The 57,671-nt window shown below is 72.2% G+C and carries 43 protein-coding genes, 2 pseudogenes and 1 CRISPR repeat array; of the genes and pseudogenes, 22 read left to right on the forward strand and 23 right to left on the reverse strand.

Annotated elements, in window-relative coordinates:
* Positions 1-372: IclR family transcriptional regulator (locus tag ABT092_RS05335; RefSeq protein ID WP_351240010.1), on the reverse strand; the 372-nt coding region annotated here is incomplete at its 3' end.
* Positions 369-1,499, reverse strand: coding sequence for a sugar kinase (locus ABT092_RS05340; RefSeq protein ID WP_451363289.1), 1,131 nt, complete (start codon positions 1,497-1,499; stop codon positions 369-371). The genes ABT092_RS05335 and ABT092_RS05340, both read right to left, overlap by 4 nt.
* Before the next feature lie 215 nt (positions 1,500-1,714).
* On the opposite strand from ABT092_RS05340, the gene ABT092_RS05345 reads away from it, so the two are divergent.
* From ABT092_RS05345 to ABT092_RS05365, 5 genes are all read left to right on the forward strand, one after another.
* Positions 1,715-3,022: an alanine racemase gene (locus tag ABT092_RS05345; RefSeq protein WP_351240012.1), complete on the forward strand. Its 1,308-nt coding sequence runs from the start codon at positions 1,715-1,717 to the stop codon at positions 3,020-3,022.
* A gap of 77 nt (positions 3,023-3,099) precedes the next feature.
* Complete coding sequence (locus ABT092_RS05350) at positions 3,100-4,728, forward strand: N-acyl-D-amino-acid deacylase family protein (protein ID WP_351240014.1); 1,629 nt, start codon at positions 3,100-3,102, stop codon at positions 4,726-4,728.
* Between the two features lie 76 nt (positions 4,729-4,804).
* A complete protein-coding gene (locus ABT092_RS05355; protein WP_351240016.1) occupies positions 4,805-5,212 on the forward strand; it encodes a YfbO family protein in 408 nt (135 codons plus the stop codon).
* Positions 5,213-5,397: 185 nt separating this feature from the next.
* Positions 5,398-7,929: a TerD family protein gene (locus tag ABT092_RS05360; protein ID WP_351240319.1), complete on the forward strand. Its 2,532-nt coding sequence runs from the start codon at positions 5,398-5,400 to the stop codon at positions 7,927-7,929.
* Between the two features lie 179 nt (positions 7,930-8,108).
* Positions 8,109-8,804: an HNH endonuclease gene (locus tag ABT092_RS05365; protein WP_351240018.1), complete on the forward strand. Its 696-nt coding sequence runs from the start codon at positions 8,109-8,111 to the stop codon at positions 8,802-8,804.
* Positions 8,805-9,040: 236 nt separating this feature from the next.
* Here ABT092_RS05365 and ABT092_RS05370 read toward each other — a convergent pair whose 3' ends face one another.
* Positions 9,041-9,820, reverse strand: a complete 780-nt coding sequence (locus ABT092_RS05370) for a S1 family peptidase (protein ID WP_351240020.1) — start codon at positions 9,818-9,820, stop codon at positions 9,041-9,043.
* Positions 9,821-10,296: 476 nt separating this feature from the next.
* Here ABT092_RS05370 and ABT092_RS05375 point away from each other — a divergent pair, with 476 nt between their 5' ends.
* A complete protein-coding gene (locus ABT092_RS05375) occupies positions 10,297-10,551 on the forward strand; it encodes a hypothetical protein (protein WP_351240022.1) in 255 nt (84 codons plus the stop codon).
* Positions 10,552-10,571: 20 nt separating this feature from the next.
* Here the strand turns inward: ABT092_RS05375 and ABT092_RS05380 are convergent, their stop codons facing one another.
* Complete coding sequence (locus ABT092_RS05380) at positions 10,572-11,237, reverse strand: alpha-ketoglutarate-dependent dioxygenase AlkB (protein WP_351240024.1); 666 nt, start codon at positions 11,235-11,237, stop codon at positions 10,572-10,574.
* Positions 11,238-11,362: 125 nt separating this feature from the next.
* On the opposite strand from ABT092_RS05380, the gene ABT092_RS05385 reads away from it, so the two are divergent.
* From ABT092_RS05385 to ABT092_RS05400, 4 genes are all read left to right on the forward strand, one after another.
* Positions 11,363-12,574, forward strand: a complete 1,212-nt coding sequence (locus ABT092_RS05385) for a pyridoxal phosphate-dependent aminotransferase (RefSeq protein WP_351240026.1) — start codon at positions 11,363-11,365, stop codon at positions 12,572-12,574.
* A gap of 114 nt (positions 12,575-12,688) precedes the next feature.
* Positions 12,689-17,179: a SpaA isopeptide-forming pilin-related protein gene (locus tag ABT092_RS05390; RefSeq protein WP_351240028.1), complete on the forward strand. Its 4,491-nt coding sequence runs from the start codon at positions 12,689-12,691 to the stop codon at positions 17,177-17,179.
* A gap of 143 nt (positions 17,180-17,322) precedes the next feature.
* Positions 17,323-18,084 carry a L,D-transpeptidase gene (locus tag ABT092_RS05395; protein ID WP_351240030.1) on the forward strand — a complete coding sequence of 254 codons (762 nt, stop codon included), beginning with the start codon at positions 17,323-17,325 and terminating at the stop codon, positions 18,082-18,084.
* A 106-nt stretch (positions 18,085-18,190) separates the two neighbouring features.
* Positions 18,191-18,700, forward strand: a complete 510-nt coding sequence (locus ABT092_RS05400) for an SCO4983 family protein (protein WP_351240032.1) — start codon at positions 18,191-18,193, stop codon at positions 18,698-18,700.
* 151 nt (positions 18,701-18,851) lie between these two features.
* Here the strand turns inward: ABT092_RS05400 and ABT092_RS05405 are convergent, their stop codons facing one another.
* Positions 18,852-20,702, reverse strand: coding sequence for a phosphoenolpyruvate carboxykinase (GTP) (locus tag ABT092_RS05405; RefSeq protein WP_351240034.1), 1,851 nt, complete (start codon positions 20,700-20,702; stop codon positions 18,852-18,854).
* Positions 20,703-21,122: 420 nt separating this feature from the next.
* Here ABT092_RS05405 and trhA point away from each other — a divergent pair, with 420 nt between their 5' ends.
* The gene (gene trhA / locus ABT092_RS05410; protein ID WP_351240036.1) at positions 21,123-21,905 is read left to right on the forward strand and encodes a PAQR family membrane homeostasis protein TrhA; all 783 of its coding nucleotides are present in this window, start codon (positions 21,123-21,125) and stop codon (positions 21,903-21,905) included.
* Between the two features lie 213 nt (positions 21,906-22,118).
* Positions 22,119-23,197: direct repeats of the CRISPR family, unit length 26 nt; unit sequence GTTTCCAACCCTCCAGGGCTGATGAG.
* Between the two features lie 154 nt (positions 23,198-23,351).
* Here the strand turns inward: trhA and cas2 are convergent.
* From cas2 to cas6, 8 genes are all read right to left on the reverse strand, one after another.
* The gene (gene cas2 / locus ABT092_RS05415; RefSeq protein ID WP_351240038.1) at positions 23,352-23,615 is read right to left on the reverse strand and encodes a CRISPR-associated endonuclease Cas2; all 264 of its coding nucleotides are present in this window, start codon (positions 23,613-23,615) and stop codon (positions 23,352-23,354) included.
* Positions 23,616-23,621: 6 nt separating this feature from the next.
* On the reverse strand, positions 23,622-24,602 hold the full coding sequence (gene cas1b / locus ABT092_RS05420) for a type I-B CRISPR-associated endonuclease Cas1b (protein ID WP_351240040.1): 981 nt from the start codon (positions 24,600-24,602) through the stop codon (positions 23,622-23,624).
* Positions 24,602-25,111 carry a CRISPR-associated protein Cas4 gene (locus ABT092_RS05425; RefSeq protein WP_351240042.1) on the reverse strand — a complete coding sequence of 170 codons (510 nt, stop codon included), beginning with the start codon at positions 25,109-25,111 and terminating at the stop codon, positions 24,602-24,604. The genes cas1b and ABT092_RS05425 overlap by 1 nt, the downstream gene beginning before the upstream one ends.
* Entirely contained in the window at positions 25,108-27,588 is a 2,481-nt protein-coding gene (gene cas3 / locus ABT092_RS05430) for a CRISPR-associated helicase Cas3' (protein ID WP_351240044.1), read from the reverse strand. Before cas3 ends, ABT092_RS05425 begins: the two co-directional genes overlap by 4 nt.
* The gene (cas5, locus tag ABT092_RS05435; RefSeq protein WP_351240046.1) at positions 27,585-28,247 is read right to left on the reverse strand and encodes a CRISPR-associated protein Cas5; all 663 of its coding nucleotides are present in this window, start codon (positions 28,245-28,247) and stop codon (positions 27,585-27,587) included. The genes cas3 and cas5 overlap by 4 nt, the downstream gene beginning before the upstream one ends.
* Before the next feature lie 83 nt (positions 28,248-28,330).
* Positions 28,331-29,389 carry a type I-B CRISPR-associated protein Cas7/Cst2/DevR gene (gene cas7i, locus ABT092_RS05440; protein WP_351240048.1) on the reverse strand — a complete coding sequence of 353 codons (1,059 nt, stop codon included), beginning with the start codon at positions 29,387-29,389 and terminating at the stop codon, positions 28,331-28,333.
* Complete coding sequence (locus ABT092_RS05445; RefSeq protein ID WP_351240050.1) at positions 29,389-30,882, reverse strand: hypothetical protein; 1,494 nt, start codon at positions 30,880-30,882, stop codon at positions 29,389-29,391. Before ABT092_RS05445 ends, cas7i begins: the two co-directional genes overlap by 1 nt.
* Positions 30,870-31,559 carry a CRISPR-associated endoribonuclease Cas6 gene (cas6, locus tag ABT092_RS05450; protein WP_351240052.1) on the reverse strand — a complete coding sequence of 230 codons (690 nt, stop codon included), beginning with the start codon at positions 31,557-31,559 and terminating at the stop codon, positions 30,870-30,872. The genes ABT092_RS05445 and cas6 overlap by 13 nt, the downstream gene beginning before the upstream one ends.
* Positions 31,560-31,839: 280 nt before the next feature.
* Here cas6 and ABT092_RS05455 point away from each other — a divergent pair, with 280 nt between their 5' ends.
* Positions 31,840-32,589 carry a Mut7-C RNAse domain-containing protein gene (locus ABT092_RS05455; RefSeq protein ID WP_351240054.1) on the forward strand — a complete coding sequence of 250 codons (750 nt, stop codon included), beginning with the start codon at positions 31,840-31,842 and terminating at the stop codon, positions 32,587-32,589.
* A gap of 41 nt (positions 32,590-32,630) precedes the next feature.
* Here the strand turns inward: ABT092_RS05455 and ABT092_RS05460 are convergent, their stop codons facing one another.
* The 9 genes and pseudogenes from ABT092_RS05460 to ABT092_RS05500 all read right to left on the reverse strand — a co-directional run bounded on the left by ABT092_RS05460 (position 32,631) and on the right by ABT092_RS05500 (position 46,272).
* Positions 32,631-35,165, reverse strand: coding sequence for a galactose oxidase-like domain-containing protein (locus tag ABT092_RS05460; protein WP_351240056.1), 2,535 nt, complete (start codon positions 35,163-35,165; stop codon positions 32,631-32,633).
* A 92-nt stretch (positions 35,166-35,257) separates the two neighbouring features.
* The gene (locus ABT092_RS05465; RefSeq protein WP_351240058.1) at positions 35,258-36,895 is read right to left on the reverse strand and encodes an ArnT family glycosyltransferase; all 1,638 of its coding nucleotides are present in this window, start codon (positions 36,893-36,895) and stop codon (positions 35,258-35,260) included.
* On the reverse strand, positions 36,892-38,205 hold the full coding sequence (locus tag ABT092_RS05470) for a glycosyltransferase (RefSeq protein ID WP_351240060.1): 1,314 nt from the start codon (positions 38,203-38,205) through the stop codon (positions 36,892-36,894). The genes ABT092_RS05465 and ABT092_RS05470 overlap by 4 nt, the downstream gene beginning before the upstream one ends.
* 240 nt (positions 38,206-38,445) lie before the next feature.
* Positions 38,446-40,598, reverse strand: a pseudogene (locus tag ABT092_RS05475) (thioredoxin domain-containing protein).
* An 84-nt stretch (positions 40,599-40,682) separates the two neighbouring features.
* A complete protein-coding gene (locus ABT092_RS05480; protein WP_351240062.1) occupies positions 40,683-42,194 on the reverse strand; it encodes a sensor histidine kinase in 1,512 nt (503 codons plus the stop codon).
* The gene (locus tag ABT092_RS05485; protein ID WP_351240064.1) at positions 42,191-42,940 is read right to left on the reverse strand and encodes a response regulator transcription factor; all 750 of its coding nucleotides are present in this window, start codon (positions 42,938-42,940) and stop codon (positions 42,191-42,193) included. The genes ABT092_RS05480 and ABT092_RS05485 overlap by 4 nt, the downstream gene beginning before the upstream one ends.
* A 103-nt stretch (positions 42,941-43,043) precedes the next feature.
* Positions 43,044-44,732 carry a CotH kinase family protein gene (locus ABT092_RS05490; RefSeq protein WP_351240066.1) on the reverse strand — a complete coding sequence of 563 codons (1,689 nt, stop codon included), beginning with the start codon at positions 44,730-44,732 and terminating at the stop codon, positions 43,044-43,046.
* Positions 44,732-45,409: a DUF4956 domain-containing protein gene (locus ABT092_RS05495; RefSeq protein WP_351240068.1), complete on the reverse strand. Its 678-nt coding sequence runs from the start codon at positions 45,407-45,409 to the stop codon at positions 44,732-44,734. The genes ABT092_RS05490 and ABT092_RS05495 overlap by 1 nt, the downstream gene beginning before the upstream one ends.
* The gene (locus tag ABT092_RS05500; RefSeq protein WP_351240070.1) at positions 45,406-46,272 is read right to left on the reverse strand and encodes a polyphosphate polymerase domain-containing protein; all 867 of its coding nucleotides are present in this window, start codon (positions 46,270-46,272) and stop codon (positions 45,406-45,408) included. The genes ABT092_RS05495 and ABT092_RS05500 overlap by 4 nt, the downstream gene beginning before the upstream one ends.
* 407 nt (positions 46,273-46,679) lie before the next feature.
* Here ABT092_RS05500 and ABT092_RS05505 point away from each other — a divergent pair, with 407 nt between their 5' ends.
* The 4 genes and pseudogenes from ABT092_RS05505 to ABT092_RS05520 all read left to right on the forward strand — a co-directional run.
* Positions 46,680-46,913 carry a transposase gene (locus ABT092_RS05505; protein WP_351240072.1) on the forward strand — a complete coding sequence of 78 codons (234 nt, stop codon included), beginning with the start codon at positions 46,680-46,682 and terminating at the stop codon, positions 46,911-46,913.
* 103 nt (positions 46,914-47,016) lie between these two features.
* Entirely contained in the window at positions 47,017-47,415 is a 399-nt protein-coding gene (locus ABT092_RS05510) for a DDE-type integrase/transposase/recombinase (protein WP_351240074.1), read from the forward strand.
* On the forward strand, positions 47,355-47,594 hold the full coding sequence (locus tag ABT092_RS05515; protein WP_351240076.1) for an integrase core domain-containing protein: 240 nt from the start codon (positions 47,355-47,357) through the stop codon (positions 47,592-47,594). The genes ABT092_RS05510 and ABT092_RS05515 overlap by 61 nt, the downstream gene beginning before the upstream one ends.
* 24 nt (positions 47,595-47,618) lie before the next feature.
* Positions 47,619-47,903: pseudogene (locus ABT092_RS05520) on the forward strand (DNA-binding protein); the annotation flags it as partial.
* 242 nt (positions 47,904-48,145) lie between these two features.
* Here the strand turns inward: ABT092_RS05520 and ABT092_RS05525 are convergent.
* Positions 48,146-49,390 (reverse strand): ROK family transcriptional regulator, encoded by a 1,245-nt coding sequence (locus ABT092_RS05525; protein WP_351240078.1) that lies wholly within the window; start codon positions 49,388-49,390, stop codon positions 48,146-48,148.
* Positions 49,391-50,431: 1,041 nt separating this feature from the next.
* Between ABT092_RS05525 and ABT092_RS05530 the strand changes: the two genes are divergently transcribed.
* From ABT092_RS05530 to ABT092_RS05555, 6 genes are all read left to right on the forward strand, one after another.
* Entirely contained in the window at positions 50,432-51,595 is a 1,164-nt protein-coding gene (locus tag ABT092_RS05530) for a sedoheptulose 7-phosphate cyclase (RefSeq protein ID WP_351240080.1), read from the forward strand.
* Positions 51,592-52,386 carry an SDR family NAD(P)-dependent oxidoreductase gene (locus tag ABT092_RS05535; protein WP_351240082.1) on the forward strand — a complete coding sequence of 265 codons (795 nt, stop codon included), beginning with the start codon at positions 51,592-51,594 and terminating at the stop codon, positions 52,384-52,386. Before ABT092_RS05530 ends, ABT092_RS05535 begins: the two co-directional genes overlap by 4 nt.
* Positions 52,387-52,411: 25 nt before the next feature.
* Positions 52,412-53,944: a GMC family oxidoreductase gene (locus tag ABT092_RS05540; protein WP_351240084.1), complete on the forward strand. Its 1,533-nt coding sequence runs from the start codon at positions 52,412-52,414 to the stop codon at positions 53,942-53,944.
* 17 nt (positions 53,945-53,961) lie between these two features.
* Positions 53,962-54,567: an HAD family hydrolase gene (locus ABT092_RS05545; protein ID WP_351240086.1), complete on the forward strand. Its 606-nt coding sequence runs from the start codon at positions 53,962-53,964 to the stop codon at positions 54,565-54,567.
* A gap of 14 nt (positions 54,568-54,581) precedes the next feature.
* Positions 54,582-55,811 (forward strand): DegT/DnrJ/EryC1/StrS family aminotransferase, encoded by a 1,230-nt coding sequence (locus tag ABT092_RS05550; protein WP_351240088.1) that lies wholly within the window; start codon positions 54,582-54,584, stop codon positions 55,809-55,811.
* A 525-nt stretch (positions 55,812-56,336) separates the two neighbouring features.
* Positions 56,337-57,572, forward strand: coding sequence for an MFS transporter (locus ABT092_RS05555; RefSeq protein ID WP_351240090.1), 1,236 nt, complete (start codon positions 56,337-56,339; stop codon positions 57,570-57,572).
* Positions 57,573-57,671: the final 99 nt, after the last annotated feature.

Raw genomic sequence — 57,671 nt, forward strand, 5'->3', positions numbered from 1 at the left:
GCCGATCCGCGAGTACATCCGGACCGGGTAGCGGCTCTCGACCTTGTCGATGTAGAGCACCTCGTTCTCCTCGTAGACGGCGAGGTGGACGGTGTGGCCGACCTTCTCGTTGAGGGCGACGAGGTGCGGGTGGGCGATCTCGCGGACGTCGAGGTTCTCCACGGCCTCCTGCGCGAGGGCGAAGAGCCGGGCGCCGAGCCGGTAGCGCTGGTCGGACTGTCGGTAGACCAGTCCGTGTTCGTGCAGGGTGCGCAGCAGCCGCAGGGCGGTGGACTTGTGGACGCCGAGCCGGTCGGCGACCTTGCCCAGGTCGGCGGGGCCTTCGGCGAGCAGCGGCAGGATGGACAGCGCGCGGTCGACGGTCTGGCTCATCGGGTGGGTACCTCCTCCTCGGCCCGGGGGCCGACGTCGGTCCAGCCGGGGCCAAGGCGCAGTCTCCCCCACGCGGCGTCGTCGAGGGCGGCCAGGTGGTCGGCGTGCGCGCGGGTCGGGGGGACGGCGAGGTCACCGGGGACGGTGAGGGCGGCGGCGGCCATGAGGTGGCCGTGGCGCAGCCGGTCGCGGACGGGCAGTCCGCGCAGGGTGGCGGAGAGGAACCCGGCGGCGAAGGCGTCGCCGGCGCCGACCGGGGCCACCACGTCGACCTTCAGGGCGGGCACGAAGGTGCGGGTGCCGTCCGCGGCGAGCGCCTCGGCGCCGTGGGCGCCCTGCTTGACCACGACGAGGTCGGGTCCGGGCAGGGCCGCCCGGACGGCTTCGGGGCCGCCGGTGACGCCCCAGGCGACGGCGGCCTCGTCGGCGCCCACGAAGACGAGGTCGCAGGCGCGGGCCAGGGAGAGCAGCACCCGTCCGGCGCGGGCGTGGTCGCGCCACAGGTTGACCCGGTAGTTGACGTCGAAGGAGAGCAGGGGGCGGTCCGGGCGGGGCGCGGTGAGCTCTTCGAGCAGGGCCAGGCAGTCCGCGGAGAGGGCGGCGGTGATCCCGGAGAGGTGGAGCACCCGGCCGGCGAGCAGGGCGGACACGTCCATGGTGGCGGGGGACATGGCGGAGGCGGCGGAGCCGGCGCGGTAGTAGACGACCTCGGCGAGCGGGGTGCCGTCGGCGCCGGGGCCTTCGCCCTTGCGCACGGCGCGTTCGCCGGCGGTGCGGAAGTAGATGCCGGTGGGCCGGTGCTCGTCGCGGCGGACGCCGCTGGTGTCGACGCCGTGGTCGCCGATGGCGCGGACCAGGTGGGTGCCGAAGCCGTCCTCGCCGACCCGGCTGAGCCAGCGGACGCGGTGGCCGGCGCGGGCGAGGGAGCAGGCGACGTTGGACTCGGCGCCGCCGATGCCGCGGGCGAAGGAGGGGACGTCTTCGAGGGGGCCGGGCGCGGAGGGCAGGAAGGTGACCATGGACTCCCCGAGGGTGACGGCGTCCGGTCGGCCGCCGTGCGGCGCGCCGGTGTGCTCCCGGGAGGCGTCGGGGGCGGGGGCGGGCGGGGCGGCTCCGGGGGCGGTCACGGCGGTGGGGCTCCTCACTGGTCCGTCGGCGCGGGTCGGCCGACCGGAGACCGGTCGGGGGCGGGGAGATCGGCCGGCGGGCTCCGTTGACCCGGCGTTCGGTGGGATGTTAGACAGCTACGTGCGACATACGCAATGAGCGTTGCAAATGTCGCAACACGCACACTGGTGAACCGCACCAGAAGGCTCCACCGCCCCGACCCCGGGAGGCTCCCATGGCCGCCGCCGTCAACGACGACGCACGGACCGCGACCCCGCAGCCCGCCGCGGCCCTCGTGGCCCTCGCCGAGGAGCGCGTGGACCACCGCTTCAAGGGCCTTCCCCCGGACGCCCAGGGGCTCACCGTCGGCGAGCTGGCGAACCAGCGGCGCAACCTGTTCACCGGCGGCTTCACCACCCCCGTGCTCACGCTCTCCGCCGAGCGGCTGGAGCACAACCTGGCGCTCATGGAGTCCTACACCGCCCGGCACGGCCTCGCCTTCGCGCCGCACGGCAAGACCTCCATGGCCCCCCAGCTCTTCGCCCGGCAGATCGAGCGCGGCGCCTGGGGCGTCACCCTGGCCCTCCCCCACCAGGTCCGGGTGGCCCGCGCCTTCGGCGTGCAGCGGATCTTCCTCGCCAACGAGCTCGTCGACCCGGCCGCCCTGCGCTGGATCGCCGCCGAACTGGCCGCCGACCCGGACTTCACCTTCCTCTGCTACGTCGACTCGCCGCGCGGCGTCGAGCTGATGGACCGCGCCCTGACCGGCTCGCCGCGCCGGCTCGACGTCGTCGTGGAACTGGGTGCGGGCGCGGGCGCGCGCACCGGCGCCCGCACCGAAGCCGAGTGCGCCGCCCTCGCCGACGCCGTCGCCGCCACCGACACCCTCCGCCTCGTCGGGGTCGCCGGCTACGAGGGCGAGGTGCCGGACGCCGACCCCGAGCGGGTGCGGGCCTGGCTGCGCCGCCTCACCGCGCTCGCCGTCGCCTTCGACGCGGACGGCCGCTTCGCGGACCTCCCCGAGATCGTCGTCAGCGCCGGCGGCAGCGCCTGGTTCGACGCCGTCGCCGAGGTCTTCGCCGAACTGCCCGCGCTCTGCGCGCCGGCGCTCAAACTGCTGCGCTCCGGCGCGTACGTCTCGCACGACGAGGGCCACTACGAGCACGTCACCCCCTTCAACCGGGTCCCCGAGGAGGGCGCCCTGCACCCCGCGCTGCGCCTGTGGTCCCAGGTGGTCTCCCGTCCCTCCCCCGAGCAGGCGTTCGTCAACGCCGGCAAGCGGGACGCCGCCCACGACCTGGACCTCCCGGTGCCCCGCACCGTCCACCGCGACGGCGCCGAGCACCCCGCGACCGGGGTCACCCTCACCGCCCTGTCCGACCAGCACGGCTGGCTCGTCACCACCCCGGACGCCGACCTGGAGGTCGGCGACTGGCTCTCCCTCGCGCTCTCCCACCCGTGCACCGCCTTCGACAAGTGGCAGCTCATCCCCGTCGTCGAGGCGAACGGCACCGTCACCGACTTCATCCGCACCCACTTCTGACCCCGCTCCCGCGCCGGGGGCGCACCGCCCCCGCGCCCGGTGGGCCGGAGCACTCCGGAAGGACCGGAAGGAACCGCATGGACCTGGTGATCAAGAACGCCCGCGTGGCCGACGGAACCGGCGCCCCCGCCTACCCGGCCCACCTCGCCCTGCGCGGGGGCCGCATCGCGGAGATCCACCGCGGCGGGCCGCCACCGACCACCACCGGGCGCACCCTGGACGCCCACGGCCTCACCCTCGCCCCCGGCTTCATCGACATGCACGCCCACACCGACCTCGCCCTGCTGCGCGACCCCGCGCACACCGCGAAGGTCGCCCAGGGCGTCACCCTGGAGGTCATCGGCCAGGACGGCATCTCCTACGCCCCGGTCGACGACACCACCCTGGCCCAGATCCGCCGGACCGTCGCCGGCTGGAACGGCGACGGCTCCGACATCGACTTCGACTGGCGCAGCGTCGGGGAGTACCTGGACCGGCTCGACCGCGCCCACACCGACCCGTACGGCAACCGCGGCATCGCCCTGAACGCCGCCTACCTGCTCCCCCAGGGCACCCTGCGGATGCTGGCGCTGGGCTGGCAGGACCGCGAGCCCACCGCCGACGAGCTCGACCTGATGCGCCGGGAGACCGCGAAGGCCATGCGGGAGGGCGCGGTGGGCATGTCCTCCGGCCTCACCTACACCCCCGGCATGTACGCGAAGGACGCCGAACTCACCGCACTGTGCCGGGTGGTCGCCGAACACGGCGGCTTCTACTGCCCCCACCACCGCAGTTACGGGGCGGGCGCGCTGGAGGCGTACGCGGAGATGGTGGCGCTCGCCCGGGAGGCCGACTGCCCGCTGCACCTGGCGCACGCCACCATGAACTTCGGCGTCAACAAGGGCCGTGCGGACGACCTGTTGGCCCTCCTGGACGAGGCGCTGGACGCGGGCGCCGACATCACCCTCGACACCTACCCCTACACCCCCGGCTCCACCACCCTCGCGGCCGTGCTGCCCAGTTGGGCCAGCGAGGGCGGCCCCGGACAGACCCTGGCCCGGCTGCGCGAGGACGCCACCGCCGAACGCATCCGCCACCACCTGGAGGAGCTCGGCTCGGACGGCTGCCACGGCGTGCCCGTCGAGTGGGAGACCATCGAGATCTCCGGCGTCACCCACCGGTCCAACAGCCACCACGTGGGCCGCACCGTCCTGGAGACCGCCCGGGCCACCGGCCGCACCCCCTGGGAGACCGCCCGCAGACTGTTGCTGGACGACGAGCTCGGGGCCACGATCCTGCAACACGTGGGCCACGAGGAGAACGTCCAGACGATCATGCGCCACCGGGTGCACACCGGCGGCTCCGACGGCATCCTCCAGGGCGCCAAGCCCCACCCCCGCGCCTACGGGACCTTCCCCGAGTACCTCGGCAAGTACGTGCGCGAACTGGGCGTGCTGTCCCTGGAGGAGTGCGTCGCCCACCTCACCGCCCGCCCCGCCGCCCGGCTGCGCCTCGCCGACCGCGGGCTGGTCCGCGAGGGCTACCGGGCGGACCTCGTCCTCTTCGACGCGGACACCGTTGCCGCCGGGTCCACCTACGCGGAGCCCCGCACCCCTCCCGTGGGCATCCCGCACGTCCTCATCGGCGGCGAGTTCGTGATGCACCACGGCGCGCGCACCGACGTCATCGCCGGACGCACCGTCAGGGGTCCCGCTCACCGACCGTGAACGGATCGGCAACAGATCGCCAAGTGACCATCGACCCCTCCCCAAGAGGGCACCGCACGTGCAACCATCCCGTCCCATGATCACCGCGAGCGAAGTCATGAGACGCACGGGCGAGACCGGTCCGATGCCGCTGCTGACGCTGGACGAGTTCTTCGAGGGCAACACCGACGAAGAGTGCATCGGCCCCAACCAGTGGGGCTACGGCCGCCCGCCGATCGCCGAACTCGCGGCCCGCCTGCGGGAGATCGACCAGCGCGAGGACGTCGTCTGGGTCCGCGTCCAGCTCCACCCCGAAACGGTGGAGGCCCCGGACGCGTCCCTGACGGCGGAGGGCATAGCCGTGTGCACGTACGCCGAGGAGGAGGTCTGCACCCAGTGGGTGCTGGGCTTCGAGGCGGACGTGTTCCTCGGTCTCGCCGACTCCTACTCCGAGGTCCCCAAGGTCCCGGACGGCACCGCCATCTGGTCGGTCGTCTGGGACTGACCCGCACCACCTGCCGGGCCCTCCCCCACCCCCCAGGGGCCCGGCCTCGACAGCCTTCTGCCACCCGCGCACGCGCCCCGCTCGCACGCCGGCGCCCCGGCGCTCCCCACGGCCGCCGGAAGGCGGCATCCTGGGAGGCGATCGTGAACGAAGACGCGTGAGGGACGGGTGAACCTGTGGGGGACATGGTCAAGGGCGGCAACACCTTCGTGCCGTCGGTACCGTTGCGGATCGCCGTACGGCACGGGCTGGACGCGAGCGCACTGCTGCTGGACGACGGGGGAAGCGTCCGGGGGGACGGGGACATCGTGTTCCACGGCCAGCCGGCACACCCCTCCGGAGCGGTCCGACTGACCGACGGGGACGAGGGGACCGAGTGGCTGGAGGTGGACCTGCCGGGGCTGGAGCCGGGGGTCGCCCGGGTGCTGGTGATCGGCTCGACCGAGGTCGGGAGCCTGCGGGACGTCCGGGAGCCGTCGGTGGAGGCGTTCGCGCCGGACGGCACCTCCGTGGTGCGGTACGAGGTGGCCCACCCGGCGGGCGAAACCGCCCTGGTCTTCGCCGAGTTGTACCGCAGGGCGGGCGGCTGGAAGTTCCGCGCGGTGGGCCAGGGGTACCTCGACGGCCTCGCCGGCCTGGCCCGGGACCACGGCGTGGACGTCGCCGAGGAGGACGCCCCGCCGGCGTCGCGGGACCCGCGGCCGACGCCCGCCGCGGACGTTGCGACCCCGACCGCGCACGCCCCCGCCCCCGCCCCCGCCCCCTGGACGTTCGGCCCGGACTTCGAGCCGTACGAGCAGTCGGGCCGGGACAACGGGGTCGTCACGGCACCGGTCCCGGCCGGCCCGGTGATCGTGGAGCTCTCCGTCGAGGGCGAGGGCTACACCTGCCTGGACGTGCTCGACGCGCGCAACGGCAACGGGGACAACCTCGTCAACAGCACCCAGCCCGACTACCGCGGACGACTGCTCGCGGTGGCGCCCGGGACCCGCCCGCTCCGGCTGCGACTGGAGGCCGAGGGGCGCTGGCAGGTGCGGGTGCTGCCGCTGACCCACGCCCGTCGCCTCGGGGAACCCCTGGAGGGGTACGGCCCCGAGGTGCTGCTGCACACGGCCGGCACCGCCGACCTGACCGTGCACTACTCCGGCGGCGAGAACCTGATCCTCAACACCTTCGAGGTGGCCGGGCGCACCGGACTCCCCGAGGACGAGAACCTGTTGAACGAGATCGGCCGCCGCACCGAGACCGTCCCGCTGCCACCGGGCCCGCTGCTGGTCCAGTTGGAGATGGCGGACGGCCACTGGAGCATGGCCCTGGCACCCGTCGACGGCGCCCCGCCCCCCGCACCGCTCCCGGTGCCGGCCCCCGTCGACACGGCTCCCCCGGTCCGCAAGGTGGCCGAACCGCCCGCCGCACCGGTGGGCGCGGCACCGCTCGGAGGCGGTGAACCGGCTACTGCGGACTGGGACTTCGGCCCGGTCTTCACCCCGTACGAGGAGACCGGACACGACGGCGGCGTGGTCACCGCGGAGGGCGTCCCACCCGGCCCGGTGATCGTGGAGTTCGCCGTGGAGGGAAGGGGGTACACGGGGCTGTTCGTCCTCGACCGCCGCAACAACGAACGCGACATCCTGGTCAACAGCACCCATCCGAACTTCCGCGGCCGGTTGCTGGCCGAGGTCCCCGAGGACGGCCCGCTCCGCCTCAAGGTGCGTGCCGAGGGCGGTTGGCGGATGCGGGTGCTCCCGCTGGCGCACGGCCTGCGGCTCGGCGAACCGCTCCGCGGCGACGGCCCCGAGGTGCTGCTGCACACGGCCGGCACCGCCGACCTGACCGTGCACTACAAGGGCGACAGCAACCTCATCGCCGACCTGTACCAGGTGGGCGGCCACCAGGACCTCCCCACCAACCGGAACGTCCTCAACGAGATCGGCAAGCGCAAGGAGACCCTCCCGCTGCCCGAGGGGCCCGTCATCGTCCAGTTCTCCATGGCGGAGGGCCCCTGGACAATGGAACTGAAGCGGGTCGCCCCGCGCACCGCACCGGTGGCCGGGACGGCAGTGGCGCGGACCCGGCACGGCGCACCCGCCCCGGGGACGCCCGGGGCGGCGGCCGGCTGGTCCTTCGGCCCCTCCTTCCCGGTGTTCGAGAGGCGCGGCGTGGGCAAGCAGGTCGTCACCGCCCGGAACGTCCCGGCCGGTCCGGTGCTGGTGGAGTTCACCCACGACGGCAGTGGATACACCCGGGCCTGCACCCTCAGCAGGTGGAACCGCGAGGAGCAGCGCCTCTTCAGCGAAGCCATCCCGCAGGCGCGGATCAGCGCTCCCGCCGTGTCGCCCCGGCACCGGCCCCTGCGCGTCCGGGTGGAGGCGGACAGCACGTGGACCCTGCGCGTCCTGCCGCTGTCCGCCGCCCGGACGCTGGGCGCCGAGACCCTCTGCGGGGAGGCTCCGGAGACCTTCCTCTACACCGGCCCCGCCGCCGACCTGCACGTCGACGTCAAGGCCCGGCAGGGTGCCTACACCCAGTTGGTCTGCTACGAGGTCGAGGGGGCCGTGGAACTCCCCGAGTACCGGTTGCTGATCAGCGAGGGCGGCCGGCTCAGCACGGTCGTCCCGCTGCCCCCCGGTCCGCTGCTGCTCGGTCTGGGCTCCGTCGACGGCCCGTGGAAGATGACCGCCCACCCGTCCTCCCGTCCCCTGGCGAAGGAGGACTGAGGCCGGGGCACCGCCTGCGGGCTTCCGTACCCGCCGCCGCCGGGGCTCGGGTTGACCGTGCGCCGGCGCTCACGCTCCGGCGCACGGAAACGCCCCCGGGCGGGGTGTCAGCCGCCCATCCGAGTGGGCCGTCCCCAACAGCCCCCGCCGTGCCACCGGCGCACGCTACCCAGGGGAGCATGACGACGCGCATTCCCCGCTCCCGACGACGGCGCCTGCGCCGCGCCGCCCTGCTCCCGCTGGCCCCGCTGGTGGTCGCCGCGGTGATGGCGCCGGCGCCACCCGCGCACGCCGCAGTCGTGATGCAACTGGAGGACGCCCTTTCCACGCTCCCCACCGCCGAGGAGGACCGCACGGGCTACCTGCCGGAGGCGTTCCCGCACTGGAACGCGGGCACGGACCCGGCGGACGACTGCGACACCCGTCGGGAGGTGCTGATCGCGGAAGCGGTGGAGGCCCCCGTGGTGGGCCCCGGCTGCACGATCCACGGCGGCACCTGGACCTCGTACTACGACGACCAGACGGTGAGCGGCACCGGATCGCTCACCGTGGACCACCTCGTCCCGTTGGCCGAGGCGTGGGGCTCGGGCGCCGCCTCCTGGACCGCGGCCCGCCGCGAGGCGTACGCCAACGACCGGGGCGCCCCCGCCACCCTGGCCGTGGCGACCACGCGCACGGTGCAGGAGAAGGCCGAGCAGGACGTGGCGGACTGGCTGCCGTTGGAGGGCGAGGACTACTGCCGCTACGTCGGCGAGTGGGTCGCCACCAAGCACCGCTGGTCGCTGAGCGTGGACGAGGACGAGTTGGAGACGCTGAAGCTGTTCGCGGACAACGCCTGCGAGGAGACCGTGGTGATCTACGCCCCGGCGGAGTGAGCCGGTGCCAGGAGCGCGGACCGGCGCCGCCCGGCACCAGCGGCTCAGCCGACCGCGGACGCTCCCGTCCGCCGGAAGGCCGAACAGAACGTCCGGGTCCGCCGCGGCGCCCGCGGTCCCCGTCGCGCCCTCGCACCCGACCGACCGTGAAGCGGGTGTCATGCGACCACGCCGGAGCCCTGCCCCGACGGGTGCTCGGATCTTCGGCGTGGTCGTCCATCACCGCGGCATGCAACCTACGGGGAATTTTGTATCGTCTCGATTATCCACGTCCGCAGGACTCCCTGCCCCACTTCACTGTAGTTTCCGCTTGCGCAGTTCGCCCCCTTGGTCACACCCACCTGGAACAGTTGACTGTTTATGGAGACCATGAGCGGGCCGCCACTGTCTCCTCCGCACGGGCCCGCGCTTACTGGAATGCTCCGCCATCCACCCCTGTCGATCTCTGTGGGCTTTATCGAAACTCCTTTGAATTGCAGGCGATTCGGCCATTGCGTGCCAGCAGGGTTGCTCGTACCCCATCCGGCAATTACGCCGTCGTCATACTGAGTGAAGGGGCCACCGGAGTAACCGTCCCATCGAAAGCTCTGTGCACTCGAAGCCAGTTGTACCGGCTGGACCCCGTAGACGGGGAACTCCAGCTTCAGTAGAGCCACATCGTTGTGTGCGCCCTGATAGCCGGGATACGAGTGGAGCGCCACGGCCCGGAACACCTGGCCGCCCGTCCTGGTATCGGTGCCAACGCGTACGGTCATCTCGCGCGGATCGGTTACCCCACCGACGCAGTGCGCAGCGGTGAGCACCCACTGCTGCGCGATCAGGCTGCCCGTACAGAAACCACCCAAGACATGGGAGACTTGGGCGACGTACCCCATCGAGTTGTCGGTGACGTCGTTGCCGCCCGAAATGGGGTATGCGGACTGCGGGTGGACGATCGTCGTAACCGCTGCGAGGAGACCACCGGCGACCAGCGTTCTGAATTTTTTGCTTTTTCCTGACTGCCCGCACAATGACATGGCGTCACCTCTTTTGACGTGCTCCCCAGCAATTATTGTCCCGTACGCTGCGCTCCGCGACTGGACCGGTAGTGGCTTCGGCGCCCGCCGGGGCGGGGCTTCGGCGTTCCGCAGGACGCCCGCTTCATGGCCGGCTGAGTGCGCGGGGGCGACGGGGGAGCGGGCGTTGCGGCTGACCCGGCTTGCGCATGCGGAACGTCCGCAGGAGAGGGCCGCAACTCGCGAGTGCCGCATGGCGCGGGCCGCACCCCGAGAAGACCACCGACACCCGTTCGACCCGTCCCTCCGAGGGGTGGACCATCCGGGCATATCCCTCGACCAGGGCGGCCCTGCGTGACCCCGGGGCCCTCCGGGCGGATGTGCCGGGTACACCGGCCCCGGCGTCCTCGACGGAGCGGGCCGGAACGGGGCGACCGGCTCCGTCGACGAGTCGACGAGGCCACCGGTGCGACGAGAGATGGGCAGGCGAGCACACCATGAGCGAAGCCGGCGGCAGCCGCACGCACCGCGGCGGTGCCCGCGCCAGGGTCCGGTGGGCGCTGACCGCGCTGGGGGCGACGGCGCTGGCGACGGCGGTGCCCTCGGGCGCGGCGGTGGCGGACGAGACGCACACCGACTCGCACAACGGCCACCGGATCACGGTGATCTCCATCGGGCAGATCGACGACCCGATGGAGGACGTGCTGGAGCACGCCTCGATCCTCGGCGGCGACACCTCCACGGTGGGCTGACCCCCGCCTCGGCGGCCCCGTCAGCGCACCCCGCGGGGACGGAACTGGATGCTGATCCGGGGGCCGACGGGCCGGGCGGTCTTGGGCACGGCGTGCTCCCAGGTGCGCTGGCAGGAACCGCCCATGACGATCAGGTCCCCGTGGCCGAGGGCGTGGCGGACGGTGGTGGGACCGCCGCCGCGGGGACGGAGCAGCAGGTCGCGCGGGGCGCCCACGGAGACGATGGCGACCATGGTGTCCTGGTGCGCCCCGCGGCCGAGGCGGTCGCCGTGCCAGGCGACGCTGTCCCGGCCGTCGCGGTAGTAGCAGAGGCCGGCGGTGACGAAGGGTTCACCGAGTTCGGGCCCGTAGCGGGCGTTCAGTGCGGCCCGGGCGGCGTCCAGCGCGGGGTGGGGCAGGGGGCGGCCGGTGCCGTAATGGCAGAGCAGCCGGGGCACGTCCACGGTCCGCTCGTACATCGCGCGCCGTTCCGCGCGCCAGGGCACGTCCCGCGCGAGCCGGTCGAACAGTTCGTCCGCCCCGCGCAGCCAGCCCGGGAGGACGTCCACCCAGGCCCCGGCGGCGAGCGCGGTGCGCCGCACTCCGGCCAGCGGGCCGGTGGACACCGTCACGGGACCGGTGCCAGGGTCGGGCGGCTGGTCGAAGAGGGAGCCCTGGAGCGGGGGCGGCACGGGGGCGGGGGTCATGCGTCCACCCTAGAACAAGAATCGAACAAACAATCGACGAAGGGGGAGGGAAGTCCTCCCACCACCACCCCCACGTGCCGCAAAACACAGCCCTGCCGCCGCACCGGCGCCGTAGGGTGGCCCGCATGCAGGTGATTCAGTCGACCAAGCTGGCCAACGTCTGTTACGAGATCCGGGGACCGGTTCTCGAAGAGGCCATGCGCCTGGAGGCGGCCGGCCACCGCATCCTCAAGCTGAACACCGGCAACCCGGCGGCCTTCGGCTTCGACTGCCCCCCGGAGATCCTGGAGGACATCCTCCGCAACCTCGGCGACGCCCACGGCTACGGCGACGCCAAGGGGCTGCTCGCGGCCCGTCGCGCGGTCGTCATGCACAACCAGACCCTGGGCATCGAGACGGACGTCGAGCACGTCTTCGTCGGCAACGGCGTCTCCGAGCTGATCGTGATGGCGATGCAGGGCCTGCTGAACGACGGCGACGAGGTCCTGGTGCCCGCGCCGGACTACCCGCTCTGGACGGCCGCCGTGGCGCTCTCCGGCGGCACCGCCGTGCACTACCGGTGCGACGAGCAGTCCGACTGGATGCCGGACCTCGCCGACATCGAACGGAAGGTCACCGACCGCACCAAGGCGATCGTGATCATCAACCCGAACAACCCGACCGGCGCCGTCTACGGGGAAGAGGTGCTGCGGGGGCTCACCGACATCGCCCGCCGCCACCAGCTGATGGTCTGCTCGGACGAGATCTACGACAAGATCCTCTACGACGGCGCCACCCACATCCCGACCGCCGCCGTCGCCCCCGACCTGCTGACGCTGACCTTCAACGGCATGTCCAAGGCGTACCGGGTCGCCGGGTACCGGGTCGGTTGGATGGCGGTCTCCGGGCCCCGCGCGCACGCCGACTCGTACCTGGAGGGACTGACCGTCCTCGCCAACATGCGGCTGTGCGCCAACATGCCCGGCCAGCACGGGGTGGCCGCCGCGCTCAGCGGTCGACAGACCATCACCGACCTGGTGCTGCCCGGCGGCCGGCTCAAGGAGCAGCGGGACACCGCCTACGAACTCCTCACCCGCATCCCCGGGGTGACCTGCGTGAAGCCCAAGGGAGCGCTGTACCTGTTCCCCCGGCTGGACCCGAAGGTCTACAAGATCAAGGACGACCGGCAGATGGTCCTCGACCTGCTGCGGAGCGAGAAGATCATGGTGGTGCAGGGCACCGGGTTCAACTGGCCCGAGCCCGACCACTTCCGGGTGGTCACCCTGCCCACGGCCGCCCAGCTCACGGACGCGGTGACCCGCATCGGCTCCTTCCTGGACGGCTACGGCCAGCACTGACGGCCCGGGGCCGGGTACGGCCCCTGCAAGCGGGTGATCCGTCGTACCGCGATTGGCCCCGGTGGGAGTGTCGGCGTGCCTCGCCGTCCACGCGCGCGTGCGACAACGGCACCCATGAGACCACTCCTTCCCAGGTCACCGGGGCGCGCCGGGCAACGGCCGCGCCCCGGGGCCACCCGGGCCGGGCGCCGCAGACGCGCCTGGAGCCTGGCCGCCGCCTATGTCATGGCCGCCGCCTCCGCCCCGCTGATCGCCCTCGGCACCGCCGCCTCGCCGGCCGTGGCCGCCCCCCTGCCGGGGGGCCTCGGCCCCTGTGTGCCGGGCAGCTGTCCCGACCCGTTCCCCCCGATCAGCAACGGCCCGATCGCGGGCCGCGACAACGCCATCAACATCTTCGCGGGCGGTGACTTCCGGGTCCGCGACCGGGCCGCCGAGGCGGAGGGCCGGGTGGTGGTCCTCGGGGACTTCAGCCAGGACAAGGCCACCGGCTTCAGCTCGATCTACAACATCGGCATCGTGGGCGTGGGCTCCCGGGTCCCGCCGCCGGACGGCGCCGACTTCCTCACCACGGGCGGCGACGTCACCGTGGCCCCCGGGGAGTCGCTGCTCGCCGACGGCGGCGTGGTCCGCCACGCGGGCACCGCGACCGGCACCATCACCGGCACGGTGGTCCAGGACCCGAACGCCGCGGCCCCCTACGTCGGGCTGCGCGACGAGCTGACCACGGCGAGCCAGTGCTACGCGCGGGACGCGCAGGGCACCCGGCCGGCGACCGGTACGGCGGTGAACCAGGGCGGTCAGACCGTCTTCACCGGTGACAACACCTCCGCGCTCCAGATCTTCAACGTCGACTTCAACATGACGACGACGAGCGGCGGCCAACAGGGCATCGTCTTCCAGAACATTCCGGCGGGCGCGACCGTGCTGGTCAACGTGCTGGGCGCGAACCGCACCATCAGCACCTACAGCGGCAGCCCGTTCGACACCGACCCGTTGAACCAGCTCCGTTCACGGCTGCTGTGGAACTTCCCGGACGCCACCACGGTGAACCTGGCCGGCACCGGCCAGTTCCAGGGCAGTGTGCTGGTGGGGAACCAGGCGTCGGAGACCACGGTCACCCTGCCGGGCACGAACGGTCGGTTCTTCAGCACGGGTTCCATCACCCACACCAGCCCCGCGGGTGGCGGCGGCGGGCAGGAGTTCCACGCCTACCCGTTCAACGCGACCAACCTCCCCGACTGTTCGGTGGCGCCCACCCAGGGCCCGGTGCAGGTCGTGAAGAAGGACGCGGAGACGCAGGCCAACCTGGCCGGCGCCGAGTTCGAGCTGTGGCAGGAGACCAACGGCCAGACCGGCCTGCAGACCACCGGCGCCGACCCGGACACCCAGGTCGGCGCCACCTGCGTCACCGACGCCAACGGCGCGTGCACCCGCACCGTCGACCTGGGCACCTACTACTGGCGCGAGGTCCAGGCCCCGCCCGGGTACGACCTGCCGGACGACCCGGTCTTCGGGCCGCTGAACCTGACCTCGGCGGACCTGCCGGACGGGGTGAGCATCACCGCCCTGGACAACCGGATCCCGGTGACGGGCGCGGTCACCGTGCTCAAGCGGGACTCGGTGACGCAGGCCCCGCTGGCCGGCGCGGTGTTCCAGCTCTGGGAGGAGACCAACGGCATCCCCGGTCTCCAGACCACCGGCGCCGACCCCGACACCCAGATCGGCCCGTCCTGCACCACCGGGGCGAACGGCGAGTGCACCCGCACCGTCGAGACCGGCACCTACTACTGGCGGGAGAACCAGGCGCCGCCCGGGTACGACCTGCCGGCCAACCCGGTGTTCGGCCCGCTGGTCCTCACCGACCAGAACGCACCGACGGGCGTGACCGTCACCGCGGACAACACCGCGACGGCGCCGGTCACCGGCGACGTCACCGTGGTCAAGCAGGACGTGGAGACCGGTGACCCGCTGGCGGGCGCGGTGTTCCAGCTCTGGGAGGAGACCAACGGCGCGCCGGGGCTCCAGACCACCGGGGCCAACCCGGACACCCAGATCGGCGCCGACTGCACCACCGGTGCTGACGGCGAGTGCACCCGCACCGTCGAGGAGGGCACCTACTACTGGCGCGAGACCCAGGCCCCGCCCGGGTACGAACTGCCCGCCAACCCGGTCTTCGGCCCGCTGGTCCTCACCGACGAGAACGCGGGCACGGGCGTCACCGTCACCGCGAACAACAACCCGACCGCCCCCGTCACGGGCGCGGTGACCGTCCTCAAGCAGGACTCCGCCACCCAGGCCCCGCTGGCCGGCGCGGTGTTCCAGCTCTGGATGGAGACCAACGGCATCCCCGGCCTCCAGACCACCGGCGCCAACACGGACACCCAGGTGGGCGCCAACTGCACCACCCCGGCGAACGGACAGTGTTCGCGGACGGTGGAGCTCGGCACGTACTACTGGCGCGAGACCGCTCCCCCGCCCGGCTACGACCTGCCGGCCAACCCGGTCTTCGGGCCGCTGGTGCTGACCGCGGCGAACGCGGGCACGGGCGTCAGCGTCACCGCGAACAACATCGAGACGGTCCCGGTCACCGGTGACGTCACCGTGGTCAAGCGGGACTCGCAGACCGGCGACCCGCTGGCCGGCGCGGTGTTCCAGCTCTGGCAGGAGACCAACGGCGCGCCGGGGCTCCAGACCGGTGGCACCACCCCCGACACCCAGGTGGGCGCCGCCTGCACCACCCCGGCGAACGGAGCCTGCACCCGCACCGTCGAGGAGGGCACCTACTACTGGTACGAGACCCAGGCCCCGCCCGGGTACGAGCTCCCGTCCAACCCGGTCTTCGGCCCGCTGACCCTGACCGACGAGAACGCCTCCACCGGCGTCACGGTCAACGCCAGCAACAGCCAGACGGAGCCGGTCACCGGCGCGGTCACGGTGGTCAAGCAGGACGCGGAGACCGGGGCGAACCTCGCCGGTGCCGTGTTCCAGCTCTGGGAGGAGACCAACGGCGTCCCCGGCCTCCAGACCACCGGCGCCACCCCGGACACCCTGATCGGCAGCCCCTGCACCACGGGGGCCAACGGGCAGTGCACCCGGACCGTCGAGATCGGCACGTACTACTGGCGCGAGACCCAGGCGCCTCCCGGCTACGAGCTCCCCGCCAACCCGGTCTTCGGGCCGCTCACCCTCACCGAGGCCAACGCCGAGCAGGGCGTCAGCATCGATGCGGAGAACACCGAGACGGCCCCGGTCACCGGCGCGGTCACGGTCGTCAAGAAGGACGCGGAGACCGGGGCGAACCTCGCCGGTGCCGTGTTCCAGCTCTGGGAGGAGACCAACGGCCAGCTCGGTCTCCAGACCACCGGCGCGGTGCCGGACACCCAGGTGGGCGCCGACTGCACCACCGGGGCGAACGGCGCGTGCACCCGGGTCGAGGAGCTCGGCACGTACTACTGGCGCGAGACCCAGGCGCCTCCCGGCTACGACCTCCCCGCCAACCCGGTCTTCGGGCCGCTGCACCTGACCGAGGACAACGCCGAGCAGGGCGTCACCGTCACCGCGAACAACACCGAGACGGCGCCGGTCACCGGTGACGTCACGGTGGTGAAGAAGGACGCGAGCAGCGGGGCGAACCTGGCCGGAGCGGTGTTCCAGCTCTGGGAGGAGACCAACGGCATCCCCGGCCTCCAGACCACCGGGGCCGACCCCGACACCCAGGTCGGCGCCGCCTGCACCACCCCGGCGAACGGCGCGTGCACCCGCACCGTCGAAGAGGGCACCTACTACTGGTACGAGACCCAGGCCCCGCCCGGGTACGAACTGCCCGCCAACCCGGTCTTCGGCCCGCTCGTCATCACCGCGGAGAACGCCCCGCGGGGTGTGACGGTCACCGCGAACAACACCCGCACGCCCGTCACCGGTGAGGTGTCGGTCGTGAAGGTGGACGAGGAGACCGGCGACCCGCTCACCGGCGCGGTGTTCCAGCTCTGGGAGGAGACCAACGGCATCCCCGGCCTCCAGACCACCGGCGCCGACCCCGACACCCAGGTCGGCGGCACCTGCACCACCCCGGCGAACGGCGAGTGCACCCGCACCGTCGAGGTGGGCACGTACTACTGGCGCGAGACGCAGGCCCCGGACGGGTACGAGCTGCCGGCGAACCCGGTGTTCGGCCCGCTGGTCCTCACCGAGGAGAACGCGGCCGAGGGCGTCGGCGTCGAGGCGGGGAACACCCGGACCCCGGCCGAGGAGAGCGTCATCGAGGTCGTGAAGACGGACAAGAAGAACGGTCGCCCGCTCGCCGGGGCCGTCTTCGAGCTGTGGACCGAGTCCAACGGCGTGCCCGGCCTCCAGACCAGCGCCTCCGGCTCCACCCCCGCGGACACCCGCGAGGGCACCGGTTGCTCCACGGACGCCGCCGGGCTCTGCGTCTTCGACGAACTGCCGCTCGGCACGTACTACGTGCGCGAGACGGCGGTGCCCGAGGGCTACGTCCTGCCGGACAACCCCGTCCGGGGCCCGATCGAGATCACCGAGGAGAACGCCGGTGAGACCGTGACGGTCAACGTCGCCAACAAGCGCGAGGAGCCGGGCAAGGGCAAGTGACGCCCACCCGCTGAACCGCCGACCGGCGAAGGCCGGGGACCGCCACCGCGGTCCCCGGCCTCACCGTTTCGGCCCCTCTCCCGGGGCGGCCGGCGGGGGCGGCTGGTAGCTGTGGTGGGACCCGAGCGGACGGAGGCACCGCCATGACCCCTGCTGACGACGGCACGGCGACCGCGCCGCCCGGGGGCGGACCCGCGGGGCGTTCCCGGTACCGGGGCGGTGCGCTGTTCGTGCTCGCCGCGACCGTGCTGGGGGCCGCGGCGGGCCTCGCCGCCGCTCCGCGGGCCGCCGCCGGGCCCGTGGTGGTCGACGAGGAGTGCACCGCGTCCACCGGCCCCTACCAGCGGCCGATGGAGGAGTACCTGGGGCGGCCGGTGGACGGGGCGCAGTCGCCGGAGGACTGCGCGGCGATCCGCGGCTTCCAGGAGGCCCAGGCCGTCGACCCCGCGGACGGCTACGCCAATCTGCTCACCTACCGGGTGATGACCGCGGTCCGGGCCCGGGCCGACCCCAACGCGGACCGGCTGTGCCCGGCCCGCTCGTACCCGGTGACCTGCGTGGACCTGGACCGGCAGCTGCTGTGGGTGCAGCGCGACCAGGACGTGGTCTTCGACCCGGTGCCGATCCGCAGCGGGCGGGACGGCGAGGAGACCCGCACCGGCTGGCACGCGATCTACTGGCGCAGCAAGGACCACGTGTCGACCCTGTACGACACCCCCATGCCGTACGCGCAGTTCTTCGACGGGGGGCAGGCCCTGCACGGCCGGCTGGACAGCCTGTTCGACGGGGGCGGGTCGGCGGGGTGCGTGAACCTCCGGCTGGGGGACGCGGAGGTGCTGTGGGAGCTGCTGGACGTCGACGACGCGGTGTACGTCTGGGGGGTCAAGCCGGGGACGGCCGACTGAGTGCGGACGGCCGTCCCGCCGGAAGGGGCTGAATACGGGACTCCGCTTAGTTTTAGACTCAATCCAAGCTAGGATGGGTTCGTCACAGCACAGGAAGGCCCGTTCCATGTACGAACCGATCCGCACCAAGTCGGTCCACACGGTGGCCGACCAGGGTGACTACCCGCACCGCTCGCGCGAGGAGGAGCTGGACATCCAGCTCGCCGGACACCTCTCCGCCCTGCTCGCCGTCACCGACGAGCTGCGGGCCCTCACCCCCACCCCCGACCTCGCCCGTGCCGCCGACCGGATCGCCGGCCAGATCGCCCGGCTCCGGGGTGCCGCCCCGGTCCGCGGGGTCCCCGAGCCCGCGGTGCCCGGCCCCGGCCGGGCCCGTTCGCTCGGACTGCACCACCGTGCGCACGCCCTCGCGGGCCGCGCCCTGGTGGTGGCCGCCTCCCGCGCGGACACCACGGTCGCGATCCTCGCCGCCGAACGGATGGACGTGCACGCCGCCCCCGAGGACACCGCCCCGCCGGCCCTCGCGGCGCGGCGCGTCGCCCACCACGCACCCGAGGACACCGGGTACCGGGCGCGGCGCGGCGAGCGCCGCCGGAAGCTGGCCGCGGCCCGCTGACCGCGCACGAGGACGAGCCCCCGGAGGACCGTTGTGACCTCCGGGGGCTCGTCGGGTCTCCGCACGGGCCCGGGAGGGGGCCGGCGCGGAGGGGCCCGGCCGGTCAGGGGAAGGACCGGTGGGCCGTGGCACCGCGGGTGCCGCAGCGGCCTCAGCCGAGGCGGCGCACCAGGGAGCGGTACTCGTCCCACAGCTCCGTGGGGGTGTGGTCGCCGAAGGTGTTGAGGTGCTCGGGGACCAGGGCGGCCTCCTCGCGCCACACCTCCTTGTCGACCGTCAGCAGGAAGTCGAGGTCGGCGTCGGAGAGGTCCAACCCCTCGGTGTCCAGGGAGCCCTTCGCCGGGAGCACGCCGATCGGGCTCGCCACGCCCTCGGCGGTGCCGTCGAGGCGCTCCACGATCCACTTGAGGACCCGGCTGTTCTCGCCGAAGCCCGGCCACACGAACCGGCCGCCGTCGTCCTTGCGGAACCAGTTGACGTAGTAGATCCGCGGCAGCTTGGCCGGGTCCTTGTCCTTGGCCACGTTCACCCAGTGGGCCATGTAGTCGCCCATGTTGTAGCCGCAGAACGGCAGCATCGCGAACGGGTCGCGGCGCAGCTCGCCCACCTTGCCCTCGGCGGCGGCGGTCTTCTCGGAGGCCACGTTGGCGCCCAGGAACACGCCGTGGTTCCAGTCGAAGGACTCGGTCACCAGCGGGACGGCGCTGGCGCGGCGACCGCCGAAGAGGATCGCCGAGATCGGCACGCCCTTCGGGTCCTCCCACTCGGGGGCGATGGTCGGGCACTGCGCGGCGGGCACGGTGAACCGGGCGTTGGGGTGCGCGGCCGGGGCGGCGGACTCCGGGGTCCAGTCGTTGCCCTTCCAGTCGGTCAGGTGGGCGGGGGCGTCCTCGGTCATGCCCTCCCACCACACGTCGCCGTCGTCGGTGAGCGCGACGTTGGTGAAGACGGAGTTGCCCCAGAGCGTCTTCATGGCGTTGGCGTTGGTGTGCTCGCCGGTGCCGGGGGCCACGCCGAAGAAGCCGGCCTCCGGGTTGATGGCGTACAGCCGGCCGTCCTCGCCGAAGCGCATCCAGGCGATGTCGTCGCCGATGGTCTCGACGGTCCAGCCCTTGACGGTGGGCTCCAGCATCGCCAGGTTGGTCTTGCCGCAGGCCGAGGGGAAGGCGGCGGCGACGTACCGGGCCGCACCGCTGGGCGGGGTCAGCTTGAGGATCAGCATGTGCTCGGCGAGCCAGCCCTCGTCGCGGGCCATCACCGAGGCGATGCGCAGGGCGTAGCACTTCTTGCCGAGCAGGGCGTTGCCGCCGTAGCCGGAGCCGTAGGACCAGATCTCGCGGTCCTCGGGGAAGTGGGAGATGTACTTGGTGGCGTTGCACGGCCACGGCACGTCCGCCTCGCCCTCGGCGAGCGGGGCGCCCAGGGTGTGCACGGCCTTCACGAAGAAGCCGTCCGAGCCCAGCTCGTCCAGGACCGCCTTGCCCATCCGGGTCATGGTGCGCATGGCGACGGCGACGTAGGCGGAGTCGGTGATCTCCACGCCGAGCGCGGAGAGCGGCGAGCCGAGCGGGCCCATGCAGAACGGGACGACGTACATGGTCCGGCCGCGCATCGCACCGCGGAAGATGCCGCCCCGGCCGTCGACGCCCCGGAACACCTCGCGCATCTCGGCGGGCGCCCGCCAGTGGTTGGTGGGGCCGGCGTCCTCCTCCTTCTCGGAGCAGATGAAGGTGCGGTCCTCGACGCGGGCCACGTCGGTGGGGTCGGAGGCTGCGTAGTAGGAGTTCGGGCGCTTGACCGGGTCGAGCCTGCGGAAGGTGCCCTTGGCGACGAGTTCCTCGGCCAGCCGCTCGTACTCGGCCTCCGATCCGTCGCACCAGACCACGCGGTCCGGCTGGGTCAGCTCGGCGATCTCGTTCACCCAGGCGATGAGCCCCTGGTGGGTGGTGGGCGGGGTGAGGGTGTCGCCGGTGGTGCCGGGAGCCGCGTTATCGCGCGCCACGATTTGCTCCTAAATGAGGGTTTGACGTTGTTCCGCCCCTTGGGGGCTGCGACCCGGATGCTTCACGGCAGGGTCCACCCCCCGCCTCGGCGCTCATCCGGTGCCGACCGCACTCATTTGATCATCCGCCGCGAATGCGCAGATGTCCAGAGGGGCTCACAAGTGAGCGGCGTGAGCCTCACCACGACACGCCTCCGGCGCAGCACACCGGCGCACGGAACGTCACGCGCCCCTCACCCCCCACCCGTAACCGTTCGGCGCGCGCCGGGGAGGCCCCCCTCACCCGGCTCCGCCGTCCGGTCCACCGCGACACCGACCGTCCGGGTGCCGGGCACCCACCATCCGAGTGCCGCCGGACCGAGGAACTGGACAGTCGAGGGCGGCTGCTGCACCTACGGAAGCGTAGGTACGATGCCGAACATGACTGCGCCCGTGCCCGCACTCCCGGATTCACCCGGTCCCCAGGACGTCCGAGACCCGGGAGCGGAGGGCGCGCCACCGGCCCTCGCGGTCCCCCACCAAGCCGACACCACGACCCTCGAACAGGTGCGCGAGCCCACCGTCGCCGAAGTGAAGCCGAAACTGCGCGGCTGGCTCCACGCGGGCATGTTCCCGGCCGTCCTGGTCTCCGGACTGTTCCTCACCGCGCTCGCCGACTCCACCCGGGGCCGCATCGCCTGCGGCATCTACGTCCTCACCGCCTGCCTGCTGTTCGGCGTCAGCGCCCTCTACCACCGGGGGAACTGGGGCCCCCGCGCGAGCGGAGTGCTGCGCCGCCTCGACCACGCCAACATCTTCCTGATCATCGCCGGCACCTACACCCCCCTGACCCTGCTCCTGCTGCCCGACGCCACGGGGCAGTGGCTGCTGTGGAGCGTGTGGGCCGCCGCGGCGGCCGGCATCGTCTTCCGGGTCTTCTGGGTCGGCGCCCCCCGCTGGCTCTACACCCCGTGCTACATCGCCATGGGCTGGGCCGCCGTCTTCTTCCTCCCCGACTTCCTGCGCACCGGCGGCATCGCCGTCCTCGTCCTGGTGATCGTCGGCGGCCTCCTCTACAGCGCCGGCGGGGTCGTCTACGGCATCAAGCGCCCCAACCCGTCCCCCCGCTGGTTCGGCTTCCACGAGGTGTTCCACTCCTTCACCCTGGCCGCCTTCGTCGTCCACTACGTGGGCATCTCGCTGGTCGCCTACCAGCACGGCTGAGGGCGGGGGGCGGGGCGGGGGCGGGCCTGGCCTCCTCCCCCGGATGGCCGGGCCTCACTCCGGCTGTGCTCCGTCCGCACCTCGTGGCCCACAGCGCGCCACGGGTGGCCGCCGGTTCCGGCCGGCGGCCGTTTTGCGCTGGGGCGGGGCTTCGCGGTCTCCAGGGCTGATGAGGACGGCAGGAGCCGGCACCGGCAAGTCGACCGTGATCCTGTTTCCAACCCTCCAGGGCTGATGAGGACGCGGGGACTCCAGAAGGAGATCAACCACGCCGCCGCGTTTCCAACCCTCCAGGGCTGATGAGGACTCCTTCACTGGGGGCACGCGTGGACCCCGGAGACGTTTCCAACCCTCCAGGGCTGATGAGGACCGTGCACCGAGTGCGGCACCAGCACCCCCCGCTGACCAGTTTCCAACCCTCCAGGGCTGATGAGGACACCAAGGTGCTGGCCGACCGCAACGACGCCTCGGACAAGTTTCCAACCCTCCAGGGCTGATGAGGACCTGGAGATCCGCGACGTGCCCGGGTTCCACGCGATGTTTCCAACCCTCCAGGGCTGATGAGGACCGCGCGGCCCGCCTCCACCTCCTCGCCTGGCTCGCCGTTTCCAACCCTCCAGGGCTGATGAGGACCGCCGCTGGCACCTCCCCGCCGGCCGGCATCTCGCCACGTTTCCAACCCTCCAGGGCTGATGAGGACCCACGGTGATGGCCCCCCTCCCCAGCACCGCCCCGGGTTTCCAACCCTCCAGGGCTGATGAGGACCCTGGGCGAGCTGTACGACAAGGTCCGCGCCTTCACGTTTCCAACCCTCCAGGGCTGATGAGACCCCACGTTCGGCGACCGGTTCGTGAAGTCCCAGGCGTACGCGTTTCCAACCCTCCAGGGCTGATGAGACCCGACCCAGGGGGCCATGAGCTTGTCGTCCGAGACGCAGGCGTTTCCAACCCTCCAGGGCTGATGAGACCCTCGTCAGCAGGCTCGACATCACGCTGTTGAGTGCGGGTTTCCAACCCTCCAGGGCTGATGAGACCCCCGGTCATCATCGTGATAGCTGCGGCGCCAAATCGTTTCCAACCCTCCAGGGCTGATGAGGACACGAAGTCGCCGCGCTGATCGCCTACGCGGTGCGGCTGTTTCCAACCCTCCAGGGCTGATGAGACCCGGCCCTCCTCGCGCAGATGGGCTTCGAGCTGGAGTTTCCAACCCTCCAGGGCTGATGAGACCCACGCGCCCGGTCGGCACCACCGCTGCGGCCGGGCCGACGTTTCCAACCCTCCAGGGCTGATGAGACCCCCCCCCGAGGGTAAAGCCCCAGCTCAGCCCCACCCAAAGCAGCACCGTACAGGCAAGAAGTGCAGCGAACCTCCGGTAGTGCAACACCGCAGGTCAGAAGGGTGGGCCAGCGAAGTGCGGGGCGGGCGGCCCACTCCGCGCAACGACGGGTCAGAGGATGTCCCCCGGCCCGCCCAACTCCACGCCCAGGGTACTGGTATGGACCATGTCCGGGGAGCGGACGGTGTAGGTGACGATGCTGTCGTGGCCGGGGTCGATGGTGGCGTGCAGGGCGGCCATCAGGGCGCGGTACTGGGCGGTGGACAGTTCGCCCTGGAACAGGCTCCGTTGGGTCCAGTGCAGGTACTTGCGGCAGGTCCTGAGGACCTTGGGGTTGCGTTCGACGGCCGTGTCGTAGACGAGGATCACGAACACCGGGGGTCACCACCAGGGGCGGAAGGGCTTGTAGGGCTTGCCTTCGAGGCAGAGGCGGACGAGCTTGAGGGCTTCGAGGTGGATGAGTTCCTCATAGCTGACCTTCCGCTTGAGGGTGCGATGGTGGACGGTGGTCGCCAACTCCTCCTTGACCAGGGCCGCGATCTTCCGGCGGCCGTCCTTGCTCAGGGACGCCCTGCCGACTTCGGTTTCGAAGTCGCCGGGCCGTAGGTGTTTCAGGTTCGCGGTGCGTTTGAGAAGTCGCTCGGCGAACAGGGGCTTGAAGGGTTCGGCCAGGTCGAGGGCGAGGGTGTTGCGGCGGCGGTCGGTGTCCGCGTGGAGGAAGCCGATCGCGGGGTGCAGCGGCGTGGTGCGCAGGGCGGTCAGCACGCGGGCGTAGACGATGGAGTTGAGGTAGCTGACGAAGGCGTTGCCGGCATTGGTTGGTGGACGGCGGGTACGGCCGTCGAGGCGTAGCCAGGCGGGGAGTTGGGTGTCCAGGACGACCCAGGCGGTGCGTCGGAAGTTGCCCTCCTGACCCATGATCGCCCCTGCGTCGGGGCAGTCGGGCAGCGCGCTCCGCAGGGTGTGCAGGGCGGGGTCGAGCAGATCGGTGTCGAGGGACCAGCGCAGGTTCTCGGCGGTGGCCAGCACCAGGGCGCGGCCGATCCCCGCCCGGACTTCCGGGTCCGCGGTGAGTTCGACCTGGCGGCGGACCACGCGGGCGGAGGCCATGGAGTCGGCGGGGCTGAAGTGGCCGGCGTGGTTGCCGTAGTGGTCGAGGACGTGGACGGCGACCCCGTTGCGGCTGAGCAGGGAGAGGGCGGAGGTGTTGATGTCGACGTGGTCGAAGGTGACCAGGTCGCGGATGTCGGTGATGGGGATGCGGACCGGGCTGCCGTCCGGGCGTTCGACGCGCACGCTGTTGTCCTCGCGGCGGATGCGGCAGGGTTCGGTGAGCCAGTAGGTGCGGCCTACGGCGGCCATCAGTCGTCTCCCCAGCAGTAGTCGCGGTAGGAGCAGCCCCGGCAGTCGGCCCGGCCGAGGCGGTCGGGTGGTTCGGGGGCGGCGAGGACGGTGCGGGCGCGGGCCTCGGACTCCTCGGCCCGGGTCCGGGCGGTGTCGTCCCAGGGGACGTCGACCGTCCGGCGGACGAGCGGGTAGTGCACGGTCCCGCCCCGCACGGCGACGCCTCGGCGTTCCAGCAGCAGGCAGTAGTGGCGGACCTGGGCGGTGTGGGCGGGGGACGGGGCGCGGGAGGACTTGGTCTCGTGGACCACGGCGCCCGTCGTGACCCAGTCGATCTTCGCCTCCCCGAGGTCGACGTCCCGGCGACGGGTGAACGTGGTGGCGTCCACCACTTCGCCGAAGGCGACCAGTTCACTGCGGTGTTCGGGGCGGTACCCCTGGCCGTACAGCCAGAGTTGGCGGGGGCAGTGGTGCAGGTACTTGATGTGCACACCGCCCACGGCGGCGGGGTCGGGGGGAGCCGTCACAGGATGGTCTCCGGTTCGTCGTCGGGGGGCGTCAGGCCCGTGGTCGGGTCGTACGGGGCGTTGGTCACCCGGAGGCCGAGGGTGCGGTCGAGGGTCACCCCGTACGTCGTCAACTGCCCGTACCGCAAGGGGATGAGGAGGCCGGTACCGCGCAGGGGGTGGCCCTCGGAGCCGGTGGTGAGGGCGCGGTACTCGTCGATGTCGTCCTGGTGGAGGACGTCGACTCCGTCGAAGTGTTCGCGCAGCCGGAGGTCGTAGCCGGTGCGGTCGTGGAACGGGTCGGTGAAGGTGAGGAAGGCGGCGGCGAAGTCGTCGCGGGCGCGGCGGGCGCGGTCGGCCCAGTCGGCTCCCCAGGGGGTGTCGTGGGCGAGGGACAGCAGGCGGTCGACGTCCTGTTCGCCGAGGGTGTCGGCGCCCTCGGCGAGCAGGGTGGTCAGCGCCAGCCAGGACGCTTCGACGGCCCCTTCCTCGTAGGGGCGGTGGCTGCCGGGGCGGTGGACGCGGAACTCGACGGCTCCTTCGGGGTGTCGACCGCGGCGGTTGACCCGGCCGGCGCGCTGGGCGACCGCTTCGACGGGGGCGTTCTCCACGGCTCCCCGGTCGAAGTCGAGGGCGAGGGAGACCTCCACGGTCTGGGTGGCGACGGTGAGGCCGCCACGGGCGCCGCGTTCGCCGGCCCGGCGTTCGGGGTGCCGGCGCAGGAGGGCCCGTTCCACGGCGTCGCGGTCCCGGTTCTTGAAGCGGGAGTGCAGCAGCAACGCCGGGTGCGGGTCCTCGGGGCGGGCCGCCGCGCGGGCGTCGGGGGCGAGTGCGGCGTACACGGCCCGGGCGGTGGCGACGGTGTTGGTGACGGCGAGGACGCTGTGGCCCCCGTGGAGCCAGGTCCGCAGCCGGTCCAGGGCGTCGGGGGAGGTGAGGGGTTCGGGGTCGAGGACGAGCCGGTGGCGCACCGGGCTGGTGCCCGGCGGCGCGCGGTGCAGGGCGACGGGGTGGGTCAGGCTCTCGCCGATGACCTCGATCAGTGGTGGGGCGAGCGTCGCGGACAGCACGGCGACCCTGCTGCCCAGCCGTTCCCACAGTCCCATCGCGGCGCACAGCCGGCCGAAGGTCTCGGGCTCGTAGGCGTGGAGTTCGTCCAGGACGAAGAGGGAGTTGGCCTGTTCGAGGAGGGCGGAGGAGTGGGCGGGGCCCGCGACGGCGGCGCGCAGCAGTTGGTGGGGGGTGGCGACCCGCAGCCGTTGGGCGAAGAGTCGCATGGCCCCGGCGCGGGCCCGGGCCTGTGCCGCTGTTGCCGCGGTGGCCTGGGCGGCACCGGCCGCCGGGGCGTCGGAAGGTGCGCCGGTGGGGCGGTCCGTCACGGCCTCCTGGAGGAGGGTGTGGGCGACGGTGCCGTGGAGGAGACCGATGTCGGGGGCGGTGTCCCCAGGGGCGGGGACGAGGTCGCGGGCCAGCCGGCGGCGGGCCGCGTTGAGCGATGCCCGGTACGGGAGGGTCCACACCAGTCGGGGCAGCCCGGGCAGTTCGGCGAGTTGGCGGGCTGCCCAGGCCAGTCCGGCTTCGGTCTTGCCGCTGCCGGTCGGGGCGACGAGCACCAGGTGCCCGGTGGTTTCCGCCGCGGCCAACTGGTGCGGGTGGGGCGGGAACGGGAGGCGGGTGAAGTAGTCGGCGGGGAGCGGGAGGTGGGTCTGGAGGTCGACGTGGGCGGAGCCGGCGTGGTCGGCGAGGGTGAGCGCCCCTTGGGCGAGGACGGCGAGCAGTCCCCGGTCCGGGGCGACCGGTCTGCGCCAGGCGTCGAGGAGGGTGGTGAGGAGCCGGCGGGCGCGTTCGGCCAGCGGAGTGCCGTCCTCGCGGGGCGGGTCGACGCACAGGGCGCCGGCGAGCCAGGCGGTCCACTCCCGGTGGAGCCCGCGGGTGACCTGGACCAGGTCGCCGTCCGGGCCGGGGGTGCGGGTGAAGGCGTGCCCCCAGTCGGTGCCGGAGGTGTAGAGGCGGGCCAGGCTCGGCCTGGTGCCGGCACCGTCCGGCGAGGAGTGCAGGGCCCGGTGGTGGGTGGCGACCAGGGTCGCGACGAGGAGCCGGTCTTCCTCGTCCCACTCCCCCGCCCGGGACATGAGGTCCACGTACGCCAGCGAGAGCACCTCGTGCCGTTCGCCCCAAGGGGTGCCGCCGGGCGGGAGTTGCCGTTGGAACCCTTCGGCGACCTTCCCGGCGTCGTGGAGGAGGGCGGCCCGGCGCACCCGGCTCCAGAAGGCGGGTTCGGCGGCGAGCACTCCGGCGTCGGCGATGCGGGCCTCGATCTGCCCGACCGCCCCGTGGACGGTGCGGGAGTGGGTGGTGAGGCGTTCGGGGTCCGATGCGGGGGTGGACTTCGCCCGGACCTCCGGGAGCCGTCGCCGCGGCGGGGTCCGGCCGCCACCGCCCGTCGCGGTGGCGGCCGGACCCTCGTTGCCGCCACCGCGTCCCGGGCCGCTGCTCACGGTTCCAGTAGCCACACGGCCTGCCCGGTCTCCGCGTCCCGGAGGGCGCCGTGCACCGTACGGGGGCCGGTGGGCGCGTCGCACCACAGGTAGTCGGCCCAGCGGTTGGTGAGCCGGTCGGGCGAGGTGCTCGCCGCCATGCGGTGCACCAGCGCGGAAGGCACCCGGTGGGCGCCGGCGGGCGCCACCGCGTGGTCCACGACGGCCCGTTCGGCAGGGTGTAGGACGGTCCGCACCGCGGGGCGCGGGTGGACCAGGTCCTGCGAGCGGCCCAACCGCAGCGGCCAGCGGGGCCGGCGCAGCGCCCGTGCTACGCGTTCCCCGTCCGGGCCGGGCAGCCACAGGGTGAGGTGGACACCGGTCAGGAAGGGGCGGTCCCGGATCGTCATGCCGCCCTTCCCGGCCCGGACCCGTCCGGACACGGCCGGGTTTCGGCCGTCCGCGGCCACCGGGTGGTAGGTCTCGGCGTCCACTCCGCTCCCCTCCGAGCCGGCCGTCATCCCGAAGGCCAACAGCTCGGCGGGGCGGCCGGTGGCCGCGGCCAACAGGCCCCGCACCGTGGATGGCGGGGGCAACGGCAGACCGCGGCTGATCCCCGGGAACAGCGGATCGCGGAAGGACGCGACGGGCGCCCGGAGTTCGACGCGCCACGCCGTCACCGGACCGCCGGACGGGTCCGGGGCCGGTGCGGCCGGCCGACCCGGGGCCGTCCGGGCGGGCGGGGGCGTCGCCGGCACGGGAATCACCGGGCCGGGTCGTCGAACCAGCCGTCGAGGCGACCCTCGCGCAGCTCGGCGCCGAGACCGCGCAGCACGGTCCTGGGGTGGTCGACCACGACGGTGCCGGCCGCGATCTCCTCGGCGCACGCCTTCTCGAAGTCGGCCCGCAGATCGTCCCGGAACCCGGGGCGCCAGCCGATGCGGACCGGCGCCTCCCACTCCCCCTCCCAGGCCGCGAGTTCCTGTCGCAGCACCTCGCCGCGGACCCGGAGCCCGACGCCCTCCTCCCCGTCCACGCAGTGGGCCAGCGGGTTGACGCCGCCCTTGAACGGCACCAGCACGATCAGCGCCGGCACTCGGTCCCCGTAGTGCAGGGCCTGCTTGGCGCCGCCGCTCAACTGGGCCAACGCCTCCAGCAGCAGCGCCGCCCGGTGACGGCGCTCCTCGACCGGCAACCGGAAGGCGGGCTGGTCGCGGAAGGTGGTCGCGGTCGCCCCGGCCCGGACCGCCTCGGCGACCCCGCGGGCCTGCTCCTCGGTGAGGTAGTTCGGCCGGCCGACCCCGGAGGCGTCCGGGAGGGTGAACGTCCCGATCCGCGGCACGTCCAGCAGGAACGGGGCCGCGAGGTCCGCGGTGTAGAACTCGTGGCCGTGCAGCACCGGCTCGGTGACGCCCCGGGCCATGACCCCGAAGTCCTCGACCGGGTGCACCGGTTCCACCGACATCAGGGTGCCCAGCATGAAGGGACTGTCCCGCAGGGTGGTGCCGGCATCGTCCTTCTTGGCGCCGGCCCGCATGTACCCGAACAGGTCGTCATCCACGTAACGGATCGGATCGGCTTCGGTGTTGGCCTTCTGTGCCTTGTTCTGCGCCTTGCCGACCCTGGTCACCGGAGAGGGCACCGCACCCAGCTCCACCAGCCCGTCCCGGAGCCAGCGGCGTGCCGCCTGCGCCGAGACGTACGGATACCGCCGGCCCCTGACCCGGGCGAACTTCACCCGGGTCGTGGTGTCCTCGCCCCTGCCGTTGTTGGGTGCGCCCGCCTCGATCGCGAGCACCATCTTGCCGGCCAGATAGGCCACTACGCCGCCCCGTTCTCGTCGTGTTCGTCGTCGTATCCGGCCGGGTCCTCGACGTCGAGGATCGGCCGTGCCAGCAGCGCGTCGGTGCGCTCCTGCTCCTCCGGGTCCACCGGGCTCTCGTTCACCGCCACCCCGCGCGCCTGGAGCTCCTGCACCACCGCCGCCGACAGCAGCATGCGCAGTTCCCAGGCCCGGGGCCGCTTCTGGAGCAGGGGCGCCCAGTCCTCGGGACCGCCCGGCGCCCGCCGCCCGTCCAGGAGCAGGCGGTGCTGCGCCTGCATCAGCAACCGGCCCAGGCGGTAGTCGTTCAAGGCGGCGTTGCGGTACTCGGCGAACCGGCCGCGGGGGCTGCCGCTCCCGTGCTCGATCCACTCCACGAGCAGCGTCGTGACGGGCGTGAGGTCGGGTTCCATCCCCAGGATCTCCTCGGCGTAGACGTGCGCGAGCCGGCTCAGCGCGGCGCGGTCCGTCGCGCTGCGGCGCCGGTCCGGCTCGACGATCAGGCGGTGGACCGCGGCCAGGAACGCGCCGCTCCGGCCGTCCTCGGTCTCGAACAGGAGCCGGGCCGCCTCCGCCGCGCCCCGGGCCGTGACCGCGCCGGACCGGTCCACCCGGGTGAGCGCGATCTCCAGCAGGCGCCAACCCCGGCGGGGGACCGCGTTGCCGTCCACCACGGACAGGAACGCGGGCACCGCCCGACGGGTCCGGGTCACCCTGAGCCACGGATCCTGGTTGTCGTTCTTGAAGCTCCACAGGGTGGACGCGGCGAAGCCGGCGTCCCGGACCGCCCGGAGCGCCCGCAGGGTCACCAGTTCCGGGCGGTCACCGGCGGTGGACCGGTCCCCGAAGCCCAGTTGCCGCACCCGGTGCGCCCGCAACACGTTCCCCGTCACGAACTCACGTTCGACCCCCTCGTCCTCGCAGGACAGCACCGTCGCGGAGCCGGCGGTCACGTGCGCCCCGTACGGCAGCGCCCACATCGCGATCCGGCACCCCCGGCACACCGGCCACCCGGGCACCCCCGGCGGCAGGGTGTTCAGGGCGCGGTCGGTGTCGTAGAGGGGCAGCTTCGACTTCGTCCATAAGACGGCGGTGGACGTCCCGCAGAACGTGCAGGGCCGGACGGTGCCGGGGCGCCGGGAGTGATCGGGCAGCGCCCCCGGGACCTGCGCGGGCTCGTCCCGCCGGAACAGCGCCTCGATGTCCGGCCGCAGCGCCTCCGGGTCCTTCGACCGCTTGCTGTGGGTGGCCTTGGCGTTCGGATACAGCGCGAACAGGACCTTCCACCAGTCGTACGGGACGGCGTCCTTGGCGGCGGTCGCTGCGATGAGCACGTCCGCGACGATCCGGGCGGCGACGGCGTCCAGGTCCTCGTCCGTGACCCCCTCGGGCCGCGCCCGCCCCGCGAGGGCGGCCACCGCCCGGGCGCCCGCCCGCTGGAGCGGGTGGCCGGTGGGGGATAACGGGGACCCGTCGGTGTCTACTTGATCCATCCGAAACCCTGCATGGTGTCCAGCCCGAGGCCCCAGGACCGCAGGGCGTCCACGAACCGTCCGTCCGCGTCCATCGACACCCGCACCAGCGCACCGATCCGCGGCGCTCCCCGCACGGTGAACTTGCGCCGGGGCCCCGCCTCCAGCACCCGCACCCCGGTCGGCGCGGGCAGTCCGAGGACGCTGGCCTTGTGGGCGAGGTTGTGCCGGAGCCGATCGAGGTACGGCTCGTCCTCGGGCAGCAGGTACCCGTTCTCGCCCTTCACGATCACGGGCGTGAGCGTCGCCAGCTCGACCGGCCCGGAGGGCGAGGGCCTCGCCACGTCCAGTGCCACGCCCCGGACCCGCAGCCGAGCCGCACCCCAGCGGATCTCGGTGCGCTTGGACAGGGACGAGACCAGCGCCGCCGCCAGTTCGGGCGCGGGCGACCCGAACCACACCGAGCCGTCCGCCGACGTCGTGTACACGCCCTTCACCCGCCGCGCGCCCCGGAACTGGGGGCTCGTCATGCCCAGCGGCTTGAGCGACTGCCCGTTCCACCCCTCGTCGTGCAACCTCCGCGCGAGGTCCGCGTCATGGCTGCTGAGCAGCCCGTACACCACGCCCCGGGCCGGTCCGTGCACATCGCTCCACGACAACGACCGCACGTCCGCCTCGACGTCAACCCTGACCCGCATGCTCCCCCAACCCCGCTACGGGGCCCCTCTTCTCGATCCGGTTCACCACGACGGACGGCACGGCACCCGGCGCCTGACGCGGGGCGGCGGCCCGCCGTCGCTACTCTCTGTGGGCTCACCCTAACGACGACCTGGTGTTCGGGGGCAATTTCCCACGAAGTCCGATGTGGGACGCCTTGGGTCTGATAGGGGGCGTCGGACCGGTTGGGTGGGGAGTGACCGGTGGAGCGCCGTGGAAACCCGTAGGTCCCGCCCTGCCCCGAATGACATCCTGAGCCCCATGAAGCACGAGCACACCACCGCCCCGCAGATCACCGTGGAAGTCGCCCCCGAGCTGGGGCTCTTCGTGCCGCACGGGCGACGTGGCGGGCCCACCGCGCTGCGGGTCGACGGAAGGTCCAGCCTCGGGCACGTGGTCGAGTCCTTGGGCGTGCCGTTGACCGAGGTGGGCGGGGTGGACGTGCACGGTCGGCCGGCGCCGTTCGGGTACGTGCCGGTGGACGGGGACGTGGTGCGGGTGGGGGCGGTGGTGCGTCCCCAGCGGGTGCCGGGAGCCCCGTTGCGGTTCCTGCTGGACGTGCACCTGGGGACCTTGGCGCGGCGGATGCGGGTGCTCGGGATCGACACCGCCTACGAGGCGGTGGACATCGGTGACCCGGCGCTGGCCGCCCGGTCGGCCGCGGAGCGACGCGTCATGCTCAGCCGGGACCGGGGGCTGCTGCGACGGCGGGAGCTGTGGGCGGGGGCGTACGTCTACAGCGACCGGCCGGAGGCGCAACTGCGCGACGTGTTGGGGCGGTTCGCGCCCGAGCTGCGGCCCTGGACGCGCTGCACCGCGTGCAACGGGACCCTGGTGACGGCGACCGGGGACGAGGTGGCCGACCGGATCGAGGACGGTACCCGGCGCACCTACGACGTGTTCGCGCGGTGCACCGCGTGCGAGGGGGTGTACTGGCGCGGCGCCCACCACGACCAGCTGGAGCGGATGGTGGCGGACGCCGTCGAGGAGTTCGGCCCCGTGACCCCGTAGCCCCGCAGCGCCGTGGCCGCTGCGTTCCCCCGGCCCGTCGGTCAGCGGCGGCCGCGCCGCAGGTCGCCCTTGCCGCAGGCGGTGCCGTCGCCGTCGGGGTCGAGGCGTTGCGGGTCGGACTCGCCGTTGACCCTCAGGGGGCCGTAGTCGTGCCGGGCGAGCCAGGTGCAGCGGGCCGCGGTGGTCGCCTTGACGCCGGGCGGGTAGTCGGTCGGGACGCAGACCCCGGCGGCGCCGTAGTGGCGGTCGCAGCCGGAGAGGGTCGGGCTGACCTGCTGGGATGCGCGCTCCTCCAACGGCGCCCTCGGTTCGGCGGCCGGGGCGCCCGCGAAGTCGTGCACGTGCGGGGCCGGCGCCTTCGCACCCTCCGGTGCGGCGGTCGGCGCCCCGCCGTGGTGGGCGTGGGACCCACCGGGGTCGGCGGTGGTGGGGCTCAGGGCGGCGGGGCCGTCGACGCGGACCCACTTGGCGACGGAGGGCACGCCGGCCGCGTCGGTGGCGAAGAGCATGTACCAGCCGGGCGGGGCGATGTTGGGGTTGCTGGTGACGTTGAGGTCGATGGTGTTCCCGTTGACGGTGAGGGGCAGGTCGACGAAGCGCTGGTTGGGGTCCGAGGAGTGGGTGACGGCCGAGGGGCGGATGAGCTGGGCCTTGACGATCGGGCGGTCCACGGTGATCCGCTGGGTGGAGCCGTACTGCCACTCGGTGCGGTGGAGGGAGGTGATCGTCGGGCGGGGGCCCTTCAGCAGGTAGGGCGGGGTGTAGACGGAGACGTGGTGGTTCCAGGTGTTGCTGCCCGGGTTGTCGCCGGTGGACATCACCCGGCCGTCCGGGAGCAGGAACGAGGTGGAGTGGTAGCCGCGGGGCTCGGGGTCGGTGGCGACCTTGTCGAAGGTGCGCGTGACGGGGTCGAAGAGGGAGGAGGAGAAGACCGGATCGGCACGGTTGTGCAGGGCGCCGCCGGTCTCCAGCACCTTGCCGTCCGGCAGCAGGACGGCGGAGACGTACATCTTGCCCTCGTCGCCGGACTGCGGGACCGGGCCGGCGCCGCGGTCGACGGTGCCCTGCGGGATCGGCGGGCCGGCGGTGTAGCGGGGGCTCGGGTCCTTGAGGTCGATGACGTCGGTGAGGCGGTTGGCGTCGGGGTTGGTCTCGATGTTGCCGCCGCCGAGGGTGAGCACCTTCTGGTCCTGGGCCGGGGGCAGCAGCACGCTGGCCGACTGGTCGCGCTCGTCCTTGCGCTGGAGTCCGGGCACGTCGGTGACGGTGTTGGCCTCGTAGTCGTAGAGGGAGGCGCCGGTGCCGGGGGTGCCGTTGCCGAAGACGTGGCTGCCGGAGTAGAAGAGGCGGCCGTCCTGCAACAGGAGCATGGCCGGGTAGAGGCCCCAGTAGCTCCAGGTCTGGTTGACCCGGTTCGTGGGCAGCCAGCGGTTCTCGGCGGCGGACCAGCGGTCGGCGGTGACCGAGCCGGTGGAGTCCTCGCGCAGGCCGCCGAAGGAGAGCACGTCGCCGTTGCCCATGAGGGTGGCGGAGGGGTACCAGTGGCCGTCGTTCATGCTGCTGGTGGTCTTGGTGTACGTCTCGGTGTCCGGGTCGAAGAGGTACGAGTCGCGGTACCCCTTGTAGCCGTGGGAGCCGTCGGCGGCGGGGTAGGCGAGGTTGCCTCCCATCACCAGGACCTTCCCGTCCCGGAGTTGGACGTGGCCGCCGCAGAACATGTCCTTCGGGGTGGGGACGATCCGGTAGGAGCCGTTCGCGGGGTCGTAGATCGCGGAGGTGAAGGTGCCCGCGGCGAAGGCCCCCTCGCTGTTGCCGGAGCCGGCGATCAGCAGCACCTTGCCGTTGTGGAGGACGACGGCGTGCGAGGAGCGGACGGGGTTCTCGGTGGGCAGCACGTCCCAGCGTCCGTCCCGGCACTCCACGGCGGAGGCGCCGGTGCAGGTGGGGTCGGGCGGTTCGACGGCGACGGCGTGCATGGCGTAGTCGTCGGTGGTGACCGAGCCGACCCCGTACACGGAGACGCCCCAGGTGATCTGGTCGGTGCCGGGCGGGATCGGCGGGGTGCGCACCTCGACCTGCTGGTAGTCGGGGGCGACGGGCAGGGTGCGCAGGTCCGTCCAGTACTGCCAGCCGCCGGTGGTGTCGCGGCGGAAGAGGGTGACGGCGGCGTCCGGGGTGGTCGACTTGTACCAGAAGCCCAGGTCGTACTGGGTGCCCGGCTGCACCCGCGGGGCGCAGGTCGGGTTCTCGGTGAGCATGGCCTTGCGGTCGCCGCTGACCCGGCGGGTCAGGGCGACCTTCATGGCGGCGGTGCCGGTCCGGGCGTCGGCGACCGTCTCGTAGCTGACGTCGTTGTCGCCCCAGCCGGCCCGGGACCAGCAGTGGGGCATGGCGGCGGCGCCGGGGCCGGGGGTCTCGAAGCCGGGGTTGCTGAGCAGGTTGGCGGCGGTCGCGGTCTGCGGGGTGGCGAGCAGCCCTCCGGCGACCAGGGCGGTCACGCCGAGGAGGGCGGTTCTTCGCCGTGCGGTGGCGCGGGTGGGGGCTGCGGAGCGGGCGCGCCGCGGGACGAGGGTCATGCGGTACTCCTCAACGGTTGCGGCTGCGGCCCTCGGGGTGGCGAGCGGCGTCGGTCGACCGTCCGACCCGGTGGCCGCACGGTCGGCGCGGGTCATTCCCGGCCCCCCGTGACCTCGCGGATCTCCACCCGTGCGGCGCCCTCGCCGAAGGTGACGACGGGACGGGAGTGGTCGAGGGCCGCCTTGACGGTGGGCAGGTCGACCGCGTCGCGGCGGACGGTGCGGGAGGAGACGACGTAGTCGACGTCGCGCCAGCCGCGGGGCAGGGTCCGGGCGACCTCGGGGTCGAGGTCGGCCTTGTAGAACCAGATGGCGCCGTCGCCGGGGCGGTACCCGGCGTGCACGAGGTCCAGCCAGAGGGCGTCGTCGGTGAGGACCCGGGTGCGGGCGGGGTCGGGCACCTCGCGGGCCATCCAGGCGGCGGCCTGCCGGTGCGGGGCGCTCTCGTCGGCGGCGAGGGCGTCCCGGTTGGCGTCGTACCAGCGGGGCACGGTGTGGGCCGCGGCGGCGAGCGCGAGCGCGGTGAGGAGCCCGATGCGCGCCCCGCGGAGCAGGCGGGACTCCTCGGGGCGGCGCCGGCGGCGGAGCAGGGCATGGCTGACGCTGGCCGCGGCGCCGGCGAGGACGAGGGCGAGGAAGGGGAGGGCCTGGACCACGTACATGGCCGGCAGGTAGCCGTCGGGGCGCATCGCCACGAGGGCGAGGAGGGCGACGGTGACGGCGGGCCCGGCCAGCGCGCGGGCGGTGACCGACCAGCGGTAGGCGGCGAGCAGCACGAGGGCGGCGGCGAGTCCGCCCAGCGGCAGGACCCGGTCGTAGTACAGCCAGTCCTGGAGGACCTGGTGGGCGGCGGAGGAGGGGTCGAGGATGAACCCCGAGCCGGGGCGGCTCATCTGGTAGGCGGCGCCGTCCCACAGGGACACGTGGTCGTCGCCGGGCAGGAGCTCGCCCTTGAGGACGGCGAACAGGGGGTAGGTGAAGCCGACCAGGGCGCAGGAGGTGATGGCCCCGGTGAAGGCGAACTTGCGCGTGTCACGGTGGCTGAAGCGCCACATGGTGAACAACAGCGCGGGCAGCACCAGCAGCATCGTCTCCTTGCTGAGGACGCCGATCGCGGCGGCGATCCCGGCGGCGAAGTGGTGCCACAGGTGGCGGTGGGGCGAGGCCGCGAGACAGAACGCGAGGAGCATCCAGAGCACGGCGATGTTGTCGAGGAAGATCTGCCGTTGGAGGTTGACGGCCAGCGGGGAGAGTCCGAACAGCGCCGTGGCCAGCGCGGCGGACCAGCGCGGCAGCCACAGGCGGCGGGCGAGGACGTAGACCAGGACGGCGCTGATCGCGACGATCACCAGCATGGCCAGCCGCATGGTGCCCACGGTCATCGTCTCCGGGGCGAGTTGGGCGGGCAGCCAGGTCAGGGCGGCGAGTTGGAGCCAGCCCACGGGCGGGTGGTCGTACCAGTAGGTGTAGTGGGCGAGCCCCTCCCCCTGTTGGACGGCCCATGCCTGGGCGAGGTAGGTGCCCTCGTCGTCGCTGAAGGTGGGGTAGGCGCCGATGTTCCAGCCCTGGACGGCGACGATCACGGCCACCAGGGCGGTGCAGAGCGCCAGGTCCACGGGGGAGGTGCGGAACCGGACGACGGGCCGGCGGGTGAGGGCGGGGCGGCGGGCGGCACGGGGGCGTCGCGCGGGGACGGGAGGGGCGTCCGCCGCGGGGAGGGTGGCTCTCACGCGGGGGCGTCCTCTCGGAGGTCTGCGGGGCGGGCGCCCGATCCGGCGGCGGCCGGGGCGGTGGCGGCCGGGGCGGTGGCGAGGTGGGCGCCGGTGTGACTGGTCAACTCCCAGTCGTGTCGTCCGCGTTGTTCGCGCCACACGGCGCGGATCGCGGCGCCGGCGAGCAGCACCTGGTAGAAGGGTCCGCCGAGCACCAGCTTCCCGTAGTGGGCGAGGCGGACCCGTAGTCCGTACTGCTTGCCGAAGTCGTGCAGTCCGACCACTTCGAACACGAAGGTCATCACGGCGGTGACGGCGGGCAGGAAGGTGACGAAGGCGACGGCCACGGGGACGTCGAGGAGGAGGGCCACGACCACGTTGAGGGGGATGACCACCCCGGTGAACGCCTGGAGGAAGGGGGTCATCAGGGTGTAGCGGGCGAGCAGCCGCTGTCCCGCGGTGGGCAGCCGCTTCCAGTCCTTCTTGCGGTACACCTGGAGGAAGCCCTGGTTCCAGCGGGTGCGCTGCTTCAACAGGGACAGCAGGCTGCCGGGGGTCTCCTCGCGGGTGACCATGTCGGAGTCGTAGGCGACGACGACCTTCTTGCCGACGCTGGACAGCCGGACCCCGAGGTCGCAGTCCTCGGCCAGGCACTGCGGGTCCCAGCCGTCGGCCTCGCGCAGCACCTCGGTGCGGACGAAGACGGTGTTGCCGCCGAGTGGGATGAATCCTTTCTGCGCATGCAGGTGCAGTCGGGAGCGGAACCAGAAGAAGTACTCCAGGCAGTTGCGCAGGCTGTACCAGCTGGAGTGGAAGTTGATGAGTTGCACCCCGCCCTGGACGACGTCGGCGCCGGTGGAGCGGAAGGCGTGGTCGACGTGGGCGAGCAGCGCGGGGTGGACCTGGTCCTCGGCGTCGAAGACCCCGACGACCTCGCCCCGGCAGTGCGGGAGGGCGGTGTTGAGGGCCTTGGGCTTGTTCTTGGCCTCGTGGGTGTCGACGACGACCCTGACCCGCCGGTCACGGGACTCGGCGAGCCGGGCGACCTCGGCGGTCTCCGGGTCGTCGTGGCCCACGATGACGATGACCTCGAAGTCCGGGTGCGTGGACTCCAGCAGCCGTCGGACGGTGTGGTCGAGGACGGCCTGCTCGTGGCGGGCCGGCAGCAGCAGCGAGAACGACAGGGCGCCGCCGCCCTCCGGGCTGGCGAAGCGGGTCGAGGCCAGCACCTCGGGGGTGCGCCAGGCGTGCATCTGCCACCAGAGCGTGAACGCCGCCATCCAGAACAGCGCCAGCGACACCGCGGCGACGAAGACCGACGTGAGCAACCAGATCCCCCCATGGACCCCGCCGGCGCACGACACCTCGTCGCGCCCCCCACCGACAGGGAGAGATTAGGAGCATCAGCGGACGTCAGGTCACTCGGTCGATAAATGGCCTGTTTCGCATAGCGGGGCTCTGTATGGCGATCTTTCGGGCACGGAAGCGTTCGTTCCGGGTCATTCTCCGAAAGAAAACGCACCCGTAACCCGCCGTTCGGCGGGTTACGGGTGCGTCATCATGATCGCTCAAGTTGTCTTGATATCAGCCCCGTTGGCGTCTCCTTCGCGGCCGCCTTCGACATCGACCCGCACCCCGAGGGCCGTCCGCAGCCGCTCCAGGTCCGTGGTCGGGGCGTCGCAGGTGAAGTTCCGGCAGACGTAGGCGGTGGTCCGTCCGCCCTGCGGCGAACGGTCCGCGAGCAACGGGAGTTCCACCCCCGAGCCGCCGTCCCCACCCTCCGCCCCGGCGTCCCGTCGTGCCGGAGCACCCACCGCGACGACCGCCCCGGGCGCGGTGCCGAGCAGCGCCGCCCGGTGGAAGGTCCGCCGCACCGGGTCGTCGTCCGCCCCGACCACCGCCACCTCGCGCGGCCCGTCCAGTGCCGCCTCGGTGACGGCGAGCCCCCAGCCGATGAACCGGGGCACCCGCGCCCCCAGGGCCGCGACCACCCCGAGGGCGCGCTCGGCCGCCTCCCGGTGCGGCGCGGACCCCGTCTGCGCCGCGTACGACAGCAGCGCCCCGGCCGCGGCCGTCCAGCCGGACGGAGCGGCGTTGTCGGTGGGGTCCTGGGGGCGCCGGATCAATCGCTCGGCGTCCGAGGCGGTGTCGTACAACGAACCGTCCCCGTCGGCGAACCGCACCAGCACGTGGTCCAGCAACAACCCCGCGAAATCCAGCCACACCCCCTCCCCGGTCACCGACGCCAGCGCGAGGAAGCCCTCCGCCACGTCCCCGTAGTCCTCCAGCACGCCGGCGTTCGCGCCGGCGTGACCGTCCCGGGAGGTACGGCTGAGCCGGGCCGCACCATCGAGGTGCACCCGCACCAACAGATCGGCCGCGCACACCGCGGCCTCGACCAGGTCGGACCGGTCCGCGTACGCGCCGACCTCCGCCAGCGCGGCGATCGCCAACCCGTTCCAGGCCGCCACCACCTTGTCGTCCCGCTCCGGCGCGGGCCGCCCGGCCCGGGCGGCGAACAACCGCTCCCGCACCGAAGCCACCCGATCGGCGTCGAACACCCCTTCGTCCTGCGGAAGTTGCAGCACCGAAACGCCGGCACCGCCCTCCGGGAAGGTGCCCTCCTCGCTCACCCCATAGTGGGCGGCGGCCAGTTCGGCGTCCCGCTCCCCGAGCACCTCCCGCAGCTGCTCCCGGGTCCACACGTAGTAGGCCCCCTCGTGGGAACGGCCGTCGGGACCGATGCTGTCGGCGTCCAGCGCGGACGCGAACGCCCCCTGTTCGGTGCGCAGTTCCCGCACCATGAACTCGGCGGTCTCCACCGCGACCCGGAGTGCGGACCGCGAACCGGTGGCCCGCCACAGGTGCGCGTACACCCGGCACAACAGGGCGTTGTCGTACAGCATCTTCTCGAAGTGGGGCACCACCCACTCCCGGTCCACCGCGTAGCGCGCGAACCCGCCGCCCAGTTGGTCGTAGATCCCGCCCCGGGCCATCCGCTCACAGGTGTCCACGACCATCTGGAGGGCGCCCTCGGACCCCGTTCGGGCGTGGTGGCGCAGCAGGAACTCCAGCACCATGGACGGCGGGAACTTGGGCGCCCCGCCGAAGCCCCCGTACCGGGCGTCGTACTCCCGGGTCAGCTCCAGCAGCGCCCGGGCCGGCACCTCCTCCCCCGGCAGGACGCCCGCCCCGTGCCCCAACCGGCGCTCCCCGAGGTCCCGGGTGATCCTCGCGGCGACCTCCCCGACCTCGCCCCGGCGCTCCCGCCACGCCTGTTCGACCCCCGCCAGCACCTGCCGGAACGAGGGCGTCCCGTGCCGGGGCTCGGGCGGGAAGTACGTCCCGAAGTAGAACGGCTCCGCATCCGGCGTCAGGAACACCGTCATCGGCCAGCCGCCCTGCCCGGTCGCCGCCTGCACCGCCTCCATGTACACCGCGTCGACGTCCGGCCGCTCCTCGCGGTCGACCTTCACGCTCACGAAGTGCTCGTTGAGGACAGCCGCGGTGGCCTCGTCCTCGAACGACTCGTGCGCCATGACGTGGCACCAGTGAATTCGTAGAAGCATAAGTGGCAGGACGCATAGCCCACACTCAAGAGAATGGGCACGTCCCGCCGCTTGGCTTCTTCCATCGCCTCCTCTCCCCATGGCCACCAGTCCACTGGATTGGAGGCGTGCTGGAGGAGGTAGGGCGACTGTTCGTTTGACAGTCGGTTCATACCGGCATCGTCGCACGATCCGGCTACCGCCAGCGGTTCGACCTCGCCGGGGCACGGCCCGAAGAGCAGGCCGGGGGCGTCGGGTCAGTGCACGGGCAGGAGGAGGCGGAAGGTGCATCCGGCTCCGGGACGGGTGTCGAGTTCGAGGCGGCCCCGGTGGGCCTCGGCGATCGCGGAGGCGATCGCGAGGCCGAGGCCGCTGCCGGGCTCGCCGGCGTCCGAGGGGGCGGCACGGTAGAAGCGGTCGAAGACGTGGCGGGCGTCTTCGCAGCTGAGCCCGGGGCCGGTGTCGGCCACCTCCACCACGGCGACCTGGGTGCCGGGCGGCAGGGCGGGGGCGGCGCTGGTGCGTCCGAGCCGGTCGAGGCCGCCCGTGGCGGCGCTCGTACGGATCGTGCCGACGCGTACGCGGATGCGTGCGGAGGCCGGGGTGTGGGTGCAGGCGTTGGTCAGCAGGTTGGTCACGACCTGGGCGAGCTGGTCGGCGTCGCCGACGGTCTCGACGACGTCCAGTTCCCGGCCGCTGATGTCGGCCTCGCCGTCGGGGAGCGGTTCCAGGGCGATCGTCCGGCCGGGGCGGCGTACGGCGGTACTGGTGATGCCGTCGGCGGCCAGGGAGAGCAGGTCCACGGGTTCCGGATGGGGGCCGGGGGCGTGGCCGAGTTTGGCGAGCAGGAAGAGGTCGTCCACGAGGCGGCTCATGCGGTCGGCGTTGGCGGCGATCAGCGTGTGGGCTTCGCCGCGGCGTCCGGCGGGCATGTGGGGGTCGTCGCACAGCAGTTCGGCGAATCCCTGGATGACGGTGAGCGGGGTGCGCAGTTCGTGTCCGGCGTCGGCCATGAACCGGCGCATCTGCCGCTCGGAGGCGGCGGTACAGTGCAGGGCGGTGCGCAGCCGGTCGAGCATGGTGTTCAGGGCCTGTCCCAGCCGTCCGACCTCGGTGGTGGGGTCGGGGTCAGGCACGCGGAGGTCCAGGGCCCCGTCGGTGATCTGCTGGGCGGTGCCCTCGACGCGGGAGAGGGGCCGCAGGCCCAGACGTACGGCGGCGTTGCCGAGCAGGGCGACCCCGGCGGCGACGATCACGACGAGGAACGCGCTGAACCACAGCAGCTTGGTGGTCGCACCGTCGACGGTGTCCAGGGGCAGGGCGACCACCGCCCTCATGCGGTCGGGTCCGGAGTCGGCCATCACGCGCCAGCTGCCGTCGCCCGTCGCGGCGGAAACGGTGGTGGGCACGCCATCGCCGAGGTTCAACCGGGCCGCTGCGGCGGGAAGTCGTGGTCCGCGGTCGTCGTCGCGGCCCAGCGAGTCGTCGATCAGGCGGCCGTCGGAGTCGTAGAGGTAGACGCGGTAGTCCGAGGGCAGGACGTCGTCGTTCCTGGGACCGCGCAGCCGGCCGTCGTCGGCGATGTCCTCGTACATGCGGCGGGGCGGTCTGAAGTCGGCGAGCTGGTCGTCGACCTGGTCGGTGAGCCAGGAGCGCAGCACGGTCAGTCCGGCGGTCTGGCACAGCAGTACGGCACAGGTCGCCAGGACGGTGGCGATGAGCACGAGCCGGGTGCGCAGCGAGCGCGGCGCTCTCAGGCCGGCCTTCACGGGCGGGGTGTTCCGGTGCCGGGGGTGCCGTCGTCGGGCAGGCGCAGGCAGTAGCCGACGCCGCGGACGGTGTGGATCAGGGCGGGTGGGGCGGCGTCGATCTTGCGGCGCAGGTACTTGATGTAGGTGTCGACGATCCGCGTGTCGCCGGCGAAATCGTACTGCCACACCTCCTGGAGGATCTCGCCCTTGCCGAGCACCCGGCCGGCCTGTGACATCAGGCAGGTCAGGAGCCGGAATTCCGTCGGTGACAGTTTCAGCGGTCGGTCGGCGCGGTGTGCGGTGTGGGCCTCGGTGTCCAGGACGAGGTCGTCGTAGCGCAGGGGCGGGCGGGGGCGGGCGTCCAGGGTCGGGGCGGAGGTGCCGGTACGGCGCAGGATCGCGCGGATGCGCAGCAGTACCTCCTGGACGTGAAAGGGTTTGGTGACGTAGTCGTCGCCGCCGGCGCTGAGGCCGATGATGCGGTCCTCGGCGTCGGTGCGCGCGGTGAGGAACAGCACCGGGGTGTACTGGCCCTGGGCGCGCAGCTGCCGGGTCAGGTCGAAGCCGTCGGCGTCGGGCAGCATCACGTCCATGACGATCAGGTCGGGTTGGCTGTCGCCCGCCTTGACCATGGCCTCCTGGCCGGTGACGGCCGCGACGACGGAGTGTCCGGCGGCGTGCAGGGCGGAGGTGAGGAGCGTACGGATGCTGGGGTCGTCCTCGACCACGAGGATGGTGGACCGGGCAGGGGCGGGGCGGGGCATGTGCGGCTCGCTGGGGTAGAGGACGGTGCGCGCGAGGGTAGCGGCACCGGCTGTGAGAGGCGGCCGGGGCCCGGGGCGGGGGTGGCCGCCCCGGGCCCCGGCGTCATCCGTTGACCTGCTCGTTCTTCGCGAGCGCCGCGGTGCGCTCGGTCACCGTGGTGCGCAGCTTCTCCACGGCCGTGTCCAGTTCCTTCGAGGACCCGGCCGCCTCGCGGGCCTGCTCCGCGATGGTGTTCAGGGCCTCGACCGCCGTATCGGAGGCGAAGGTCTTCGCGTAGACCTCCTTGTACGCCGCCTTGTAGAGCGCGTCGAACGCGTCGGACTCCAGGAACCGGTCCTTGAGGGCGTTGCCGCCCATCGAACCGCCCCGGCCGCCGGGCTCGCCGTTGCCGCCCCCGGGCATTCCCTCGGGCGGTTCCATCCCCTCCCCCAGCTCCGGCGTTCCTTCCGGCATGTCGGGCATTCCTTCGGGCAGGCCCCCTTCCGGTTGGCCGGGACCGCCTTCGCCGTTCTGCTGCCCCTCTCCGCCCCGTCCACGGCCGCCGCCCATGCCCCCCATGCCGACCTTGTCGTCCGGGCCGGCGGCGGTGTCGCCGGAGAAGGTGAGGTTGTAGTCCCAGCCCAGGACGGAGAACTTCTTGGTGTCCAGGTCGTACCAGAGCATGTAGTTCTTGCCGGGGCCGGAGATGTCGTCGAAGTTGAGCAGCAGGTTCTGCGTGGCGATGTACGCGGCGAGCGAGTCGACGTCGACGTACTCGTGCAGTTCCTGCTCGAACTCCTTGTCCGAGGCTTCGTCCGCCCACTTGATCAGCTTCATGACCGGGCTCAGGTCCTGGCTGCCCACCTTGTTGAGCTGGCGGAAGGAGGTCTCGTACTCGGACGGGTCGTCCCCGCGGTAGGCGAAGCTCCCGCCGGCCCGGGCCTTGTACAGGACTCCGTTGCCGTCGCCGACGGCCTCGGCGTACTCGGTGTCCGGGTTGTCGACCATCAGACGGGACACCGCGGGCCGGTCGTTCACCCGCACCGAGGTGAAGCTGTACGCCTCGGCGGGCTGCCCGGACGCCTCGGTGAGGGACAGCGACAGTGCCTCGTTCAGCGGCATCTGTTCGTTCACGCCGGGGCGCAGGGAGATCTCCCGCTCGCCCTGGTAGGCGCGTCCCTCGATGTACTCGTCGATCTTGATCAGCCAGGGCAGTTCCTCGGGCTTCTTCGCGGACAGGTCGTACTGCACCATCCCGCCCGGCCCTCCGCCGGCCGCTCCCGGGCCCCCACCGGCGGCGGCTCCCGTACCGCGCGCTCCCCGGTCGGCGGCGGGCGGGTCACCGGCACGGCCGGGCAGGTTCCGGCCGCCACCGGGCATGCCCTTGCCGTCGCCCCGCAGGGACATCAAGGTGGAGTTCCCCTTGAGACGGATTCCGACGTCCTCCAGATGGACGCCGTCGATCGTCAGGTCGGCCGCGATGTAGTCCTTCGTCCCCTCGTCCTCGAACTCCTTCATCATCTTGTCGAAGTCGGTCTGCTGGTAGGTGAGCTGGATCGAGTGGGCCACCGTCGCGTCGTAGAGGCCGACGGTGCCCTCGACGTCCTGGGTGATGGTGTCGGCCTCCACCCGCGAGGAGGAGGTCACGTACGGCGACACGCGGGCGTCGCCGAAGAAGTAGGTCGCCACCGCGAGGCCGGCGCACAGCGCTCCGGCCGGCTTCCAGTGGTGGCGCAGCCGTACCGGCAGCCGGTCCTTCAGCCGCCGCCTGCGCACCGGTACCGCCACCGCGTCCCGCTCGTCGCCGGGCATCACAGGTCCGTGGTGTCGTAACCGGTCAGGACCGTCACCCGCTGCCCGGACGTACGTTCCTGGAGCGCCGACACCAGGTCGCCGGGCTCGGTGCCCTTCTTCATCCGCACGGTGTAGAACACCTCGGTCAGAGCCCCACCGCGGATGGTCTCGGTGCTCACCAGCTCGTACTCGCTGGTGTACTTGATCAGGACGTCGCTGATCGCCGGGCCGTAGTCCTCGCCCGTGGGCACCTGGACCTTGACGACCTGCCGCTGCACGTCGAGGGCGAACCAGTTGAACTTGAACATGATCAGGATGACGACGCAGATCGTCACGGCGCCGGCCACGGCCAGCGTGTAGAAGCGGGCACCGCAGGCCATGCCGATGGCCATGGCCAGGAAGATGAAGCCGACGTCCCGTGTCTCCTTGATGGCGTTACGGAACCGGACCACCGACAACGCGCCCATCAGGGTGAACGCCCGTGCCAGGTTGGATCCGACGATCAGCATGATGAGCGCGACGATCATGCCGACGATCACGAGGGTCTGGACATAGGACTGGCTGTAGGACACGTTGCGGTGGGTGTACCGGTAGGTGTAGCCGATCACCGTGCTCAGGACGAACGACAGTGACAGCGCCACCACGACGTCGGCGACGCTGAACGTCCCGCTGAGTTCCTGTAGATCGAAGTTCACTCGGCTCCTGCTTTCAGCAACGTGTGCGACTGCTGCTCGATGGGGGTGGGCGGCGGCGGACAGTCCGCCTCGCTGATGTGGAAGACCGAACGCGGCGCCAGGCCGAACGCCTCGACGGACTGCACGTACTTGGAGATCCGAACCAGGCTGAGATTGCGCCGGGCGGCCACGTCGGTGATCCAGTGCGGCGTGCGCTCGTTCACCTTGATCTCCATCACCGACATGTGCGGCGGAATGGTGAACCGGTTCTCAGGGGTGGGCGTGCCGAAGTGGAAGTCCCGGTCCCGGCCCCGTACCCGGCGGTCGAAGGTGACCCGCAGGCCGGTGTCCGCGTCCCGGCCGACCAGGGCCTCCCGTTGGTAGCCCGTGATCGCGGTGGGCCGCAGGTTCAGCCGCACGATCAGATCGAGGACCTCCTGGACGAAGGCGCTCTCCTTGACGCTGTGGTCGACCATCTCGCGGCCGTCGCACAGGCGCTGCGCCATCCCGTACGGCAGGGTGATCCGCCGCTTCTGCGTCACCCGGTTGACGCGCTGCTTGATCTCCACGCACACCGGCGAGTCGTCGGTGACCGAGTCGAGATCGCCGTAGTGGCCGATGCGGAGCTTGCGGCGGAACTTCAGCCCCTCGATCTTCTCCCAGTAGAACCGCAGCTGCGGAGTGTCGTAGTACAGGCTCCACACGCCGTAGCCGCCCACCGGGCTGTTGAGGTCGCGGTCCATCCGCTCACCCAGTTCGTCCCGGATCTCCGCGGCCTCCTCGACCGGCACCAGGTATTTCAGCTCGAACCGGTTGAACGCGTGCAGTCTGCTGGCCACGTGCAGCGGCTGCGCGTCCTCTTCTGCTCCTGCGGCTTGTGACACCCTGCTCCTCCTCGTCGTGCGGCCCGGACCGGCCGGCGAGAAGGAACGCAACCAACGGCATCTGAGCGGGCCATGAGAATCACGGGTGCATTGCGGGAGAGCCGAAGTTGTACGGACGGTGAACCGTTCGGGGCGCGGGGCAAGGTCGTCGAAGACCTCGGGGCAGGCGGCTGGCTCGACAGCGCCCTGGGCAACCCCTGCCAGGCGCGGATCCCGGGCGTTGCACGTCGACCACGTGTTGGCGCATAGGCGCAAATCGGCCAGGAGAGCGAGGGCGTGCACGGTCCGCACTCGGGGTCGTGTGAGGTTCCCCTCGTAGCGTGGGAGTCCGTGACAGCAGGGGATGTTGGTTGTCATGGCGGAGGAGAGTCGCAAGTTCACGGTGGAGTTTCGCGAGGGGGCGCATCGTGACGGAGACCGGGAAGCCGGTCCCCGAGGTCGCGGAGGACCTGGGGATCAACGAGACGACCCTGGCGAGCTGGGTCTCGCGGGCGAAGCGGGCGGATAAGGGCACGCCGGAGGACAGGGACGCGTTGATCGCCCGGCTGACGGCGGAGAACGCGGCGCTGAAGAAGGAGAACACGGAGCTGGGGATGGAGTGCGATGTCCTCAAACGCTGCATGGTCCTGTGGGTGAAGTAGCTGCGGCGGACCCGGCCGCCGTGGCCGGGGTGATCAGCGACAACAGGACCGAGCACGGCATCCCGCACACCGTCTCGTGCCGCGCTCTGGGCGTGAGCGAGTCGTGGTTCTACAGCGGCCGGCCGCACCGGACTTCGTCAAGCGGGTCTTCACCGCCGAGGAACCCGACCTCGTCTGGGCGGGCGACATGACGGAGATCGTCACCGAGGAGGGCAGGCTCTACCTCGCCACGGTCATCGACCTGTTCTCCCGGCGCCTGCTCGGCTACCCGATGGGCGCCCGCCACGACGCGGACCTGGTCGTGGCCGCGCTGAACATGGCAGCGGCCACCCGCGGCGGCGACGTCCGCGGCGGGATCTTCCACAGCGACCGGTTGAACTCACCGAGTACACGTCCCGGAAGTTCGCCCGGGCCTGCCGCCGGCTGGGCGTCACCCAGTCCATGGGCCGGGTCGGCTCGTGCTTCGACAACACCGTCAGCGAGGCGTTCAACAGCGTACTGAAGGTCGAGTACGTCCGCCGGCACACCTTCCGCACCCGGACCGGGGCCCGGATCAGGGTCGCCACCTGGATCACCGACTTCTACAACACCCGTCGGCTACACAGCGTGTGCGGGGCCAAGAGCCCGATCGACTACGAACGCGAGTACTGGGCCGGCCTCACCGTGGGGCTGGCTGCATAGGAAGGACTCCACAGTTCGAGGGGGTTGACAGCCCTGACCATCGTCGAAGCCGTGCACGGGAAGGCCGATCTGGCGCGTTTGAAGTGGGTGCTCTCCCGGCTGCGGGTGGAACCGGTCAGCCAAGAGGACTCCCTGACCGCAGTGATGCTGCTTCAGGACGCAGGCGGGCTGCACGGGCACGAGTACGCCATCGACGCCCTCGTCGCGGCACTCTCGCTCCGCGTTCCAGCCCCCGTGATCGTCCTGACCTCCGACCGCTACGACTGGTCCAAGCTCTGCGGAAGCCGCGTGATCAGCAGAGCGGTGTGAGCACCTCCGACCACCGGGTCCGCCCCTGCACCGGCACCCGTGGTCATCAGGCTGAGTGGCACGACGAACGGCCCACCGGGAGGAGGACGGGGTACGTCGCGCTGCTTGGCCGCGTGCATCGCCTCCTGGGTGTATTGCCCAGTGAGGTACGGCGACCCGGGTTCGGCGGAGCCGGTCACCGGGCTCGCAGCGTCCGGGCTCCTCGATCCGCGGTGCGGACCACGCCCGGGGCGGCCCCCATCTCACCGGTGGTGGGGTGAAGGGGCGGACAGCAGGTGCGGTTCGATGGCTTCCAGTGCCATGCAGGCGCCCCCGATCGCGGCGGCCTGGTTGTGCAGCGAGGACAGGACCAGGGGCGGGGGCAGGAGGGTGTGGGGGACGAGTTTCTGGCGCAGGATGCCGAGCGCCCAGGGGCCGGCCTGGGCGACGCGACCCCCCAGCACCACGATGTCGGGGTCGAGGACGAGGACCAGCGGTGCCAGTCCCTTGGCGAAGCCGGTGATGAAGTCCTCGGCGATCGCCCGGGCCACCGGGTCTCCGTCCTGGGCGGCGGCGAAGACGGTGGTGGCCTGGACCGATGCGGCGTCTCCGCCGGCGAGCTCGCGCAGCGCCCGGCCGTCGGGGCGCCGGGCGGCCGCCCGGCCGCGTGCCGCGATGGCCGGTGCGCCCACCGCCTGCTCGAAGGTGCCCTGGCCCAGGGGACCGTGGGTCGAACCGAGGACGAGGTGGCCGATCTCGCCCGCCGCCGACGAGGCTCCGGCGTGGAGGTTGCCGGACACGAGGATGCCCGCTCCGACACGGGTTCCCCAGTGGACGTAGGCCACGGTGGCGAGCCCCTGTGCGGCACCGCGCCGCGACTCGCCGATCACCGCGAGGTTGACGTCGTTCTCGAAGTGCACCGGACAGCCGAACCGGCGCTGGAGCCTGGCGCGGTGGCCGTCGCTGTCCCACTGGGCCAGGCACGGCCCCTGCGTCAGGGAACGGGCCCGGTGATCGACCAGGCCGGGTGCCCCCACCACCAGGCTCCTGACCGTGCCGTGGGCCACTCCTTCCGCCTTCAGCACCGTTTCGATCTGCGACTCCAGTTCGGTCATCAGCTCGTCCATGCTCCGCGCCGAGTCGGGGCGCCCTTCGTGGCGCGCAACGACCTGGCCGGCCAGGTCCATCACGACGAGGAGCAGACGGCTGGGGCCCACCTCCGCACCCAGGACGTAGCCGTTCTCGGCGCGGTAGCGCACCAGCCGCGCCGGGCGTCCCAGACGGGGGTAGTCCGCCTGGGCAGCGGGTTCGTCGACGTACTCGACGAGGGCGTCGGCCTCCAGTGACGCGACGAGTTGAGTGACCGTGGGGCGCGAGATGCCGGTCCGGTTGGAGATGTCACTGATGCGCAGAGGGCCGGTGACCCGCAACAGCCCGACGACCTTGTTGGCGTTGGCGCGCCGGAGATCCGCAGGCGTGAGACCTTGCCCGTTGTTCAAGCCTGGCATGACCAGGACCCCCTTGACAGTAGGTTGGGGAACAATATAAATGTAAGGCACTTAATAAAGTGCTCACGCTGCAACAAAGTCACTCGTCCCCCACCACGCGCAAGCGCGAGGGAGCACCGGATGGAGTCCGCGGCCAAGCCTGAACAGCCAGACCCTTCTTTGCAGACGACGTACTGTTTCCAGCGCGGCCGCGTGCCCCGGGCGCAGGTCGCCGGGGCGTCCGCCGTCGGATGCGTGCTCAACGCCTTCGGTCCTTCGCGTCCTCTGCTCGTCGACGGATGCGGGACCTCCCGGCGGACGAGGCCCGACGTGCCGGCCCTCCGCACCGTCGCCTCCCGGGAGACCTTCTCGCCGGCACCGGCCCTCTGTAGTACGGGCATCGTCGGGGCACTCTGGCAACGTTGTCGTCACCGCAGTGGCCGCCCCGTCGGGCCGGCGCGACGGCGCAAGGTCGGCGGCCACCGGCCCGGGCTCGCCCGCTCCCCCCGCCCGGGGCACCGCGACCGCGTTCAGCCCGGACGGTCGGGCCCGGCTCCTGCCGGTCGTCCCGTTCGTCCCCGTTGTCCTCGGGACACGGTCGCCCCGGCACCACGACCGTCGGATGCACGACCGTCGGATGCACGACCGTCGGATGCACGACCGTCTCCCGGTTCGCCCCGTCCGGACTGACGAACTACGGCCCGGGCATGCTCGGCCATTCCCCCGCAGCCCCTCCCGGGCCGTCGGGACCTCCCACGAGCGGCCCGACCGGGCGACGGCGCGCAGCGGCCGGGGCGAAGGCTTCGCCGCCGGAATCCCGCAGCTCCTGAGTTCCTCCGCCGATACGGCGGTCACCCGTCCCACCTCACCGACGATCCCCGTGCCGCTCCGCCGCGCCGCGCTCGGCCTGTTGTCGAGCCCCCGCACCTGAACCGGCGTTCCCCACCGCGTGCGCCCCTTCCCCGACTCCCCCGACTCCCCCGGCTCCCCCGACATCTGCCGTGCGTCGGCCGACCGTGGCCGACACCCCCGTACCGGAAGCAACGGAGAGGAAACCCACCCATGTCCGCGGACCGTTGGACGATCAGCACACAACTCGACGTCAGCTACGAGATACGCGAGACGCCCTCCCTCCTCGACCTGGACAACCCCACGCTGGCCGACGTCCTCACCAGCGACTCGCAGGGCGGCACCAAGCTGGTCATCGTGGACCGCGCGGTCGCCCGCCTGTACGGCGCCCGCTTAGAGCGCTACCTCAAGGAGTACAACGTCCCCCACCGGTTGCTCGAACTCCTCGGTGACGAGGGACGCAAGACCATGGGCCAGGTGCTCCAGGTCATCAGCGCCCTCAACGAGGTCGGCACCCTGCGGGCGAGCGACGCGCCCGTGGCCATCGGGGGCGGCGTCGTCCTCGACGTCGTGGGCCTCGCCGCAAGTCTGTACCGTCGCGGCATACCGCACACGCGGGTGCCGACGACCCTGCTCTCCCTGGTCGACGTCAGCGTTGCCGCCAAAACGGGGGTGAACTTCCAGGGCTTCCGCAACCGCATCGGCTCCTACAGTCCGCCTCCGCTCACCCTGGTCGATCCCGCCTTCCTGAGCACCGTGTCCACCCGGCAGATCAGCAACGGCGGCGGTGAGATCTTCAAGATGGGCCTCATCAAGGACCCCGCCCTCTTCGCGCTCCTGGAGAACGGCGGCCCGGCGCTGGTGGCGAACAAGTTCCAGTCGCCGGAGGGCGCCGAGGCGATCAGGCGCGCGATCGCCGGCATGATCGACGAACTGCGGAACAACCTCTGGGAGAAGGACCTCCGGCGGGCGGTGGACTACGGGCATTCGTTCAGCCCGCTCGTCGAGATGCGGCACGTCCAGCAGCTCCTGCACGGGGAGGCCGTGGCCCTGGACTGCCTCCTGTCCGCGTTCATCGCCCACGGCCGCGGATACCTCAACCACCACGAGGTCGACAGGATCGCCGCGACCGCCACCGGCCTGGGCCTTCCGACCTGGCATCCGGGCTTCGCCGACATCGACCTCCTGATGCAGGCCCTGGCCGACACGATGCGCCACCGCAACGGCAACCAGAACCTGCCCGTCGTGGAGAGCATCGGCCGCGCCACCTTCCTCAACGACGTGAGTGCCGAGGAGATCGCGGACGCCGCACACCGCATGAAGCGTCTGGGCGAGCACCAGGAGTCCGACCTGGTCCGGCGCGGGACGAACCGGTGACCTCGTCCTCCCCCGTCCGGGACCTCCTGGACCTGCCGGCCCGCCTCGCCGACCGGGTCGTGCTGATCACCGGCGGGAACTCCGGGATAGGCCGCAGCACCGCCTTCGCCGCCGCGGAGTGCGGCATGAAGGTGGCCATCGCGGCGCGGCGCGCGAAGGAGGGGCAGGCCGTGGTCGACGAGATCAGGGACCGCGGGGGTGAGGCGATGTACGTGTCGGCCGACGTCACCAGTGCCCGACAGGTGGCACACGCGGTGGACTCCGTCGTGCGCACCTACGGCCGCCTCGACTGCGCGTTCAACAACGCGGGCGCGTCGGCACCCGGGCGGGTCGCGGATCTGACGGAGGACGCCTTCGACGGCGCCCTGGCGGTCAACACCCGCGGCCTGTGGCTGTGCATGAAGCACGAGCTGCGCAGGATGGCCGAGGCGGGTGCCGGAGCCATCGTCAACAACATTTCGGTCCACGGCTTCCGCACCGTCTTCCCCGGCGTCGGCGCCTATGCGGCGTCCAAGAACGCGGCGGTGGCACTGACCAAGTCGGCCTCGGTCGAGTACGCGGAGTTCGGCGTGCGCGTCAACGGCGTCGCCCCCGGGCCCATCGCGACCGACATGTACCTGGACTCGATCACCGTCGATGAGGGAGCCGCGAACTGGGACCGCCTGATACCGGCGGGCCGGGTGGGGGAACCGTCCGAAGTCAGCGCCGTGGTCCTGTTCCTGCTCTCCGATGCCGCCTCCTACGTCAACGGCCAGGTCCTGGGGGTCGACGGCGGCTTCCTGGCCTCCTGAACCCATCCTCTGTGAGGGCTGACTCTTGTCCCACCAACTGCGATACGACTACGTCATCGTGGGCGCGGGCCTCGCCGGCTGCGTGCTCGCCCACCGCCTCTCCGCCGACCCGGACGTCACCGTCGCCCTGGTCGAAGCGGGCCCCGACGCCACGGCGGATCCACGGGTGACCCAGCCGTCCCGGTGGCCCCAGCTCATGGGCAGCGAACTCGACTGGTCCTACCTCACGGTTCCCCAACGCCACCTCAACGGGCGCCGGTTGAGCTGGCCGCGCGGGCGTCTCGTCGGCGGCTCCAGTGCCATGCACGCCATGGTGTACGTCGAGGGCCACGCCAGCGACTACGACGCCTGGGCGGTGCACGGCGGAACGGAATGGGGCAGCCGGGGCATGCTCCCCTGGTTGGCCCGGGTGGCGGGCACCGCGGGCGATCGCGCCCTGCTCTCGGTGGAGTCCCCGTCACGGCCCCACCCCTTCGCGGAGGCGTTCGTCAGCGCGGGCGAGGAGATCGGGCTCGCCGTGAACCCCGACTTCAACAGCGGCCAGCAGGAAGGGATCGGCCTGTACCGGGTGATGCGCCGGGCAGGACGGCGATGCGGCTCGGCCGACGCCTACCTGGCACCGGCCGTCTCCCGCGCCAACCTCACCGTGTTCGCCGGCACCCGGGTGATGCGGTTGCTCCTCGACAGGACGACGGCGACCGGCGTCCAGGTGCGGCGGGCGGGCCGGCTCGTCACCCTCCGCGCCGAACGCGAAGTGGTCCTCTCCGCCGGCGCGGTGGCGACACCGCACCTGCTGATGCTCTCCGGCATCGGTCCCGCCGACCACCTGAGGGCCCACGGCATTGCGGTGGCGTGCGACGTGCCGGGCGTCGGAGGAAACCTCCACGACCACGTGCAGGTCTCCGTGAGCTTCCCCGCCGACCGCACCCTCCCCGTCACGGACGCCTCCAACCTGGGCGAGGCGGGCGGCTTCGTCAGCAGCACGCCGGGGCTGCCCGCTCCCGACATCCAACTGTCCTTCGCCCCCATGATCGACCTGAACGACGCCTCGGGCTTCGGTCGGGGCTTCACCATCGGCCCCGCCGTCACCCGTCCGGTGAGCAGGGGCAGGCTGACCTTGCACTCCGCCGACCCGTGGCAGCCCCCGGCGATCGATCCCCACTACCTCTCGCAACAGGCGGACGTCGACACCCTCGTCGAAGGAGTGCGGCTGGCCCACCGGCTGGCCGACACCCGCAGCCTGCGCCGGTTCCGCGACCTGACCCAGGACCGGCCCGCGCCCGCCGACCTCGTCGACTTCTGCCGCAGCAACGCCCAGACGCAGTTCCATCCGGTGGGCAGTTGCCGGCTCGGCACCGACACGGACGCCGTGGTCGACAGCGACCTGCTGGTACACGGCTGCGAAGGACTGCGCGTCGTCGACGCGTCGGTCATGCCCGCGGTGACGACCGGGAACATCTCCGCGCCGGTCTTCGCCATCGCCGAGAAGGCCGCCGCCAAGATCGTCGGTCGGGATTCGGCGCCGGTGCCCGCGGACGTGCCGCCCGTACCCGCCTGACAGAAGGAAAACAGCAGATGCCGACCATCCACCAGCTACCCGCCGACGGCTTCGACGCCCTGGTCTTCGACTGGGACGGCACCCTCGCCGACACCCTCGCCGCGCACTACGCGGCGCTGAGCACGGCCCTGTCCCCGTACGGCCTCACGGTCGACGCGGACTGGTACGCGACCGCCACGGGCATGTCGACGGACGAAGCGGTCCTGTGGCTCTCCCGTGACCAGGACGTCGAACTCCCGCTTCCCCTCGCGGACCTGGTCGACCGGTGCCAGACGGCGTACCTGGACCAACTCGACCAGGTCCGCGAGATCACCGCGGTGGCCGACATCGCACGCGCGAACCACGGCCGCGTGCCGATGGCGGTGGCATCGGGGGGACGCCGCCGGAGCATCGAAGCCACGATGAAGCACCTGGCCCTCGACGAGCTCTTCGACGCCGTGGTGGCCCGGGAGGACGTCCGCCGGGGAAAGCCCGAGCCGGACATCTTCCTGGCCGCTGCCGCGGCTCTCGGCGTCCCGCCCGCCCGGTGCATCGTCCTTGAGGACAGCGAAGCCGGCATCGCCGCGGCCGACAGGGCCTCCATGACAGTGATCGACATCCGACGCAACCTCCACCACGCCTGAGAGGGATCATCACCATGCCCGGACCCGGATACGCGTTCCTCGGCGCCGAAGAAGCCGCGAACGTCGAGGCGGTGCTCAAGGACTGGCACCTGACGCGATACTCGTACGACGTGCCCGAGACCACGTCGTTCGTGGCCCGCTTCGAGCAGGCCGTGCAGTCGATGTTCGACGTTCCGCACGCCATCGGCGTGAACAGCGGCACCTCCGCGTTGATCACCGCCCTCGCGGCGCTCGGCGTCGGCCCCGGCGACGAGGTCATCGTGCCCGGATACACCTTCATCGCCTCGATCGGCAGCATCGTCTACAGCGGGGCCACGCCCGTTCTCGCGGAGATCGACGAGTCCCTGACCCTCTCCCCCGAGGACGTCGAAGCCAAGATCACCCCCCGCACCAAGGCGATCATGGCCGTGCACATGCTGGGCGCACCGTGCGACCTGGCCGCTCTCGGCGAGATCGCCCAGCGGCACGGGCTGGCCCTCGTCGAGGACGTGGCGCAGGCGTGCGGCGGCTCGTACCGCGGTCGGCGGCTGGGGACGCACGGCGCGGCCGGCGCCTTCTCGCTGAACCCGTTCAAGGTGATCACCAGCGGGGAGGGGGGATTCGTCCTGACCTCGGACGCGCACCTGTACCAGCGCGCCTATTCGTTCCAGGACCAGGGCTGGTTCCCCCAGCGCACCGACACCGGGGACGGCGACATCCTGTTCGGCCTCAACCTGCGCATGCCCGAACTCTCGGGTGCGGTCGCCTGCGCCCAACTCGACAAGCTCGACGGGGTCCTGAAGGCCACCCGAGCGGTGAAGCAGGCGGTCGCTTCGCGGATTCCGGCCCGGGACGGACTGCAGCGACGCACGCTCCACGACGCCGAAGGCGAATGCGGAACGCTCCTCGTGCACGTCTTCGACGGTGCCGACGAGGCCGCTGCGGTCGCCGACGCCCTCGGGACGAAGACCATGCTGGGCTCCGGACGCCACTACTACGGCAACATGTCCCAACTCGCGGCCCTCACCGAGGGCGGGACGTCGCCCGCCCCGTTCCGCCGGCCGGGGTCCGAATCCCAGCACGACTACCGTCGCGGCAGCCTTCCCCGCACCGATGACGTCCTCGCCCGGGCCGTGGCCATCTCCATCGGGGTCTCGGACAGTTACCTCGGCGCGGGCTACGGCGTCACCGTCCAGGCCACCGAGCCCGACATCGAACGGGCCGCCGACCAGTTCACCGCGACCGTGGACGCCGTACTGGGCTGACGGGTGGAGGGGCCTGCCGATCCGGCGGCGGCGCCGGCGGACGGCCCGCGTCCCCGTGGCTTCCGGAAGGCCGTCGGCCGGACGACCGGCCGACGGCCTTGCCCGTGCGCCGGGAACTCCCCGAGGGTTCCGGGCGCGAGCCCGCCGGGCGGGTGAGGTGCTCCGTGCGAGCGGCAGTTCCTCACCCGGCTGCGCAGGCGGACGCGGAGGCCGCGGAACCGGACGGGCCGTCCGTGCTGCAGGTGGGGTCGGTGGACCTGAGACGTGCCGCACGAAGGGCGTCAGGGGCGCACGCTCGCAACTGCGGGGAGCCGTGCGGAACATGTGGCGCGGGATATAAAAAAGAAATACACTTAAGTATATCCCGCTCTGCACGCGGGCCCGTCCCGGCGTGCGCATCGCCGGGCACCTCGCCCCCTTCGCCTCACCCTTCGCACCACGCAGGGCCTTTCAGGCTGATCGCTCGACGGCCGCACGGGATCGGACGGCCGCTCACGGAGTTCCGGAAGGAGGGAGCAGCACTCCATGACGGGACCGACCGACCGCGAGTCCACCACCGCGTCTCCGGACCCCCGCCCTGCTTCCCGGGCACCACGCCTCCAGCGCGACCGGCTCACCGTCGTGCTGTACCTGCAACTGTGCGTCTTCGGTTTCACGATGTACGGATTCAGCCCGTCCATCCCCTTGCTGGCCGACGACCGGAACTTAGCCGATGCAGTTGCAGCGCTTCACAGCACGGGGCTGGCCGTCGGCGCCATGGCGGCGGGCTGGACCACGGCGAGGACTGCGGTGCGCTGGGGGCGGACCCGGGTGCAGGCCGCGGCCCTGCTCACCCTCGCCGGTGCCGTCGCGGCGTACTGCACCGGCCCGTGGTTGTGGAGCACCCTCCTCGCCGCGGTGGTGATCGGAGGGGCCGGCAACGTCATCGTGAACATCACCGCCGCGGCGCTGTCCGACCACCACGGCCCGTTCGCCCCCGCCGCGATGAGCGAGGCGAACGGGATCAGCGCCGGTGTCGGCATGCTCGCCCCACTCGTTCTGGGCGCCGCCACGCTGTTGCCGGGAGGGTGGCGCCTCGGCCTCTGGCTGAACGTGCCGCTGGCCATCGGCACATGGTGGCTGTGCAGACGCCAGAAGTTGCCCCCGGCCTCGCCCGCACCCCGTGACCCGGGCACCCGCGGCCGGAGGTTCTCCACCGAGTTCTGGTCCGCCTGGGCCCTGTTCCTGGCCTGTTCCGGCTTCGAGATGTGCATGGTGGTGTGGGCCTCGGAGGAATTGCGCGTGCACGCCCGACTGTCGCAGTCCACCGCCACGATGGGCATCACCCTGATGCTCATCGGCATGGTCGCCGGTCGGCTCTACGGCACCCGGCTCGCACAGCGGTGGCCGACCGGAAGGCTGCTGGTGTGCAGTCTGGCACTGGCCCTGACCGGGTTCGCCGGCTTCTGGTTCCTGACCGGCCCCGGTGCCCTGGCCGGGATCTTCGTCTGCGGGCTGGGCATGTCCTTGCACTTCCCCCTCGCCGTCTCCCGGGGCCTGGCGGCAGCCGAGGGGAGCACGGACCGCGCCATGTCGTTGTTCGCACTCGGCCAGGGGCTGGCCGCCGGCCTCGGCCCCTTCACGCTGAGCGCCGTCGCCGCGGTCAGCGGAATCCATCTCGCCTTCCTCGCCGGCCCCGCCCTGCTCGCCGCGGCGTTGGCCCTGGCCCTCAAGCTCGCCGCCACCGACCAGCCCGTCAACCGCACCGCACCCCGTCCCTGACGGAACACCCGCATCACCCCCACACGCGCCGAACCGCGTTGGCGGCCGTGCCCACCGCGCCCGTTCCGCACGGCCATCCCCCACACACACGCTCACCCT

The sequence above is a fragment of the Streptomyces sp. NPDC002490 genome, assembly GCF_040296045.1.
GTDB lineage: Bacteria > Actinomycetota > Actinomycetes > Streptomycetales > Streptomycetaceae > Streptomyces.

Coding starts and splice junctions, on each gene's coding strand:
- ABT092_RS05545 (WP_351240086.1), top strand. CDS start 53,962: ATGCCGACCATCCACCAGCTACCCGCCGACGGCTTCGACGCCCTGGTC.
- ABT092_RS05400 (WP_351240032.1), top strand. CDS start 18,191: ATGTACGAACCGATCCGCACCAAGTCGGTCCACACGGTGGCCGACCAG.
- ABT092_RS05530 (WP_351240080.1), top strand. CDS start 50,432: ATGTCCGCGGACCGTTGGACGATCAGCACACAACTCGACGTCAGCTAC.
- ABT092_RS05350 (WP_351240014.1), top strand. CDS start 3,100: ATGGACCTGGTGATCAAGAACGCCCGCGTGGCCGACGGAACCGGCGCC.
- cas1b (WP_351240040.1), bottom strand. CDS start 24,602: ATGGCCGCCGTAGGCCGCACCTACTGGCTCACCGAACCCTGCCGCATC.
- ABT092_RS05360 (WP_351240319.1), top strand. CDS start 5,398: ATGGTCAAGGGCGGCAACACCTTCGTGCCGTCGGTACCGTTGCGGATC.
- ABT092_RS05515 (WP_351240076.1), top strand. CDS start 47,355: ATGGGCCGGGTCGGCTCGTGCTTCGACAACACCGTCAGCGAGGCGTTC.
- ABT092_RS05370 (WP_351240020.1), bottom strand. CDS start 9,820: ATGTCATTGTGCGGGCAGTCAGGAAAAAGCAAAAAATTCAGAACGCTG.
- ABT092_RS05345 (WP_351240012.1), top strand. CDS start 1,715: ATGGCCGCCGCCGTCAACGACGACGCACGGACCGCGACCCCGCAGCCC.
- ABT092_RS05485 (WP_351240064.1), bottom strand. CDS start 42,940: ATGCCCCGCCCCGCCCCTGCCCGGTCCACCATCCTCGTGGTCGAGGAC.
- ABT092_RS05395 (WP_351240030.1), top strand. CDS start 17,323: ATGACCCCTGCTGACGACGGCACGGCGACCGCGCCGCCCGGGGGCGGA.
- ABT092_RS05455 (WP_351240054.1), top strand. CDS start 31,840: ATGAAGCACGAGCACACCACCGCCCCGCAGATCACCGTGGAAGTCGCC.
- ABT092_RS05460 (WP_351240056.1), bottom strand. CDS start 35,165: ATGACCCTCGTCCCGCGGCGCGCCCGCTCCGCAGCCCCCACCCGCGCC.
- ABT092_RS05390 (WP_351240028.1), top strand. CDS start 12,689: ATGAGACCACTCCTTCCCAGGTCACCGGGGCGCGCCGGGCAACGGCCG.
- ABT092_RS05380 (WP_351240024.1), bottom strand. CDS start 11,237: ATGACCCCCGCCCCCGTGCCGCCCCCGCTCCAGGGCTCCCTCTTCGAC.
- cas6 (WP_351240052.1), bottom strand. CDS start 31,559: ATGCGGGTCAGGGTTGACGTCGAGGCGGACGTGCGGTCGTTGTCGTGG.
- trhA (WP_351240036.1), top strand. CDS start 21,123: ATGACTGCGCCCGTGCCCGCACTCCCGGATTCACCCGGTCCCCAGGAC.
- ABT092_RS05365 (WP_351240018.1), top strand. CDS start 8,109: ATGACGACGCGCATTCCCCGCTCCCGACGACGGCGCCTGCGCCGCGCC.
- ABT092_RS05525 (WP_351240078.1), bottom strand. CDS start 49,390: ATGCCAGGCTTGAACAACGGGCAAGGTCTCACGCCTGCGGATCTCCGG.
- ABT092_RS05375 (WP_351240022.1), top strand. CDS start 10,297: ATGAGCGAAGCCGGCGGCAGCCGCACGCACCGCGGCGGTGCCCGCGCC.
- ABT092_RS05445 (WP_351240050.1), bottom strand. CDS start 30,882: ATGGATCAAGTAGACACCGACGGGTCCCCGTTATCCCCCACCGGCCAC.
- ABT092_RS05385 (WP_351240026.1), top strand. CDS start 11,363: ATGCAGGTGATTCAGTCGACCAAGCTGGCCAACGTCTGTTACGAGATC.
- ABT092_RS05355 (WP_351240016.1), top strand. CDS start 4,805: ATGATCACCGCGAGCGAAGTCATGAGACGCACGGGCGAGACCGGTCCG.
- ABT092_RS05490 (WP_351240066.1), bottom strand. CDS start 44,732: ATGCCCGGCGACGAGCGGGACGCGGTGGCGGTACCGGTGCGCAGGCGG.
- ABT092_RS05555 (WP_351240090.1), top strand. CDS start 56,337: ATGACGGGACCGACCGACCGCGAGTCCACCACCGCGTCTCCGGACCCC.
- ABT092_RS05550 (WP_351240088.1), top strand. CDS start 54,582: ATGCCCGGACCCGGATACGCGTTCCTCGGCGCCGAAGAAGCCGCGAAC.